This window comes from Rhodophyticola porphyridii, assembly GCF_003688285.1.
Taxonomy (GTDB): domain Bacteria; phylum Pseudomonadota; class Alphaproteobacteria; order Rhodobacterales; family Rhodobacteraceae; genus Rhodophyticola; species Rhodophyticola porphyridii.
The window spans coordinates 54874-112090 of the sequence record NZ_RCNT01000006.1; the positions used below are offsets into that span (position 1 = coordinate 54874).

At 63.7% G+C, this 57217-nt stretch carries 53 protein-coding genes (2 of these 53 running past the window's edge); 28 read left to right on the forward strand and 25 right to left on the reverse strand.

Annotated features, from left to right (window positions below; all coding sequences use genetic code 11):
• Nucleotides 1–1945, reverse strand: partial view of a monovalent cation:proton antiporter-2 (CPA2) family protein gene (locus D9R08_RS12380; RefSeq protein ID WP_121898379.1) — the 5' portion only. The gene continues 26 nt to the left of window position 1, outside the view; the window shows 1945 of its 1971 coding nt (coding positions 1–1945); it begins with the start codon at nt 1943–1945; the stop codon falls past the left edge of the window.
• Between the two features lie 27 nt (nt 1946–1972).
• Nucleotides 1973–2428, reverse strand: a complete 456-nt coding sequence (locus tag D9R08_RS12385; protein WP_121898380.1) for an Lrp/AsnC family transcriptional regulator — start codon at nt 2426–2428, stop codon at nt 1973–1975.
• A 146-nt stretch (nt 2429–2574) separates the two neighbouring features.
• Here D9R08_RS12385 and hppD point away from each other — a divergent pair, with 146 nt between their 5' ends.
• The 3 genes from hppD (at nt 2575) to D9R08_RS12400 (ending at nt 5165) form a co-directional block, all read left to right on the forward strand.
• On the forward strand, nt 2575–3672 hold the full coding sequence (gene hppD, locus D9R08_RS12390; protein WP_121898381.1) for a 4-hydroxyphenylpyruvate dioxygenase: 1098 nt from the start codon (nt 2575–2577) through the stop codon (nt 3670–3672).
• A gap of 165 nt (nt 3673–3837) precedes the next feature.
• Nucleotides 3838–4446: a cob(I)yrinic acid a,c-diamide adenosyltransferase gene (gene cobO, locus D9R08_RS12395; RefSeq protein WP_121898382.1), complete on the forward strand. Its 609-nt coding sequence runs from the start codon at nt 3838–3840 to the stop codon at nt 4444–4446.
• A 32-nt stretch (nt 4447–4478) separates the two neighbouring features.
• On the forward strand, nt 4479–5165 hold the full coding sequence (locus D9R08_RS12400; RefSeq protein WP_121898587.1) for a D-lyxose/D-mannose family sugar isomerase: 687 nt from the start codon (nt 4479–4481) through the stop codon (nt 5163–5165).
• Here D9R08_RS12400 and purD read toward each other — a convergent pair.
• On the reverse strand, nt 5157–6422 hold the full coding sequence (purD, locus tag D9R08_RS12405; RefSeq protein ID WP_121898383.1) for a phosphoribosylamine--glycine ligase: 1266 nt from the start codon (nt 6420–6422) through the stop codon (nt 5157–5159). The genes D9R08_RS12400 and purD overlap by 9 nt on opposite strands.
• 69 nt (nt 6423–6491) lie before the next feature.
• Here purD and xseA point away from each other — a divergent pair, with 69 nt between their 5' ends.
• Nucleotides 6492–8069 (forward strand): exodeoxyribonuclease VII large subunit, encoded by a 1578-nt coding sequence (gene xseA, locus D9R08_RS12410; protein WP_121898384.1) that lies wholly within the window; start codon nt 6492–6494, stop codon nt 8067–8069.
• Nucleotides 8070–8119: 50 nt separating this feature from the next.
• On the opposite strand, the gene D9R08_RS12415 is transcribed toward xseA, so the two are convergent.
• From D9R08_RS12415 to D9R08_RS12425, 3 genes are all read right to left on the reverse strand, one after another.
• Complete coding sequence (locus D9R08_RS12415; RefSeq protein WP_147450673.1) at nt 8120–8794, reverse strand: zinc metalloprotease; 675 nt, start codon at nt 8792–8794, stop codon at nt 8120–8122.
• Between the two features lie 189 nt (nt 8795–8983).
• Entirely contained in the window at nt 8984–11233 is a 2250-nt protein-coding gene (locus D9R08_RS12420; protein WP_121898386.1) for a xanthine dehydrogenase family protein molybdopterin-binding subunit, read from the reverse strand.
• Nucleotides 11234–11237: 4 nt separating this feature from the next.
• Nucleotides 11238–11702 (reverse strand): (2Fe-2S)-binding protein, encoded by a 465-nt coding sequence (locus tag D9R08_RS12425; protein ID WP_121898387.1) that lies wholly within the window; start codon nt 11700–11702, stop codon nt 11238–11240.
• 265 nt (nt 11703–11967) lie between these two features.
• Between D9R08_RS12425 and D9R08_RS12430 the strand changes: the two genes are divergently transcribed.
• Nucleotides 11968–12729 (forward strand): C40 family peptidase, encoded by a 762-nt coding sequence (locus tag D9R08_RS12430; protein ID WP_233557447.1) that lies wholly within the window; start codon nt 11968–11970, stop codon nt 12727–12729.
• Between the two features lie 201 nt (nt 12730–12930).
• Nucleotides 12931–14886, forward strand: coding sequence for a BCCT family transporter (locus D9R08_RS12435; RefSeq protein WP_121898389.1), 1956 nt, complete (start codon nt 12931–12933; stop codon nt 14884–14886).
• Between the two features lie 129 nt (nt 14887–15015).
• Here the strand turns inward: D9R08_RS12435 and D9R08_RS12440 are convergent, their stop codons facing one another.
• The 5 genes from D9R08_RS12440 to D9R08_RS12460 form a co-directional block, all read right to left on the reverse strand.
• Nucleotides 15016–15981, reverse strand: coding sequence for an ABC transporter permease (locus D9R08_RS12440; protein ID WP_121898390.1), 966 nt, complete (start codon nt 15979–15981; stop codon nt 15016–15018).
• Nucleotides 15974–16984 carry an ABC transporter permease gene (locus tag D9R08_RS12445; protein ID WP_121898391.1) on the reverse strand — a complete coding sequence of 337 codons (1011 nt, stop codon included), beginning with the start codon at nt 16982–16984 and terminating at the stop codon, nt 15974–15976. The genes D9R08_RS12440 and D9R08_RS12445 overlap by 8 nt, the downstream gene beginning before the upstream one ends.
• A 99-nt stretch (nt 16985–17083) precedes the next feature.
• Nucleotides 17084–18790: a peptide ABC transporter substrate-binding protein gene (locus D9R08_RS12450; protein WP_121898392.1), complete on the reverse strand. Its 1707-nt coding sequence runs from the start codon at nt 18788–18790 to the stop codon at nt 17084–17086.
• Nucleotides 18791–18817: 27 nt separating this feature from the next.
• A complete protein-coding gene (locus D9R08_RS12455; RefSeq protein WP_121898588.1) occupies nt 18818–19849 on the reverse strand; it encodes an ABC transporter ATP-binding protein in 1032 nt (343 codons plus the stop codon).
• Nucleotides 19842–20849 carry an ABC transporter ATP-binding protein gene (locus tag D9R08_RS12460; protein ID WP_121898393.1) on the reverse strand — a complete coding sequence of 336 codons (1008 nt, stop codon included), beginning with the start codon at nt 20847–20849 and terminating at the stop codon, nt 19842–19844. The genes D9R08_RS12455 and D9R08_RS12460 overlap by 8 nt, the downstream gene beginning before the upstream one ends.
• Nucleotides 20850–21073: 224 nt before the next feature.
• On the opposite strand from D9R08_RS12460, the gene argE reads away from it, so the two are divergent.
• On the forward strand, nt 21074–22231 hold the full coding sequence (argE, locus tag D9R08_RS12465; protein WP_121898589.1) for an acetylornithine deacetylase: 1158 nt from the start codon (nt 21074–21076) through the stop codon (nt 22229–22231).
• 94 nt (nt 22232–22325) lie between these two features.
• Here the strand turns inward: argE and D9R08_RS12470 are convergent, their stop codons facing one another.
• Both D9R08_RS12470 and D9R08_RS18920 read right to left on the reverse strand, forming a co-directional pair.
• Nucleotides 22326–22739 (reverse strand): hypothetical protein, encoded by a 414-nt coding sequence (locus D9R08_RS12470; RefSeq protein WP_121898394.1) that lies wholly within the window; start codon nt 22737–22739, stop codon nt 22326–22328.
• On the reverse strand, nt 22736–22939 hold the full coding sequence (locus tag D9R08_RS18920; protein WP_147450674.1) for a hypothetical protein: 204 nt from the start codon (nt 22937–22939) through the stop codon (nt 22736–22738). Before D9R08_RS18920 ends, D9R08_RS12470 begins: the two co-directional genes overlap by 4 nt.
• A gap of 759 nt (nt 22940–23698) precedes the next feature.
• Here D9R08_RS18920 and D9R08_RS12480 point away from each other — a divergent pair.
• Genes D9R08_RS12480 through D9R08_RS12490 form a run of 3 tightly spaced genes read left to right on the forward strand, consistent with a single transcriptional unit; the run spans nt 23699 to nt 27238 of the window.
• Entirely contained in the window at nt 23699–24871 is a 1173-nt protein-coding gene (locus D9R08_RS12480; RefSeq protein ID WP_121898396.1) for a M20 aminoacylase family protein, read from the forward strand.
• A 16-nt stretch (nt 24872–24887) separates the two neighbouring features.
• Nucleotides 24888–26054 (forward strand): M20 aminoacylase family protein, encoded by a 1167-nt coding sequence (locus D9R08_RS12485; RefSeq protein WP_121898397.1) that lies wholly within the window; start codon nt 24888–24890, stop codon nt 26052–26054.
• Nucleotides 26055–26074: 20 nt separating this feature from the next.
• On the forward strand, nt 26075–27238 hold the full coding sequence (locus D9R08_RS12490) for a M20 aminoacylase family protein (RefSeq protein ID WP_121898398.1): 1164 nt from the start codon (nt 26075–26077) through the stop codon (nt 27236–27238).
• Between the two features lie 60 nt (nt 27239–27298).
• On the opposite strand, the gene D9R08_RS12495 is transcribed toward D9R08_RS12490, so the two are convergent.
• Nucleotides 27299–27649 (reverse strand): hypothetical protein, encoded by a 351-nt coding sequence (locus tag D9R08_RS12495; protein ID WP_147450675.1) that lies wholly within the window; start codon nt 27647–27649, stop codon nt 27299–27301.
• 77 nt (nt 27650–27726) lie between these two features.
• Between D9R08_RS12495 and D9R08_RS12500 the strand changes: the two genes are divergently transcribed.
• The gene (locus D9R08_RS12500; protein WP_121898400.1) at nt 27727–28263 is read left to right on the forward strand and encodes a TetR/AcrR family transcriptional regulator; all 537 of its coding nucleotides are present in this window, start codon (nt 27727–27729) and stop codon (nt 28261–28263) included.
• Nucleotides 28264–28345: 82 nt separating this feature from the next.
• On the opposite strand, the gene moaA is transcribed toward D9R08_RS12500, so the two are convergent.
• Nucleotides 28346–29356, reverse strand: a complete 1011-nt coding sequence (gene moaA, locus D9R08_RS12505; protein WP_121898401.1) for a GTP 3',8-cyclase MoaA — start codon at nt 29354–29356, stop codon at nt 28346–28348.
• Nucleotides 29357–29443: 87 nt separating this feature from the next.
• Here moaA and D9R08_RS12510 point away from each other — a divergent pair, with 87 nt between their 5' ends.
• Nucleotides 29444–29881 carry a hypothetical protein gene (locus tag D9R08_RS12510; RefSeq protein ID WP_121898402.1) on the forward strand — a complete coding sequence of 146 codons (438 nt, stop codon included), beginning with the start codon at nt 29444–29446 and terminating at the stop codon, nt 29879–29881.
• Between the two features lie 4 nt (nt 29882–29885).
• Here D9R08_RS12510 and D9R08_RS12515 read toward each other — a convergent pair whose 3' ends face one another.
• Complete coding sequence (locus tag D9R08_RS12515) at nt 29886–31169, reverse strand: DUF3422 family protein (protein WP_121898403.1); 1284 nt, start codon at nt 31167–31169, stop codon at nt 29886–29888.
• Between the two features lie 264 nt (nt 31170–31433).
• Nucleotides 31434–32195 carry an SDR family NAD(P)-dependent oxidoreductase gene (locus D9R08_RS12520; protein ID WP_121898404.1) on the reverse strand — a complete coding sequence of 254 codons (762 nt, stop codon included), beginning with the start codon at nt 32193–32195 and terminating at the stop codon, nt 31434–31436.
• Between the two features lie 255 nt (nt 32196–32450).
• On the opposite strand from D9R08_RS12520, the gene D9R08_RS12525 reads away from it, so the two are divergent.
• The 4 genes from D9R08_RS12525 (at nt 32451) to D9R08_RS12540 (ending at nt 36785) form a co-directional block, all read left to right on the forward strand.
• Complete coding sequence (locus D9R08_RS12525; protein WP_121898590.1) at nt 32451–34031, forward strand: Re/Si-specific NAD(P)(+) transhydrogenase subunit alpha; 1581 nt, start codon at nt 32451–32453, stop codon at nt 34029–34031.
• Between the two features lie 11 nt (nt 34032–34042).
• Nucleotides 34043–35560 (forward strand): NAD(P)(+) transhydrogenase (Re/Si-specific) subunit beta, encoded by a 1518-nt coding sequence (locus D9R08_RS12530; RefSeq protein ID WP_121898405.1) that lies wholly within the window; start codon nt 34043–34045, stop codon nt 35558–35560.
• A 171-nt stretch (nt 35561–35731) separates the two neighbouring features.
• A complete protein-coding gene (locus D9R08_RS12535) occupies nt 35732–36199 on the forward strand; it encodes a hypothetical protein (protein WP_121898406.1) in 468 nt (155 codons plus the stop codon).
• Nucleotides 36200–36314: 115 nt separating this feature from the next.
• A complete protein-coding gene (locus D9R08_RS12540; protein WP_121898407.1) occupies nt 36315–36785 on the forward strand; it encodes a Dps family protein in 471 nt (156 codons plus the stop codon).
• Nucleotides 36786–36842: 57 nt separating this feature from the next.
• On the opposite strand, the gene D9R08_RS12545 is transcribed toward D9R08_RS12540, so the two are convergent.
• Genes D9R08_RS12545 through D9R08_RS12560 form a run of 4 tightly spaced genes read right to left on the reverse strand, consistent with a single transcriptional unit; the run spans nt 36843 to nt 39053 of the window.
• Complete coding sequence (locus D9R08_RS12545) at nt 36843–37112, reverse strand: DUF1289 domain-containing protein (protein ID WP_121898408.1); 270 nt, start codon at nt 37110–37112, stop codon at nt 36843–36845.
• 22 nt (nt 37113–37134) lie between these two features.
• A complete protein-coding gene (gene hemP / locus D9R08_RS12550) occupies nt 37135–37338 on the reverse strand; it encodes a hemin uptake protein HemP (protein ID WP_233557449.1) in 204 nt (67 codons plus the stop codon).
• A gap of 21 nt (nt 37339–37359) precedes the next feature.
• On the reverse strand, nt 37360–38532 hold the full coding sequence (locus D9R08_RS12555) for an acetoin utilization protein AcuC (protein WP_121898409.1): 1173 nt from the start codon (nt 38530–38532) through the stop codon (nt 37360–37362).
• Nucleotides 38529–39053, reverse strand: coding sequence for a glutathione peroxidase (locus D9R08_RS12560; protein WP_121898410.1), 525 nt, complete (start codon nt 39051–39053; stop codon nt 38529–38531). The genes D9R08_RS12555 and D9R08_RS12560 overlap by 4 nt, the downstream gene beginning before the upstream one ends.
• 204 nt (nt 39054–39257) lie before the next feature.
• On the opposite strand from D9R08_RS12560, the gene D9R08_RS12565 reads away from it, so the two are divergent.
• Genes D9R08_RS12565 through D9R08_RS12575 form a run of 3 tightly spaced genes read left to right on the forward strand, consistent with a single transcriptional unit; the run spans nt 39258 to nt 40852 of the window.
• Nucleotides 39258–39686 (forward strand): NUDIX hydrolase, encoded by a 429-nt coding sequence (locus D9R08_RS12565; RefSeq protein ID WP_227284079.1) that lies wholly within the window; start codon nt 39258–39260, stop codon nt 39684–39686.
• A gap of 49 nt (nt 39687–39735) precedes the next feature.
• Complete coding sequence (locus D9R08_RS12570) at nt 39736–40194, forward strand: DUF1178 family protein (RefSeq protein ID WP_121898411.1); 459 nt, start codon at nt 39736–39738, stop codon at nt 40192–40194.
• A gap of 1 nt (nt 40195) precedes the next feature.
• On the forward strand, nt 40196–40852 hold the full coding sequence (locus tag D9R08_RS12575; protein WP_121898412.1) for an SDR family oxidoreductase: 657 nt from the start codon (nt 40196–40198) through the stop codon (nt 40850–40852).
• A 25-nt stretch (nt 40853–40877) separates the two neighbouring features.
• Here D9R08_RS12575 and D9R08_RS12580 read toward each other — a convergent pair whose 3' ends face one another.
• Together D9R08_RS12580 and D9R08_RS12585 are read right to left on the reverse strand one after the other, a co-directional pair.
• Complete coding sequence (locus D9R08_RS12580) at nt 40878–41759, reverse strand: bile acid:sodium symporter family protein (protein WP_121898413.1); 882 nt, start codon at nt 41757–41759, stop codon at nt 40878–40880.
• 12 nt (nt 41760–41771) lie between these two features.
• On the reverse strand, nt 41772–43496 hold the full coding sequence (locus tag D9R08_RS12585) for an AMP-binding protein (protein ID WP_121898414.1): 1725 nt from the start codon (nt 43494–43496) through the stop codon (nt 41772–41774).
• A gap of 315 nt (nt 43497–43811) precedes the next feature.
• Between D9R08_RS12585 and D9R08_RS12590 the strand changes: the two genes are divergently transcribed.
• The 9 genes from D9R08_RS12590 to D9R08_RS12630 all read left to right on the forward strand — a co-directional run bounded on the left by D9R08_RS12590 (nt 43812) and on the right by D9R08_RS12630 (nt 55848).
• Entirely contained in the window at nt 43812–45617 is a 1806-nt protein-coding gene (locus D9R08_RS12590; protein WP_233557450.1) for a glycosyltransferase family 2 protein, read from the forward strand.
• Nucleotides 45618–45775: 158 nt separating this feature from the next.
• The gene (locus D9R08_RS12595) at nt 45776–47263 is read left to right on the forward strand and encodes a hypothetical protein (RefSeq protein WP_121898415.1); all 1488 of its coding nucleotides are present in this window, start codon (nt 45776–45778) and stop codon (nt 47261–47263) included.
• Entirely contained in the window at nt 47256–48035 is a 780-nt protein-coding gene (locus D9R08_RS12600) for a hypothetical protein (protein ID WP_147450676.1), read from the forward strand. The genes D9R08_RS12595 and D9R08_RS12600 overlap by 8 nt, the downstream gene beginning before the upstream one ends.
• Nucleotides 48036–48038: 3 nt before the next feature.
• Complete coding sequence (locus D9R08_RS12605) at nt 48039–50342, forward strand: sulfatase-like hydrolase/transferase (protein WP_121898417.1); 2304 nt, start codon at nt 48039–48041, stop codon at nt 50340–50342.
• Nucleotides 50343–50481: 139 nt separating this feature from the next.
• Nucleotides 50482–51291 (forward strand): hypothetical protein, encoded by an 810-nt coding sequence (locus tag D9R08_RS12610; protein ID WP_121898418.1) that lies wholly within the window; start codon nt 50482–50484, stop codon nt 51289–51291.
• Nucleotides 51291–52427 carry a glycosyltransferase family 61 protein gene (locus D9R08_RS12615; RefSeq protein ID WP_121898419.1) on the forward strand — a complete coding sequence of 379 codons (1137 nt, stop codon included), beginning with the start codon at nt 51291–51293 and terminating at the stop codon, nt 52425–52427. The genes D9R08_RS12610 and D9R08_RS12615 overlap by 1 nt, the downstream gene beginning before the upstream one ends.
• A gap of 34 nt (nt 52428–52461) precedes the next feature.
• Entirely contained in the window at nt 52462–53475 is a 1014-nt protein-coding gene (locus D9R08_RS12620; protein ID WP_121898420.1) for a glycosyltransferase family 2 protein, read from the forward strand.
• Nucleotides 53476–53516: 41 nt separating this feature from the next.
• The gene (locus D9R08_RS12625) at nt 53517–54401 is read left to right on the forward strand and encodes a glycosyltransferase family 2 protein (RefSeq protein WP_121898421.1); all 885 of its coding nucleotides are present in this window, start codon (nt 53517–53519) and stop codon (nt 54399–54401) included.
• 250 nt (nt 54402–54651) lie between these two features.
• Nucleotides 54652–55848 carry a glycosyltransferase family 2 protein gene (locus D9R08_RS12630; protein WP_121898422.1) on the forward strand — a complete coding sequence of 399 codons (1197 nt, stop codon included), beginning with the start codon at nt 54652–54654 and terminating at the stop codon, nt 55846–55848.
• Between the two features lie 472 nt (nt 55849–56320).
• Here the strand turns inward: D9R08_RS12630 and D9R08_RS12635 are convergent, their stop codons facing one another.
• Nucleotides 56321–56974: a GntR family transcriptional regulator gene (locus D9R08_RS12635; protein WP_121898594.1), complete on the reverse strand. Its 654-nt coding sequence runs from the start codon at nt 56972–56974 to the stop codon at nt 56321–56323.
• Nucleotides 56975–56987: 13 nt separating this feature from the next.
• On the reverse strand, nt 56988–57217 hold the 3' portion of the coding sequence (locus D9R08_RS12640; protein WP_121898423.1) for a M48 family metallopeptidase. 496 nt of this gene lie beyond the right edge of the window; 230 of the gene's 726 nt are visible here — the last part of the coding sequence; its start codon lies beyond the right edge, outside the window; its stop codon occupies nt 56988–56990.

Below are 57217 nucleotides of genomic sequence, written 5' to 3' on the forward strand. Positions count from 1 at the left end.
ATCCGGTGCTGCGCGCCATGACGCCCTTCAGCGCTCCGGCATCGCTGCGGGTGTGGCGCGCGCCGGTCTGGGGCGGCTCGCCCGGTCCGCCCTCGTCCAACTGGCTGACCAGGGCAGCTTCCAGATTGTTGTTCAACTCGCGCGCACGCTCCATATAGGCGGCGTTCTGCGCCACCGGCACGCCGGGGCGCCAGACATCGGCCAGCGCGCGCAGGTTCTGCCGGTCGTGGCGGTAAAAGGCGGTTTCAAGCTCGTGGGCTTCGTAATCGGTCAGCCCCATATCCTCCAGCACGTAACGCCCGGCGCGCAGCGAACTGTCGAACATCTCGCGCACGATATGGTCGGCGCCCGCGTTGTAAAGCTCGTAGACATGGAGCCGGTCATGGGCCCTCGCGGTGATCGCGATATCGGGCCGCAGGCGGCGCGCATAGGCAACCAGACGGACGGCAGCCTGTTTGTCATCCACCGCCACGACCAGCACCTTGGCCTCGTCCAGACCCGCTGCATGGAGCAGTTCCGGACGCGTCGGATCGCCGAAAAAGCCGCGAAACCCGAACTGCCGCATCAGCCGGATCATCGCCAGATCATTGTCCAGCACCACGGTCTTGAACCCCGAGGCTTGCACCATCCGGTTCACGACCTGCCCGAATCGGCCGATGCCCGCGATGATGATTGGGGCCTGCGCGTCGATCTTGTCCGGCTCGGGGGCGTCGTCGCCGCCATCGCCCATACGGTGGCTCAGAACCTCGTAGAGGATGAAGAAAAGCGGCGTCAGCAGCATCGAAAGCGCGACGACCAACAGCAGCATCTCGCCAATCTGGACTGGCAGAACCGATTGCTGAAGCGAGAAGGAGATCAGCACGAAGCCGAACTCGCCCGCCTGCGCAAGGCCAAGGGTGAAAAGCCAGAGGTTGCGCCCCCTGAGCCTGAAGGCCAGCCCGATGCCGTAGAGAAGCAGGCCCTTGATCACCATGATCGCCAGCGTCAGGCCGACCACCGCGAAGAGATTGGCCCAAAGCACGCTGAAATTGATGCCTGCACCGACGGTGATGAAGAAAAGCCCCAGAAGCAGGCCCTTGAAGGGCTCGATATCGGCCTCAAGCTCGTGCCGGAATTCCGAGTTGGCCAGAACGACGCCGGCAACGAAGGCGCCAAGCGCGGGTGACAGGCCGACGAGTATCATCAGGAAGGCGATGCCCACCACGATGACGAGGGCCACTGCCGTATACATTTCCCGCAGGCGGGCCATGTGGATGAAGCGGAACAGCGGCTGTGACAGGTAGTACCCGGCCAGGATGACGGCGGCGACCGCGCCAAGCGTGACGAGCGTCACCCCCCAGGCCGGCAGACCTTCGACCAGCGACATGGTGTGAAGAGCCTCGTCCTCCCCCCCGCGCTGGATTGAGCCATCCTCGTCGAAGCTGACCAGGCCCTGAACAGCAAGAAGTGGTAAAAGCGCCAGCATCGGGATCACCGCGATATCCTGCGTCAGCAGGACCGAGAATGCCGAGCGCCCGCCGCCCGTTTGCATCAGCCCCTTTTCGTTGAGCGTTTGCAGCACGATCGCGGTCGAGGACAGGGCCAGGATCATGCCGATCGCCAGCGATGTCTGCCAGCCGAAGCCAAGAAGCGACGCCCCGGCCGCAAGGGCCGTGGTGCTCAGCACGACCTGTGCGCCGCCAAGGCCGATCAGCTTCTTGCGCATCTCCCACAGCCCGCGGGGGTCCAGCTCCAGCCCGATCAGAAACAGCATCAGAACCACGCCGAACTCCGCGAAATGCTGCAGGTCTTCCGTTTCGGCGCCGACGAGCCCCAGAACCGGACCGATGATGATACCGGCCAGAAGATATCCCAGCACCGACCCCATTCCGAACCGCACAGAAAGCGGAACCGCGACGACCATCGCGCCGAGATAGATAGTGGCCTGTAGCAGGAAATCGTCCATGAGAGGGCGTCCTTTGGATGGCGGCCTCTACAGAGGCAGCGGGGCATCGGGTTTCATCTGGTCCATGACGATCTGGGATTGCACGCGAGCGACAGAGGGGTGCGGCAAGAGTATCCCGTGAATGATCTGGTGCAAGGCTTGCAGATCCGCACACCAGATCCGGAGCAGGTAATCGGCCTCTCCGGTCAGGGTGAAGGCGGCGGTGATCGCATCCTGTGCGCGGACGAGCCGGGCGAAGCTGTCGTCATTGTCCCGGCTGTGGGCCGCCATCTGGACCTGAACGAAGGCCTGCACGCCCAGACCCACGCGGTCTGCATCGATGATGGCGCGGGCCCCGGTGATGAACCCGGCCGCCTCCAGCCGCTGACGTCGCCGCCCGGCCTGGCTTGCAGACAGGTTCAGAACCTCGCCCAGTTCCTGCGCGGTGAGGGTGGCGTTTTGCTGAAGCGCCTTCAGCAGCCGCCGGTCTGTCTGGTCCAGCATGCGTTGTTTCCGCACTTTTACGCTATTACTTGCGAGAATCTCGCAAATATATATGTCTATGTCTAGAAAAACGCGCAGATTTTGCAGATTCTCCGGTCTATTATCGGTGCAGCGAACAGAGTCTCACCAACCGAGGAGGAAACCAGATGGGTCCGTTCCCCCATGACGCCCCCCGTGCAACCATCACCGCGGAGAACCCAGCCGGCACCGACGGGTTCGAGTTCGTCGAGTTTGCCCATCCCGATCCGGACGTGTTGCGCACCCTCTTCGCCAAGATGGGCTATATCCACACCGCGACGCACAAGACCAAGGCTGTCGAGCTTTGGCAGCAGGGCGATATCACTTATGTGCTGAATGCCGAGCCTGACAGTTTCGCCAGCCGCTTCGTCGACACGCATGGGCCCTGCGCCCCCTCCATGGCGTGGCGGGTGGTGGATGCGGATCACGCGCTGAAACACGCGCTGTCCAAGGGTGCCGAGGAGTATACCGGGCCCGACAAGACCATGGATGTACCCGCGATCATCGGGATCGGCGGCAGCCTGATCTATCTGGTGGACCAGTATTACGACACCAGCCCCTACAACACGGAGTTCAACTGGGTCCATGATGCGCATCCCGAGGGCGTGGGCTTCTACTATCTCGATCACCTCACCCATAACGTCCACAAGGGCAACATGGATGTCTGGTTCGATTTCTATGGCCGCATCTTCAATTTCAGGGAGATCCGCTTCTTCGATATCGAAGGCAAGTTTACCGGGCTGCTCAGCCGGGCGCTGACCTCGCCCTGCGGCCGCATCCGCATTCCGATCAACGAGGATCGGGGGGAAAAGGGTCAGATCGTCGAGTATCTCAAGCGATATAATGGCGAAGGCATCCAGCACATCGCCGTCGGCGCGCGCGATATCTACAGCGCAACCGACCGGATCGCCGAAAACGGGATCAAGTTCATGCCCGCGCCGCCGCCGGCGTATTACGAGTTGAGCAAGGAGCGGGTCGTCGGCCATGAGGAGCCGCTGGACCGGATGAAGAAACACGGCATCCTGATCGATGGCGAAGGCGTGGTCGACGGCGGCGAGACGCGGATCTTGTTGCAGATATTCTCGAAAACCGTGATTGGGCCGATCTTCTTCGAGTTCATCGAGCGCAAGGGAGATGACGGTTTCGGCGAGGGCAACTTCAAGGCCCTGTTCGAGAGCATCGAGGCCGATCAGATCGCTCGCGGCGTCCTCGACAACGCCTCCTGAGCGAAACCGAGCCGTGCCTCGCGGCGCGTCAAGAGACGGCGGGCCGCCGATCGGATTGCCCGCGCCGTCTTGCGGCATCGGCCACGCGCCAGCCATGGACATGCCGTCCTTGCCAACCGGGTCTGGCTGGGCGATCTAGGCGTTCTGACATTCAGGAGACGCCCGATGGACGACCTCACCGCCCGCCACAACGAAAAGATGCGCAAGATCAAGGCTGCCCGCGACAAGCTGATGGCGACCAAGACGGAGCAGAAGGGTCTGATCATCGTTCATACGGGCGCGGGCAAGGGCAAGTCCTCCTCCGGCTTCGGCATGATCATGCGCTGTATTGGGCATGGTATACCCTGCGCGGTGGTTCAGTTCATCAAGGGAACCTGGATCACCGGCGAAAAGGAGCTGTTGCGGACGCGCTTTGCCGAGGAATGCACCTTTGTCGTGTCGGGCGAAGGATTTACCTGGGAGACCCAGGACCGGGATCGCGACGTGGCCGCGGCGCAGGCAGGATGGGCGCGGGCAAAGGAACTGATCCTCGATCCCGAAATCCGGTTCGTCCTGCTCGACGAGATCAACATCGCGCTGCGCTATGACTACCTGGACATTGACGAGGTGGTCGACTTTTTGCTGACCCGGAAACCGCAGATGACCCATGTGGTCCTGACCGGTCGCAACGCCAAGCCCGAACTGATCGAGGCCGCCGATCTTGTGACGGAGATGACGCTTGTCAAACACCCGTTCAAGGACGGTGTGGTGGCGCAAAAAGGCGTCGAATTTTGAAACCGCCACTGGCATCGGAGGAAAAAGGCAAGATGAAGCGTTCCGAGATCAACGAGATCATGGCGGAGGCGGATGCGTTCATCCGGTCGTTTGGATTCGTCCTGCCGCCCTTCGCCTTTTGGACGCCCGAGGAGATGCAGGCCAACCGCACACGCATCGGCGGTATTATATCGGGGCGCATGGGCTGGGATATCACCGATTATGGGCAAGGCCGGTTTGACGAGCTGGGACTGTTTCTCTTCACGCTGCGCAATGGCCGGCTTGCCGATCTGCAGGCGGGCGGCGGCATGTGCTACGCGGAAAAGCTCCTGATTTCGAGGAAAGACCAGATCAGCCCGATGCACCGCCACTATCTGAAGGCCGAAGACATCATCAACCGCGGCGGCGCGCCCTTGGCAATCGAGCTTTACGGCTCCGCCGCGGACGGCTCCTTCGATGAAAGTGCGGGCGGCACCGTGCTCTGTGACGGTATCGAAAGACCGTTCAGGCCCGGGGAGATCCTGCTGTTCGAGCCCGGCCAGAGCGTGACGCTGATGCCCGGCGACTGGCACGCGTTCTGGGGCGAGGGGGGCGATGTGCTGATCGGCGAGGTCTCCACCGTGAACAACGACGACGCCGACAACTGGTTCCGGGAGCCGGTCGGACGTTTCGCCGAGATCGAAGAGGATACCGCCCCGACCCACCTGCTGGTGTCGGACTACAAGGCCTGGCTATCCTAGCGCGCGCCAGCCGATATCGGAGCGCGCGAACCCTTCCGGCCAGTCGATCCGGTCAATCATCCCATAGGCCTTGTCGCGCGCCTCTTGCAGCGTGGCGCCCCGGGCGGTCACGTTCAGCACACGGCCCCCCGCCGCCTGAAAGCAGCCTTCCGCCCGGGTCGTGCCGGCGTGAAAGACCATCTGGAAACTGTCTTCGGGGAGGTCGTCCAGCCCCTTGATCACGCTTCCCTTTTTGTAAGGTCCGGGATAGCCCCTGGCCGCCATGACAACCGTCATCGCATGGTCGTCGGCCCAGTTCACCCGCATCTCGGCCAGCCGATCCTCGGCGCAGGCCAGCATCAGGTCCAGCGCCTGCGCGCCAAGGCGCATCATCAGCACCTGACATTCCGGATCCCCGAAGCGCACGTTGTACTCCACCAGCCGGGATACGCCATCCTTGATCATCAGCCCGGCATAGAGCACCCCGCGATAGGGCGTTCCCCGTCTGGCCATCTCGTCGATGGTGGGCTGGATAATCTGGGCCATTGCCCGTGACGCCACCTCCTCGCTCAGCACCGGCGCGGGCGAATAGGCCCCCATCCCGCCGGTGTTCGGGCCCGCGTCTCCGTCGAAGGCGCGCTTGTGGTCCTGCGCCGTGCCGATGGGCAGGGCGGTCTTCCCGTCGGAGAGCACGAAGAACGAGGCTTCCTCCCCGTCCATGAACTCTTCGATCACCACCTCCGCGCCGGCGCCGCCGAAGGCCCCGCCGAACATGTCGTCGACCGCAGTCAGCGCGGTCGCCTCGTCCATTGCGACGATCACGCCCTTGCCCGCGGCCAGGCCGTCGGCTTTGATGACGATCGGGGCTCCCTGCGCCTCGATATGCGCCTTGGCGGCAGCCGCGGTGTCGAAGCGCGCCCAGGAGGCGGTGGGGGCGCCGGCGACATCGCAGATCTCCTTGGTGAAGGTCTTGGAGGCCTCCAGCCGGGCTGCCGCCTGCGAAGGTCCGAAGGTCAGAATGCCGGCATCGGCCAGTGCATCCGCTACGCCGGCCGCCAGCGGCCCCTCGGGCCCGACGATGACGAAATCAATTGCCTCGTCACAGGCGAAATCGGTCACGGCGGCCGGGTTTTCTATATCCAGATCGGCGCATTGCGCGATCAGGGCGATCCCTGCATTGCCCGGGGCCACGATCAGCTTGTCACATTTCGGGTTCTGCAGAACCGCCCAGGCCAGGGCGTGTTCGCGCCCGCCGCCGCCGAGGATCAGAATGTTCATGGGCCTGCCTCCTTGGCCTTGGATCACAGGCGTTCTAAGCTTGCGCAACCCCAAGGGCAAGGCGGGCAGATGAACGACCTGATCGATGATGACGACACCACGGGCAATGCGCCGGAATTCACCGTTTCGGAGATTTCGGGTGCGGTCAAACGCACCGTCGAGGGCGCGTTTTCCCATGTTCGCGTGCGCGGCGAGGTGGGGCGGCTGTCACGCCCCCGGTCGGGGCATATCTATCTGGATCTGAAGGATGATCGCAGCGTTCTGGCCGGTGTGATCTGGAAAGGCGTGTCGGCCCGGTTGGCGCATCAGCCCGAAGAGGGGATGGAGGTCATCGCGACCGGGCGGATCACCACCTTTCCCGGACAGTCGAAGTACCAGCTTGTGATCGAGGATATCCGGCCGGCCGGCGTCGGTGCGCTGATGGCGATGCTGGAGAAACGCCGCGCGGCGCTGGCCGCGGAGGGGCTGTTCGACGCTGCGCGGAAACAGCCGCTGCCCTATCTGCCGGATGTGATCGGCGTCGTCACCTCGCCCTCGGGGGCGGTGATCCGAGATATTCTGCACCGGCTGCGGGATCGGTTCCCCCGCAAGGTCCTGATCTGGCCCGTCGCCGTGCAGGGCGAGAAATGCGCCCCCGAAGTTTCCAATGCGATCGAAGGGTTCAATCGGCTGACACCCGAAGGTGCGGTGCCGCGCCCGGACCTGATCATTGTCGCCCGTGGCGGAGGCAGCCTTGAAGATCTGTGGGGGTTCAACGAGGAATCGGTCGTGCGCGCGGCCGCCGAAAGCATGATACCCCTGATTTCGGCCGTCGGGCACGAGACCGACACCACGCTGATCGATTTTGCCGCCGACAAGCGCGCGCCCACACCTACCGCGGCGGCGGAGATGGCGGTTCCGGTCCGGCTGGAACTGCTGAGCTGGGTGGAGGGGCAGGGGGGCCGCTTATCGCGGGGCGTGACGCAGGCGATTGCCACGCGAAAGCAACGGCTCGGCGATCTGGGACGCGGTTTGCCACGAGTCGAGGCCCTGTTGGAGACGCCGCGGCAACGGCTGGACCGGGCGGTGGTGCGACTGGGCCCGGCGCTGCGAAACGCAACGCAGACACGGCGGCTTGCGGCGGATCGACTGGGCGGGCGATTGGCCCCAGCACTGGAAAAGGCGCTCAATGTCAAGCGGATGGAGGCCGGTCGCGTGGGCGCGGGGCTGGCTCCCGGCCGGCTGGCGGCGGGGCTGCGAACCCGGCGCTCGGAGTTTTCCGGACTTCTGCGCCGCTTGCAGCCTGCGCGTCTGGCTGAGCGGGTGCAGTTGGCCACAGATCGATTCAGCGAGATGGCGCAACGATTTGCGCGTGTCTCGGAAAGTTCGGTCCGGTCCCGGCGTGAGCGGTTGGAGGCGCTGGAACGGTTGCACCAGACCCTTGGCTATACTGAAACGCTGCGCCGGGGATACGCGGTTGTGCGAGACGGCAAAAACCTCGTGACCAGCCGATCCGCCGCGGCGAGGGCCGCGCATCTGGAAATCGAGTTTGCCGATGGGCGGCTCGATGTGCGGCCTGGTGGCGGCGGGGCCCGGAAACCGGCCTCGAAACGAAGCGCCGGAACCGCGCCGAAAGCCGGGCAGGGCAGCCTGTTCGACGAGGAGTAGGGTACAGAAAATCCGGAAGGCGGCCTTTTGGGAACCTGTTGGCGGGTATCTCAGCCCTCGCGCAGGCCGAGCGCGCGACGCAGATGCAGCATCCGCCAATGTCCGGAAAACCCCGGGACGATCAGCAATGTGAGGCCCAGAAAGATATAGCCGAGCAGCATCGCGGGCAGCCAAATGGCGCCGCAGACCAGCCCGATTGCGCCTGCGATCCTATCCGCCGCGATCTGTGGCATCACGCGGCTCAGCGCCAGATGTATCAGCGCGCCGCCGGGAAGCGGACGCATCGGAACGAGGCTGAGAATGGCGAGGCAGAGATTGAGCGTCGCAAACACCTCCACCGTCCAGATCAGAGCCTCCCCCCGCAGCAGCGGAAGCGCGAGTGACGCCAGCGCCCAGAAGGTCAGGTTGGTCAACGGCCCCATCGCCAGAATTGTCATCCGGTGACCGGGGTCGGCGGCGTCCGTATCGCAAAGGCTGAGGCCCGCCGAAAGTGCGACCTGGCGCACCTGAATGCGGTGCAGCCGCGCCACTACGGCCTGCCCCAGCCCGTGCAGGTACAGGGCCAGCATCAGCAGTGTGAAGGCGATCAGTTCGGCCACCACATCCCACGCGGTGCTGTTGTAATGGATCAGGATGGCGGCCAGAAACAGCGTGCTGAGGTGAACCTGAACCGGAATGCCGAAAAGGCCGCGAAAGCGAAACAGGGCTGGATCATTCGGGATCATCTTGTGCGCCTTCGGCTTGGTCGGACGTGTTTTCCAGGCAAGCTGACGGCGGTTTGTGGCAAATTTCGAGCGGTGATGCGGTGCATTTGAGACAGCACCGCCCGCCATGGCACGCCGCGAGAATGCGCCGCGAAAGTCATGCGTCTTCAGCGCGATAGTCGCTGCGTGGCGGGCGGCGCGGCCCAGGGGTCAGAGGATGAAATCGAACCGCCGGTTGAGCGGCAGGTCGCGGATCCGTTCGCCCGTCAGATCATAGATGGCATTGGCCAGAGCGGCCATGGAAGGCGGGGTGGAGGGCTCCCCAACACCACCCAGATGGGGTTGGGTTTCTAGGATGCGGACCTCTGTCTGGGGCACCTGATGTATCCGCAGCGCGTCGTAATCGGGGAAGTTGAACTGCTCGACCTCCCCGCCGGCAAAGCTGATCTCGCCCATTACCGCCGCCGACAGGCCGTAGATGAGGCCCGAGATCATCTGCTGTTCGATAATGCCCGGGTCCAGTGCCGTGCCCACATCGCAGGCGATCCAGGCGCGATCCATGGAAATGGCGCCGTCCCGGTCGCTGACCTCCATCGCGATGGCGACGGGTGTGTGGAAGGAATAGGTCATCGCCACGCCGCGCCCGATCCCTGCCGGGGTCTCGCCAGACCAGTTGGCCATATCGGCCACCGCTTCCAGCACGCCCGCTGTCGGGGCGTGTTCGCCGCGGGCAAGGTCGAGACGAAAGGCCAGCGGGTCGCGGCCTGCGGCATGGGCCATCTCGTCGATGAAGCTTTCCATGAAGAAGCCGTTGAACGAATTGCCGACGGATCGCCAGAAGCCGATGGGTACGGCCAGATCGGCCAGATGACCCTGCACGCGGTAATTCGGGATGCCGTAAGGCTGGTTGAACATGCCCTCCACATGGCCCTTGTCGGGTCCGGGGGGCGTGAAACCCGCGACGCGGTTCAGCGACTGCCGGGTCACCGACGGGGCCGCGACGCGCCCGTCCAGCGTGTGAGCGAACCCCTGCCGGATCACCCCGTGCATGCGGGCCGCGGCGGCGGGCCGGTAGAAATCATGGCGCATGTCCTCGTCACGCGACCAGATGGTTTTCACCGGCGTGCCGGGCATCTCGGCGGCGATGCGGGCGGCGAGAACGGCGAAATCGGTCTCTCCCCGCCGTCCGAACCCGCCACCCAGGAATGTGACGTGGCAGGTGGCCTGCGCGGCGTCGAGCCCCACGGCCTCGGCGGCTTTCTGTTCCGCCAGAACCGGCGCCTGCGTCCCGCACCAAAGCTCCAGCGCGTCGCCGGTATAAAGGGCGACCGCATTCATCGGCTCCATCGTGGAATGGGCAAGCCATGGCACGGTGTATTCCGCTTCCAGCACGATATCGGCGGCGTCCGGGGCCTCATCCGCGTCGCCATCGTTGCGGAGGGTCGAGTTGGGGTTGTTGTCCAGCGCGGCGCGGATGATCTCCATCATCTCGGCGCTGCTTTCCGGGTATGGCGCGGGGCCCCATTCTATCTCCACGGCCTCGGCGGCCTGCATCGCAAGCCATGTGTTGCTGGCCACGACCGCGATCCCGGTGCCCAGATCGATGATGCGTTCGACACCGGGCATCGCTTCGGCGGCGCTGGCATCGAAGTGCCGCATCTCCCCGCCAAGCCGGGGAGACATCCGCAACGTGGCGTGTTTCATGCCCGGTAGCCGGATATCGGCGCCGAAGGTCGCGGTGCCGGTGGATTTGGCCACCACATCGGTGCGCGGCATGCTCTGCCCGAGATATCGCCAACTGTCTTGCGAACGAAGCTCGATGCCGCGGGTGACCGGGTCGATCCGGGCGGCGGCCTCGGCCAGATCGGCATAGGGGATCGGGGTGCCGTCGGGCGGGATCACGGCACCGGCCTCGGTGCGCAGATCGGCGCGGCTGAGACCAAGGCGATCTGCGGCGGCCTGTTTCAGCGTTTCCCGGGCGGAGGCCCCGGCAAGGCGCATTTTCTCATAGGCATCCAGCATCGAGGTGGAGCCGCCGGTGACCTGAAGCGCGGCCATTTTTGGCACGACTGTCATCGCCTCGATCATCATCTCCTGAAAGCCGGAGCGCTCGTAATCGTTGATCGGCAGGCCATGGGACATCAAACCGCCATTGTAATAGGCCTGATCGGGCGGGCCGTGCGCCACGCGAATATCCTCCCAGGTCACATCCAGCTCTTCGGCAACCAGAGCGGCGAGGGTTGTATAGACGCCCTGACCCATCTCGGCGCGCGGCGTGATGATGGTCACCCCGTCCTGATCGATCAGCACATAAGGCGTGATCGGGTTCTGGCCTTCGCCGTGGGGAAGCGGGTTGGGCAATGCCCGGGCATATTGGTAATAGCCGAAGGCGACCCCGCCCGCGATCGCGGCGGTGCCCAGCAGAAAGGTGCGGCGGGCGATTGTTCCGAAACGGCTCATCTGTTCAGGCCCCCTGAAGATTGGCGGCGGCGGTCCTGATCGCCGCGCGGATCCGGTCATAGGTGCCGCAGCGGCAGAGATTGCCGGCCATGGCGTCGTCGATCTCCTGATCCGTGGGGTCGGGCGTGCGGGAGAGCAGATCGGCGGCCTGCATGATCTGGCCGGACTGGCAATAGCCGCATTGGGCGACCTGATGTTCGACCCAGGCCGCCTGCACGGCATGGAGGTTGCCGGGCTGGCCCAGCCCTTCGATCGTGGTGACCGGCCCCCAGACATCGGCCAGCGCGATCTGGCAGGAGCGGACGGCCTCCCCCTCGATATGGACGGTGCAGGCGCCGCAGGCCGCGACACCGCAGCCGAATTTGGTTCCGGTCAGGCCGATCTCGTCGCGCAGCGCCCAGAGAAGCGGGACGTCGTCGGGCAGATCCACGGTATGCGTGTCGCCGTTGATGGTCAGCGTGGTCGCCATGCAAGTACCTCCTGTCCGGTGCCTTACGGTTAGGATAGCGCGGGTTCGGCCGGGTTTCCATGACAAAATGCGCAAAGAATGTCATTTTGCCAGAATTGGCGTGTCCGGGCGCACCGGGCCGGGCTGCATTTGGAGGCGGGGCCGCATATGTTTCAGCTCGCTCGCGCAGGTTAACGTCCTGGTGAGCGGCGTAGACAGGCGGTGTGTTTTGGCCGCTATGATCATGGCGAAGCGAACAGAAAGCCCAGCCCCGATGAGCGATCAGGTGACAAGAACGAAAGACAGCCTGCTGGATCGGCTTGGCCGGCGTCTGGCACGCAAGCTGCGCACTCAAAGCTCGGGCTATCGGCCCTACACGCCGTCCGATTTCCCCACACTCTGCCGCACACTGGAGCCGGGCGATGTTGTGCTGGTCGAAGGCAGCGAGCGGATTTCGAACGCCATCAAGTATCTGACCCAATCGACCTGGTCCCATGCCGCGCTTTATGTGGGAGATGCGCTGCCGATGCCCGAGGACGGGAGCGAGCGGCCGCGCCTGGTGGAGGTCAACCTGGGGGAAGGCTGCGTTGCGGCGCCGCTGAGTAAATACGAAAGCTACAACACCCGCATCTGTCGCGCGGTAGGGCTGACCGGGGCGGAGCGGGATCAGGTCGTGCAGTTCATGATCGGCAATCTGGGCCTGCGATACGACATGCGGAACATCTTCGACCTGGCGCGGTACTTCTTTCCGACACCGCCGGTGCCGGTCAGATGGCGTCGGCGCATGCTGGCCCTTGGTGCGGGCGATCCGACGCGGGCGATCTGTTCGTCGCTGATCGCACAGGCCTACCAGCAGCTGCGCTATCCGATCCTGCCCGAACGGCGCCCGGGCGGGTCCGACTATGCGCAGAAGGAGATCCTGCATATCCGGCATCATTCGCTTTTCGCGCCCCGGGATTTCGACCTGTCGCCCTATTTTCGCATCGTCAAACCGACGGTTGAGGCCGATTTCGACCACCGCAGGTTGATTTGGGGAGAATCGCACTGACGCCCTAGGTGTGGCCGATACGCCCCGATTCCGCCGCCCAACCGACGACTCTGGCCTTTGGCCTGTCGCAAACGGGCTGCGGCGGGGTGCCGGGCGCCTGTTATCTTCCTCCGATAACGGGCATGGCCGTGCCGGCCAAAGCCCACCCCGAAAGGGAGGAGGCAGGAAACGTCCCCCCTTTCAAGAAAGGACAGGGATGTCATGGCACCAAAACCTCCATTCACGGAGCTTGAAATCCGTACCGCGGATAACGGCTTCTACCAAGGCCACTCGCTACCCATCGCGCTGATCTCCAAGATCGTGATGGTCGGGCTGGTCTTGTGGGCACTGATCTTTCCGCTGACGGCAAACGGCAGTCTGGATGCCTGGAACTGGGCGCTTCTTCAGGGCTGGAACAGCTTCTACATCATCTCGGTCGGCGTGTTCGCGTTCTTCCTGTTCGCGCTGGCGCTGCTGCCGGTGGGCAAACGCAAACTGGGCGGGCCGGATACCGTGCCCGAGTTTTCCAACTTCTCCTGGTTCTCGATGATGTTCGGGGCCGGTCTGGGTGTGGGGCTGATGGTGTTCGCCACGGCCGAACCGTTGGGCCTCTGGGGGTCGAACCCGGAAATCCTGGCCGGCAATGTCGAGGCCAACAGTGAAGAGGCGCTGACCTCCGCCTTTCGCTACACCTTCCTGCATTACGGGTTTCATGCATGGGCGATCTATGTCGTCACCGGGCTGAGCCTGGCCTATTACGCCTATACCCGTGACATGCCTCTGACGATCCGCACCGCGCTGACCCCGCTTCTGGGCCGGGCGGCCAACGGTCTGATCGGCCATCTGGTTGATATCCTTGGCGTCGTGGCCACCATCCTTGGCGTGTCCGTGACAATCGGCTTCGGCGTCAGCCAGTTCGTCGATGGCGTCTATGCTGTGACCGGCATGGACTGGCTGATGGGCCCCGCGGGCGAAGATGCGGCCCCCAAACCGTCCACAGTGGGGCTCTTGAGCGCGCTTGGCATCATCATGCTTCTGTCGATCCTGTCGGCGGTTTCGGGCGTGGGGCGCGGTATCAAATATCTGTCGAACCTGAACCTCGTCCTGTCGATCATCCTGCTGATGACCTTCGTGATCTTCGGATCGTTCCTGTTCGCGATGACGACCTATGCGACGGCGTTGGCGGACTACGTCCTGAGCTTCTTCGCGTTGAGCTTCGAGGCGTATTCGCCGCTGACGGAGGCCGCGTTTGCCGGGGATCTGGACGCCGCCGCGGCGCCCGTGGCGGGGGAGCTGTTCGGCGGTGCCACCAATCCCTGGGGCTCGCTTGACGGATTTCAGGGTGGGCTCGGCAGTGCGGTGACAGATGCCCAGGCCGCAATCGCGGCGCTGGAGGCGGAAGCCGCCCCGACACCGGAACAGACCGCCGAGCTTGCGGCGCTGACCGCCTCCCTGCCGGGCCTTGAGGCGGCGGCGGCGGTTCCCGCGGCGGCACAGATGGGGGCCTATGAAGCGGGCACCCAGGGCCGTCTCTTCGGGTGGCAATCCAGCTGGACCACGTTCTACTGGGCGTGGTGGATCGCCTTCTCGCCCTTCGTGGGGCTGTTTCTGGCGCGTATCTCCCGCGGGCGGACCGTGCGCGGCTTCATCCTCGGCTGCGTGATTGCGCCGGCGATGGTCTGTTTCGCGTGGATGACCATTCTGGGCGGTACGGCGATCGATCTGGAACTGTCCGGCGTGGCCGAGGGCTCGATCATCGCGGCCAGCAACACCAACAAGCTGTTCGTGACCCTTGGGCACATGATCAGCGGCGGGTTCCTGACCGGTATCACCATCATGTGCGTGGTGCTGATCATGACCTTTCTGGTGACCTCGGCGGACTCGGGCATTCTGGTGATGAACACGATCATGTCCGGCGGCGAGCAGGAGACCGGCATCAAGCATCGGATCATCTGGGGTCTGATCATGACCGGCGTGATCGGCGCGCTGATTATCGCGGGCAATTCCGGCGGCGCGAACCCGCTGGACAGCCTTCAGGATGCGATGATCATCGGGGCGCTGCCCTTCACCATCGTGATGGTGCTGATGGTGATCTCGCTGATCAAGGCGATGTTCAACGATGGCCGCCGCGAAAAGGCGGGCGTTCTGGTGCAGCCTTCTGGCCAACCGGCGGAATAAAGCCCCGGCCGGTCAGGGCCGGCGATCACACCAAATGGAAACGGCGGAGCACATGGCTCCGCCGTTTTTTTTGCACGGCTGCGCTCGGATGCCGTGCGATCCGGAAGCAGGGCCGGGGTTCAGGGCCTCTCAGCGGCCGCGGATGCGCGGATCGAGCGCATCGCGCAGGCCGTCGCCGATATAGTTCACGCTGAGTACCGTGAGCGAGATCGCAAGGCCGGGCCACATCACCCGCTCGGGGTTTTGCTGAAGCCAGTCTGTGGCGTCGAACAGGAGCCGGCCCCAGGTGGGGAAGTCCGACGGGAAGCCGAGGCCCAGAAAGCTGAGCGCGCTTTCGGTGATGATCGCGTTTGCGATGCCAAGCGTGGCGGAGACCATGATCGGCGACATCACGTTGGGCAGGACATGGCGCAGGATCATCCGGTGGGACGGTGTGCCGATGGATTTTGCGGCCAGGACGAACTCCCGCTCCTTGAGTGCCAGCACGTCGCCGCGCACCACGCGGGCTGTCTGCATCCACGAGGTGATGCCGATCACGAAGACGATCAGGATGAAGATCCCGCCTTCGGGGCCAAAGGCCGCCCGAAGCTGGTCGCGGAACAGCATGATGATGACCAGCAGGAGCGGCAGAAGCGGCATGGCGAGGAAAAGGTCGGTCAGGCGCATCAGCGGCCCGTCGAGACGGCGGAAATAGCCCGCCACCACGCCAATCAGCGTGCCGAGGACAAGGCTCAGCAGCATCGCGGTCAGGCCCACGGCGATGGAGGTCTGCCCGCCCGCCATCATCCGGGCGAGCGTATCGCGGCCCAACTGATCGGTGCCCATCGGATGGGCGAGGCTGGGCCCGGAATTGCGCGCGCGGATGTCGATGAAGGTGGGATCTATCGTCCAGATCAGCGGGCCGACATAGACGAAGAGCAGCGCGAAGATGAAAAAGCCGAGGCCAAGCAGGGCGCCCTTATGCGTCTTGAACTGATCCCAGACATCCCACCACTGGTTGCGCGGCGGACGATAGGCCTCCATCTCCATGACCGGTGCGGCGCCCGCAGGCGTGGCGCCGGATGTGGCGAGCGGCTGGTTCGGTCCGTCAGTCATAGCGGATCCTCGGGTCAAGAACGCCGTAAAGGACATCGGCGATCAGGTTGAAGAGCACGATCAACACGGCGAAGATGAAGGACACGGTCTGAACCGTGGGCACGTCTCCCGACTGGATCGCGATGATCAGAAGCTGGCCGATCCCGTTCACCTTGAACACCTGCTCGGTAATGATCGCGCCACCAAAGACTGCGGGCACGTTGAGCGCGATGACGGTGACCACCGGGATCAAGGAGTTGCGCAGCACGTGAACGAGCACAACGACCTTTTCGGTCAGGCCCTTCGCGCGCGCCGTGCGCACGTAATCCTGGTTGAGGTTATCGAGCATCGAGGCCCGCATGAAGCGGCTGATCTGGCTCGCGTTGAACAGGCCCAGAACCATGACCGGCATGATGATCTGTTTGAGCTGGACGATGAAACTGTCCCAATCCGTGACCACATGGGTGGTGTCATAGACGCTTGGGAACCAGCCCAGATTGACCGCGAAGATCACGATGAACAGAACGCCGGTAAAGAAGGTCGGAACCGAGAAGCCGAGCATCGAGATGAAGGTGCCGAGTTGATCGAACCAGGAATACTGCCGATAGGCCGAGATGATGCCGATCGGCAGGGCGATGATGATGCCGACGATATAGGAGATGCCCACAACCCACAGCGTCTGCGGCATGCGCTGCATGATCAGGTCCATCACCGGCGAGCGGGTCTGATAGCTGATGATGCGGGTGGTGCTTTCGGGGGCCACATTCCAGCCGGTCCAGCCTTCGATCAGGTGGAGCGGCTCGTTCCAGACCATGAGTTGCAGCCATCGGAAATACTGCACGAAGACCGGTTGGTTCACGCCGAGGCTTTCGCGGATCTGTTCCCGCACCTCTGGCGGGATCGTCAGCGGCAGGCCCGCGGTGGGGTCCGAGGGCGACAGCTTCACGATCAGGAAGATGATGAAACTGATGAACAGAAGCGTCGGGATGGCCAGAAGCAATCGGCGGATTGTGTAGGTCAGCATGGGCGGCGCCTCGGCTCAGCAGTTTTTCTTGGTATTGGGTGATGCTGGAAAAGGGAGCCGCGCCCCCGGATGACCGGGAACGCGGCAAGGACACATGGATTATTCGGCGCGGCGCCAATCCATGATGTTCCAGAGTTCGCTGTCCCAGTCGGACATGCGGATGCCTTCCAGGCTGTTGGCATGGGCCGAAACACCACCACGGTGAATGAGCGGAATGATCGAGTAGGACTGGATGATCATGTCGTTCATTTCACGGGCAAGGCGGCCACGTTCCTGAAGATCGGCCGTGGTGGCCATCTCGTCGACGAGGGCGTCGTACTCTTCCATGCAGAAGCGCTGGATGTTGGAGCCCTGCCACTGGGTGTCGGGGCCCGGGATTTCCGAGCAGCGCCAGTTGGCCATATAGGCCTCCGGGTCCACGCCGGCGAAGTTGTTGGTGTACATCTCCACGTCGGCATAGAACTTCTGGAAGGTGTCCGGGCTCGCCGGGTCACCGCCGAAGAAGACCGAGGCGTCGATGTTGCGGAGTTCCGCGTCGATGCCGATCTCGCTCCACCACTGTTTCACCAGCGCCTGCGTGTCCTGACGGACGGCGTTGGTGGAGGTCTGGTAGAGAACGCTCAGCGGCATGCCGTTGGCTTCGCGGATGCCGTCACCGTCGGTGTCCACATAGCCGGCCTCGTCCAGAAGCGCGTTGGCCCCGGCAATGTCCTGCACGAGGCAGTCATCATTGGCGGTCGAGGCGTAAAGCTCCGGCGCGGGCAGGACGTTGCAGGTCGGCTGACCACCGGCACCGTAGCCGACTTCGACCAGCAGGGCGCGGTCGATGGCCATGGACATTGCCTGGCCGATGATCGGATCCGTCAGGAACGGGTGCGGGCCACCCTCGACCGTGGAGCGCAGATCACCAAGCGCCGGGTCGGGGTTGGTCTGGTTCAGGTGCAGACGCTCGACCGATGTCCCGAAGGCGGTCACGACCGTGCCGTTCCCCTGCGCTTCCATCTGCGCGAGGATCGTCGGGTCGATCTGCAGGTTCCAGGCGTAGTCGAACTCGCCGGTTTCCAGAACCGAGCGCGCCGCCGCCGCCGCGTCGCCGCCGCCCTTGAAGGTCACGGTGGCGAAATAGGGGCGATCGGGGTAGCGGAAGTTCTGGTTCGCTTCGAATTCGATCACGTCATTCGGCCGGAAATCGGTGACGACGAAGGGGCCGGTGCCGATCGGACCGAAATTGGCGTCGGTGCATTCGGGAGCGCGGGCACCGAGGCATTCGGCGAATTGCGCGGCCTGAATGATCGGCGATTCCGAACCCACGAAGGCGGTGTAGGGGAAAGGCTTGGGTGCGTTGAAGTTGATCTGAACCGTCATGTCGTCAACGGCCACAACGCTGTCCACACCGTCGAAATAGGAGGCCTGCGCGCATCCGCCTTCCGGATGGGTGCAGTATTCCCAGGTGAACACGGCGTCCGCTGCGGTGAGCGGCGTGCCATCTGACCAGGTGATGCCATCCGCGATGGTCCAGGTGATCTGCGTCAGATCTTCGCTGACGCCGCCGTTCTCGACGGTCGGAATATCCGCCGCCAGCCACGGTACCATGGTGCCGGTGTCGTCAAAACGGGCGAAGGATTCCAACACCAGAGACGCGCTTTCCACTTCCTTGGTGCCGCCCGACAGATACGGGTTCAGCGTGGAGGGCGCTTGCCAATAGATGATGTTCAGATGGCCGGACGAGCCGCGCTCGGCCATCGCGGCCACAGGGCTTAGCATAAACGCAGCAGCGGCCCCCAGTAAAAGTGTCTTCGAGTTCATGTCTCTCTCCTTGTTGGATTGCTCATGTCACGCCTCAACCGCCGCTGTTGGGTCAGCGGGCATCTTGGTGTCGTTCAGAAGGTGGCAGGCGACGAAACGGCCGGGGCGCACCTCCCGGAATTCGGGGTCGATCTTTCGGCAGATATCCATGACCGATGGGCATCTGGTGCAGAAATTGCAGCCCTCGGGCGGGTTCGACGGGCTGGGCACGTCGCCTTGCAGAATGGTGCGGTTGGCATTGTCATGGGCGACCGGATCGGGCTCCGGCACGGCAGAGAGCAATGCCTTCGTATACGGGTGAAGCGGGTCGGCATAGAGATCCTCCCGCGGGGCCAGTTCGACGACCTTGCCCAGATACATCACCGCGACCCGGTCGGCGATGTGGCGCACCATCGACAGATCGTGGGAGATGAACAGGTATGTCAGGCCAAACTGCTTCTGAAGATCTTCCAGAAGATTGACCACCTGCGCCTGAATGGACACGTCCAGCGCGGCGATCGGTTCGTCGCAGACGATGAATTTCGGGTTCAGCGCAAGGGCGCGGGCGATGCCGATGCGCTGGCGCTGCCCGCCGGAAAACTCATGTGGATACCGGTTGGCGAAATCCCGGTTCAGGCCGACCGCGTCCATCAGCTCGTAGATCCGGTCAAGCTGGTCGGATCTGGATTTGCCGGAATGCTCGCTCAGCGGCTCGCCGATGATCGCGGCTACTGTCATGCGCGGGTTCAGGCTGGCCTGCGGGTCCTGAAACACCATCTGCATGGTGGGCCGCATCTTGCGCAGCTTGTCGAACCCCACATTGGCGATTTCCTCGCCATCGATCTTGATCGACCCGGCAGTCGGTTCGTAAAGCCGCAGGATCGCGCGACCGCATGTGGATTTTCCACAGCCGCTTTCGCCGACGAGGCCCAGGGTTTCGCCTTCGAGAATGTCGAAGCTGACCCCATCCACTGCTTTCACATTGCCGGTATGGCGCCGCAGCAGGCCCGTATAGATCGGGAAATACATCTTCAGCCCGTCGACCTCGACAAGCTTCTTGTTGGCGCTGGTATCAAACATCGCGCGGAGCCCCCGCATCTACATCCCAAAAACAGGCGGCGTCATGGCCGGGTCCGACCGGCACCCGCTTGGGGTTTTCCTGTTCGCAACGCTCGAACGCCAGCGGACAACGCGCCCGGAACGGGCAACTGTCCGGCGATTGTGCGAGCATCGGCGGCTGGCCGTCGATGACCTGCAGCCGCTCGGCCCGTTCGCCGGTTACCGAGGGCACGGTTTCCAGAAGCATTCTTGTATAAGGATGTTTGGGATTGGCGAACAATTCGCGCACCGGCCCCTGTTCGACCACCTGGCCGCCATACATGACCATCACGCGGTCGGCGATACCGGCGATCACGCCCAGATCATGGGTGATCCAGACGATGGCCATCCCCAGCTTCTGGCGCAGTTCCTTGACCAGTTCCAGGATCTGCGCCTGGATCGTCACGTCGAGCGCCGTCGTCGGCTCGTCGGCGATCAACACCTTGGGGTCGCAGGCGAGCGCAATGGCGATCATCACCCGCTGGCGCATGCCGCCGGAAAACTGGTGCGGATAATCGCCAAGCCGGCGCGCGGCATCGGGGATGCCCACAAGTTCCAGCAACTCCACGGCGCGCGCACGTGCCCTGGATTTGCTCAGTCCCATATGCTTGCGTAGCGGTTCGATGATCTGAAAGCCGACATTGAAGACCGGGTTCAGCGAAGTCATCGGATCCTGAAAGACAAAGCCGATTCGCGCGCCACGGACAGCGCGAAGCTGATCCTCGTTGCAGGCAAGCAGATCCTGCCCCTCGAACATCACGCGGCCGTTCCTGACTTCCGCGGGCGGCATCGGCAGCAGGCCGATGAGCGACATCATGGTCACCGATTTGCCGGAGCCGCTTTCGCCCACCACGCCCAGAAGCTCACCGGCCTCCAGATGGAAGCTGACGTTGTTCACGGCATGGATTTCGCCGCGCCGGGTGCGGAATACAGTTTTGAGGTCCTTGACATCAAGGACAGAGGGCAGACCCCCATCGGGCATCGTGTGACGCTCCTCACCAGTTGGTTAAGCCCCGCCTCTGATGGGCAGGTGCAGGTAGTGAGTGCGACGGTAACATGAAAATCGCGGCCCGCAAGCGGCAATCCGGGCTCCGTTGCGTGACGACTGTGCAGATGCCCAAGTGTTGGGCACTCTCCGGTGCGCAGGCTTGACGAAGGGGCGGGGAAGGAACAGGGTCGGGCATGTCCCACCGCAAGGAGCGCCTGATGCCAACAGCCCTTTCCGCTCGGGAGCTGCTTGAAAAACTTGTATCTTTCCCCACGGTCAGCCGTGTTTCCAACCTCGATCTGGTCGATTGGGTGGAGGATTATCTGGACGGTCTGGGCGTCTCATGCCACCGGGATTACAACGCCGATGGCACGAAAGCCTCCCTTTATTGCCATCTGGGCCCCGAGGCGGAGGGCGGTGTCATCCTGTCGGGCCACACCGATGTGGTGCCGGTGGATGGCCAGAGCTGGGACACGGACCCGTTCCAGGTGGTGGAGAAGGACCGCCGGCTTTACGGGCGCGGAACCTGCGACATGAAGGGGTTCGACGCGCTGGCGCTGAGCCTTGTCGCGCCCGCCCTTGAGCGGGGTCTGAGCCGACCCTTGCAGATATGCCTGACACGGGACGAGGAGATCGGCTGTATCGGGGCGCCGCCGATGATCGCCGCGATGCAGCCGCATATGCCCAGAGCGGCACTGGCGATTATCGGCGAGCCGACCAGCATGCGCCCGGTCACCGGGCATAAGGGCGGTATCGGGTTCGACATGCATGTGCGCGGCTTCGAGGTGCATTCCTCGCTGCCCGATCAGGGGGTGTCGGCGATCATGGAAGGCATCAAGCTGATCGACTGGGCAAACCGGATCAATGCGGAGAACAAGGCCAATGCCGATCCCGGGAGCCCGTTCGATCCGCCCTATACGTCCGTGCATGTGGGCAAGATCGAAGGCGGGACGGCGCATAACATAACGGCAAAGGATTGTCGTTTCGTGCTGTCGTTCCGCTGTGTCCCGACCGAAACGCCGGGGGACTGGGCCGACAGGTATCTGGCCGAGGTTCGCGCGCTGGAAGCGGAGATCCGCAAGGTTCGGCCCGAATGTTTCATCACCGCCGTGCCGTTATGGGATGTGCCCGGGCTGAAACCTGAAACCGACGGTGCCGCCGAGGCGCTGGTGCGTCGCCTGACCGGTGACAACGCTACCCATGTGGTCAGTTTCGGCACCGAGGCCGGGCAGTTCCAGTCGAGCGGCTATTCGGCGGTCGTCTGCGGGCCGGGTAACATCGAACAGGCCCATCAGCCGAATGAGTTCATAACCTTGGAGCAGTTTCGCAAGGGGCAGGATTTCATGGACATGCTGCTCGATGTGCTGACCGAATAACGCAGCCTAGAAGATCCAGACCGCCAGCAGAACCAGAGCCCAGAAGGTCAGCCCCCAGATCGCGGCGAGCACGAAACCGCTGCCGGGCGGGCGCCTATCCATCGCAGAGCCGCCACGCGCCGGGATCCAGAGCCAGCAGATCCGCGGTGCCAAGCGTGGTGATCGCGGCGCGGCTTGACGGCCCGGACAGATACCAGGCGCGCAGGTTCGGCGGCATGATACGCGCCATGTAGCCCGTGCCGATGGCGTTGCTGCCGGCGTGAAAGCCGAAGCGCGCGTCGCGATGCAGGCAGGCATTGTCGGCAACCGCATAGATCAGGCAGGCGCTGGCGCAATACCCCTCGACCTCGACGGCCAGCCCGGCGAAAAGGTAGCGCCCGGCCTGATCGTGATGACTGCTGAGCAGCCCGCCGGGGTCATAGGTGATCCGCACGCGCTCGGCCTCCCGGATATGCTGCGCGCAGCCGGTCAGCAGCGTTGCGGCCAGCAGCAGAACGCGGACGATCACCGGCAGATCCGGGCGTGGCGGGCCTCGATGGCGCGGGCCTCCCCCAAGGCGGTCGCAATCTCGTCATCGACGCGCATGCTGCCGCTGATCGGGATCGGGGCGACCAGCGCCATGAAGGCGATATCCGCCGCTCGGGCCTGTCGCTGGCGTTCCACCAGGGGCTCAAGTTCGGCGGCGATCCGGGCGTGCCGAGCTTCCATTTGGGCGCAGCTCGATGTGGGGGCCGCGACCTCTGCCGGAGCGATGTTCTGGGGTGCAGTTGCACAGCCCGCGAGGAGGACCAGCGAAAGACCGGCAGCGAGACAGGCGCCGATCCGCGCCACAAGGCCGCGGTGCCTTCGGAGGGACCGCCGGCTGCGCGCGACGCGCGAGGATGCCAGATGCATGGATCAGCACGCGGGTCTGCGGGCGGCGTCGCTTTGCCAGGCAACCGGCAAAAATGGCCTGACCGGTGATGCAAGGCCGCGATCCGCGACCGAATGGTCTGGTGTGTTCCGAAACATGGTGTCCCCCTTAATCCACTGTGACGGCCCCGGATCTGACATCCTTTTCGGGCCGGTTTCGTGCCCCGCATCCGACATTGATTTGTCTGTGACGCAGGCCCGTCCGAAATCGTTAACAGCACGATCCGATATGTTAATGAATTGTTAACAGTTATTAATGGAAGCCCGAAGAAACCGGCGGATATTAGGATTTGTCTATCAACCGGTTGAGCAGAGCTTGTCGTTAACCATGATTCGATAGGAGAAATCTCTCAGATCCGCTTCCGTGATCGGTGTTGGTCGGGAGACGGATCGTGCCGGCTTGATTCGCCGGATGGCTTGAACCCGCCCCTTGGATGCGCCAAGGTCGCCCGGTCCACCAGTGTAGAAGATGCTGCCGCGCGGATCCGTCCGACCCCGCGCGCAGCCACCAAGATGCCCGCAACCCGTGGGCGCCATAAAAGGGAGAAGACATCCATGCCCGTGAAAAACCGCCTGGCCGAGCTCCATCAGGAAATCACCGCCTGGCGCCGCCAGATCCATGCCAACCCGGAGCTGCAATACGATCTGCCGAAGACCACCGCGCTGGTGGAGGCGCAGTTGAAGGCGTTCGGGTGTGATGAGGTTGTCACCGGCATCGGGCGGTCGGGTATCGTGGGGGTGATCCGCGGCAAGACGGACACGGTCGGGGCCTGTGTCGGCCTGCGCGCGGATATGGATGCCCTGCCGATGACCGAGGAAACGGGGCTGGATTATGCCTCCGCCACGGAGGGGAAAATGCATGCCTGCGGCCATGACGGGCATACCGCGATGTTGCTGGGGGCGGCCAAGTACCTGGCCGAAACGCGGAATTTCGACGGCACGGTTTGCGTGATCTTCCAGCCGGCGGAGGAAGGCGGCGCGGGCGGCAAGGCGATGGTCGATGACGGAATGATGGACCGGTTCGGGATCAGGGAAGTCTACGGCATGCATAATGAGCCGGGTCTGCCGGTCGGGGAATTCGGCGTCTCTCCGGGCCCGATCATGGCGGCCGCCGACGAGTTCGAAGTGCGGATCGTTGGCCGGGGCGGCCATGCGGCGCAGCCCCATAACACGATCGACCCGTCGCCCGCGGCCTGTGCCTCGGTCATGGCGCTGCAAACCGTGGCTAGCCGCAATGTCGACCCGCTGAAACAGATCGTCGTTTCGGTCTGCACGATCAAGACAAGTTCCGAGGCGCATAATGTCATTCCGAATTCCGTCCTGTTGCGTGGCACGGTCCGCACGCTGGACGAGGATATCCGCGACATGGCCGAGGTGCGGGTGATCGAGATCCTGCAATCGACGGCGGCGGCGTATGGATGCAAGGCCGAAATCACCTATCACCGGGGCTATCCGGTGACCGTCAATCACGAGGAAAACGCAATCATCGCCGCCGAGATCGCCGAGGCCGTCGCCGGGAAGGGCCGCGTGCATTACGGGCGGCCGCCGCGCATGGGGGCCGAGGATTTCAGCTATATGCTGCGGGCGCGGCCGGGGGCGTTCATCAATGTCGGCAATGGGGAGACCGCACGGGTCCACCATCCGGAATACAACTTCAACGATGACGCGATCCCTTACGGGTGCAGTTTTTTCGCGGAGCTGGTGGAGCGTCGGATGCCCGCCGCCTGACAAGGAGCCTGTCACGATGCCGATCAAGAACCGTTTCGCCGAATTGCTGCCCGAAATCACCGCGTGGCGGCACGACATGCATGAACACCCCGAGATCATGTACGATCTTCCCCGCACCGCCGGGATGGTTGCCGAGAAACTGCGCGCTTTTGGTTGTGACGAGGTGATCGAGGGCATCGGGCGGACCGGCGTTGTCGGCGTGATCCGCGGCAAGGCTCAGGGGTCGGGGCGCGCCATCGCGCTGAGGGCGGACATGGACGCGCTGCCGATCCATGAGCAGACCGGGCTCGACTATGCGTCGAAAACGCCCGGCGCGATGCATGCCTGCGGCCATGACGGGCATACCGCGATGTTGCTGGGGGCCGCGAAGTATCTGGCCGAGACGCGCAATTTCGATGGGACGCTGGTCCTGATCTTCCAGCCCGCCGAGGAAGGCGGGGCCGGAGCCAAGGCGATGATCGACGACGGGTTGATGGACCGCTGGCAAATCGATGAGATCTACGGCGTTCACAACGCGCCCGGCATTCCGGTGGGTGAGATCGCCACCTGCGCGGGCCCGCTGCAGGCCTCGTCGGACGAGTTCGAGATCGTCGTGACGGGCAAGGGCGGACATGCCGCCGAGCCGCATAATGCGGTCGACACCACGCTCGTCGCGGCGCAGATCGTCGTCACGCTCCATACGATCGTGTCCCGCAATATCGACCCGCTGGCGCGCGTGGTACTGACCGTTGGCACGTTCAGCACCGATTCGAGCGCGTCCAACGTGATCCCTGATACCGCGCGGATGGAGGGCACCGTGCGCTGTCTCGATCCCGGGATGCGGGGGCTTGCCGAGGCGCGCGTGCGTCAGGTCGCCGAAGATACCGCCCGCGCATTCGGCGCGCAGGCGGAAGTCATATGGACGCCCGGATATCCCGTGACCGTGAACGACGCGACATCGGTGGCCCGCGCCGCCGAGGCCGCCCGGGCGGTCGGCATGAAGGTGGACGACACCGCCCGTCCGATCATGCCGTCGGAAGATTTCTCCTATTTTCTGGAGAAACGGCCCGGCGCCTATCTGTTTCTCGGCAACGGCGACACCGCCCATTGCCATCACCCCGCCTATAATTTCAATGATGAAGCGATCCCCTATGGGTGCAGCTTCTTTGCCGAACTGGTCGAGCGCCGGATGCCCGCCGCCTGACCCCAACAGGAGACCACAAGATGCCCGTCAAGAACCGCTTCGCCGAATTGCTGCCCGAGATCACGGAATGGCGGCGCGACCTGCATGAAAACCCCGAGATCCTGTTCGAGACGCACCGGACCTCTGCGCTGGTGGCCGACAAGCTGAAGGAATTCGGCTGCGACGAGGTGGTCACGGGGCTTGGCCGTACCGGTGTCGTCGGGATCATCAAGGGCAAGACGGACACAAACGGCCGGACGATCGGATTGCGCGCCGATATGGACGCGTTGCCGATCCACGAAGAAACGGGCGTGCCCTATGCCTCGAAAACGCCGGGCGCGATGCATGCCTGCGGCCATGACGGCCACACGGCGATGCTTCTGGGAGCTGCGAAGTATCTTGCGGAAACCCGGAACTTCGACGGGACCGTCGCGGTGATCTTCCAGCCCGCCGAAGAGGGCGGCGGCGGCGGCAAGGAAATGGTCGATGACGGGATCATGGACAGGTTCAAGATCGACGAGGTCTACGGGATGCACAACTGGCCCGGCCGGCCCGTAGGCTCGTTCTCGATCCGGCCGGGCGCGTTCTTCGCGGCCGCGGATCAGTTCGATATCTATCTGACCGGCAGGGGCGGGCATGCGGCCAAGCCGCAGGATACGGTGGACACCACCGTCATGGGGGCCCATGTGGTTCTGGCACTGCAGTCGATCGCCAGCCGCAATGCGGACCCTGTGAAGCAGGTCGTGGTCAGCGTCACCTCCTTCACAACCGGTTCCAACGCCCACAACGTCATTCCAGAAACCGTGCATCTGAAGGGTACGGTGCGCACGATGGACCCGGATATTCAGGACATGGCCGAGAAACGCCTGACGGAGATCGCCGAAGGCACTGCGGCGATGATGGGCGGTGTCGCCAAGGTGGACTACCGGCGCGGCTACCCGGTGATGGTGAATTCCGAGGAACAGACGGACTTCGCCGCCGAAGTCGCCAGATCGGTCTCCGGCGGATGCGATGACGCCCCTCTGGTGATGGGCGGCGAGGATTTCGCCTTCATGCTCAACGCCCGTCCCGGCGCCTATATCCTTGTCGGCAACGGCGACACCGCAAATGTGCACCACCCGAAATACAACTTCAATGATGAGGCGATCCCGGCGGGCTGTTCATGGTGGGCGGAGATCGTCGAACGGCGGTTGCCCGCGGCGTGAGGGCAGCTGGCGAAAGTTCACTCCGAGCCCATACTTGACGCGTGTGCGACGATGTTTGGGTTACGCTCCGAGCAAGGCCATGATGGTAACTACTAACAAGATGACCCATCCGGGATGTCGCCCGCGTGTCGCCCAGAAATTACCGATTGCGCCGGTCGCGTAAAGGAAAACGACACCGCAAACAAAGACACGTCTCAGGGCGTCATCGAGGAAATAGGGCGTTGCAATCAGGACCAGCCCTCCTGCCAGCCAGTAGAGCGTGCTTAGCTGAAAGACAGCCTCATTCACACGTCGAATCTGCGCTGTTCCCCCAGCAAGTTGGGGAAGAACGATCTTGTGCCCAAGATAACCGTGAATGATTGCTACCAATACTCCTCCAACGCCGGCTCCTACGAGTAGAAGGTCGTTCATGTCATTCTCCATACACATCTGTATGGTGTCTAATAGGGGATCTGGCGGCTGTCAATACAGTAGTGTATGTTAAAGATATGAAATCCCAGCTTAAGAAAACCGACTGGCTTGATCTTGGTCTCAAGACTCTGGCCACTTCAGGCGCAGTCGCCTTAAAGGCAGCACCACTTGCCGAAAGGCTTAGTGTGACCCGGGGCAGCTTTTATTGGCACTTCGAAGACATCGACCAATACCATTCCGAACTGCTTGAATACTGGCGCGAGCGAATGACCACGGATGTCATAGCGGCAAACGACTCCGACGACCCGGTGGACAAGCTATCGGCACTTTTGAACAGAGCGTTCTCCGATACGTCAGGTATCGAGCGCGCGATACGCGCGTGGGCAATTCAAGACGAAAAGGTCGCGCAAGTTGTCGGAATTGTGGATCAGGAGCGCATAGAACACATCAGGAAACTCTTGCTCTTGAACGGCGTCGTTGGTTCAGAGGCGCATTCGCGTGCAATTCTGCTTTATTGGACCTATGTCGGCAGACAGGTTACTTTCACGAACCGCGGCGAGAAAGTGAACCGGACAGTACCAGCCCTGATCGAACGAATGATCGTCGGCCCTTGAAGCGGCGTTTGTGACTAACGGCAGCTTCGTCCGCCAACCGGACCTGCGCGGAAAGACTTCGGCGCCCGCGCGCCCGCGCCGTCTATCCCCCGGTATGACTCATATGGCGGCTGACCTGGCCGTCGACTTTCTGACGGGAATAGTCGAAATCATGGCCCTTCGGTTTTCGGGCAATGGCGGCGCGAATGGCGTCTTCAAGCGCGGCGTCATCCGCTGAGGCCCGGAGCGGGGCGCGCAGATCGGCCATGTCTTCCTGACCCAGACACATGTAAAGCTCACCGGTGCAGGTCAGCCGCACCCGGTTGCAGCTTTCGCAGAAATTATGGGTGAGCGGCGTGATAAAGCCGATTTTCTGGCCTGTTTCCTGCAACTGCACATAGCGGGCCGGTCCGCCGGTGCGTTCGGCCAGGTCGATCAGCGTGAAGCGCTCCGCCAGACGCGCGCGCAGATCCTTGAGCGACCAGTATTGATCCAGCCGGTCTTCGTTGCCGAGATCGCCCATCGGCATCACCTCGATGAAGGTGAGATCCATGTCGCGGCCGGCGCACCACTCCTGCAAGCGGAACAACTCGTCTTCGTTGAAGCCCTTGAGTGCAACGGCATTGATCTTGACGCGCAGTCCGGCCTTTTGCGCCGCGTCGATGCCGTTCAGCACCTGCGGCAGGCGGCCCCAACGGGTGATCTGGGCGAACTTCGCCTCGTCCAGCGTGTCGAGGGAGACGTTGATACGCCGCATCCCGGCGGCATGAAGATCGCTTGCGAAGCGGCCAAGCTGGCTGCCATTGGTGGTGAGCGTCAGCTCGCTCAACGCGCCACTATCCAGGTGACGTGTCATGGCGCGGAAGAATGTCATTATATCGCGGCGGACAAGCGGTTCGCCACCGGTGATCCGAAGCTTCCTGACGCCGAGCCGGATGAAGGTGGAGCACATCCTGTCCAGCTCCTCCAGGGTCAGGAGTTCCTTCTTCGGAAGAAACGTCATGTTTTCCGACATGCAGTAGACGCAGCGAAAATCGCAACGGTCGGTGACCGAGACGCGAAGGTAGTCGATGGCGCGGGCGAACGGGTCGATCAGGGGGGCGTGTGTGTTCATGGCGCAAAGCGTAATCCCGGCAACAGACCGCCGCAAGCCATGATCGAACCGTTGATGCCGGGGGCCATCGGGCCTAGGCTCGGGCGCATGACAAAATGGATTGCACCGGTTCTCGTGATGTTTGCCCTGACGGGATGCACCCAGGGCCTCGACCTCTTCCGGGGCGGGGATGCAGGCCCCTCGGCGGCGCGGTCGCCGGATGGCGAGACACTCCGGCCGATGGTACGGCCGTCCGCGGAGGAGGATCTGCCCCCCGATGACGGCCCGCAGCCCGTCCGGGATGCCGGCGGCGAGACCATCGCCAGTCTTGGCGACCCGAGCGAGCCGGGTCTCTGGCTCCGCACGCCGCTGGTCAGTACCGAAAGGCAGGGCCGTATCACCACCGAAAGCGGCGCGTCCGTCGCGGTGAGGCTGATCCCGATCGCGGGGGCAACCGGGGCGGGCAGCCGCATTTCACTCGAAGCGATGCAGGCGCTTGGCGTGTCGCTGACGGATCTGGTGCCGCTGACGGTTTCGCTCGGCTGACCGGTCAGTCCATCGAGCGTCTGATCGCGCGGACCACCAGCCAGACAGCGATGACCACGGGCAGGGCCACCAGCGCCGTCAGCAGGGTCTGCGAAAGCCCGGCGTTTTCGGCGATCGGCTGGGTGAGGTAGACCATGAGGTTCACCGCGTAATAGCTGATCGCGACAACCGAGAGCCCCTCGACTGTCTTCTGCAATCGCAGTTGCAGATCGGCGCGTTTGTCCATGCTTTCCAGAAGTGCCTGGTTCTGGGCCGAGCGGTCCACATCGACCCGGGTGCGCAGCAGATCCCCCGCCCGGAGCGCCCGGTCGGTCATCGATTGCAGACGGCGTTCCGTTGCCTTGATCGTGCGCATGGCCGGGTCGAACCGGCGCATCATGAACTCTCCGAAGGTCTGGCGGCCCCGGAACCGTTCCTCCCGCAACACCTCGATCCGCTGGTTGACCAGAGCTTCATAGGCCCCGGTTGCGCCGAAACGGAAGGTTGACTGCGCCATCTCGTTTTCCAGTTCGGCTGCGATGGTCAGTAGCCTGCTCAGCGTTTCGTCCGGCCGGCTGAGATCGCCGGTCATGTCGCTGACCAGCGAGGTCAGATCCTGGTCCAGTTCGGACATGCGGCGGCTGATCTGGCGCGCACGCGGCAGGCCCAGCATCGACATGGTCTTGTAGGTCTCGATCTCGCAGACCCGTTGAAGGATCCGGCCCACCCGGCGGTCGCCGATATCGGGCCGGCAGAAAATGACGAAATGCATGTGCCCGGAACTGGCGATACGGAAATCCCCCGCAATGATCGCGGCGTCATCCAGAACATGGCTGACGGCAAGGCTTTCGGGGACGAACCATTCGTGAAGCTGCGCCACGATTTGCTCGTCATCCTCCGGCGCATCGGCAATGCGGATCTGGGCCGAGGTGATGCGCGCGCCGGGCGCGGTTTCCAGCCAGTCATCGGGAAAGATTTCCCAGATCGCGGGATCGAAGGCACGCCCGCCATTCCCGTCCAGAAAGGCGGTATAGGTCACGAATTCGGTGTGCTGCTCCCATTTCAGATGAAACTTGCCCAACGCGCCGAAAAAATGCGTGGCGTTTTCGGGCGGGTGCTGTGCGCCGAACCGGTCCAGCAGTTCGATCAGATGGGCGCGGTCCAGCGCGCGATCCCGCTTGGCCGCGTCCTTGGGTTGCTTGATCGCCAGAAACGCGGCCTGCCCGGGGCAGTTCAGCGCCGGAAAGGGGCGGGCGTGAAGCTCGTTGGCAAGCGTGTAGCGCAGGGGGTGGTCTTCGATGGGCGGCATGGGACGGGGTCGCTTTCGCTGCGGGGTTCACATTCGACGTAGCAGAAACTGTCACCAAGTAAACAAAAAATACCAATGAAATTAGTGGGTTGGTGGCGCACAATGGTATACCGAAACGCACCCTCGGGCCGCAAGGGCCGGTCTCCTGCTGGAAAATCCGCCGAAACTGCGACGGGGATGCATCCGCGTCCGGGGGGAATGAGACAGCGGGGACGGTGGCCGCAAAGCCGCACAGCGTCACGTCCCGGGGCACGAAACGTGGGGTCAGGAGACCTGGCCACCCGCGATCTGGATCATCTGGCCGTTGACGCTGCGCGCGCTGTCGGAACACAGCCACATCGCGGCGCCGGTGATCTCAGCGACATCCAGAAGCGTCTTGTGGCGGTTGCCGCCGGCCAGGTAGGCGCGCGCCTCGTCGACGGATATGCCCCGGCGCGCGGCGATGTATTCGGCATTGCGGGCGACGATGGGCGTATCGACATAGCCGGGGCAGAGCGCGTTGAAGGTGATATTGGCGCGCATGTATTCCTCGCTCAGCCCACGCATCAGCCCGATGACGCCGTGTTTCGAGGCGGTGTAGGCCAGCGCGCCTTTCAGCCCGCGCACCCCGGCGATGGAACTGATCGCGATCATCCGGCCCCAGTCTCCGGGCCCGAGCGTGGCCATGGCGGCCTGCACGGTCACGAACACCCCGTCGAGATTGGTCGCCATGATCCTGCGCCAGTGGCTCATGTCGATATCGGCGAAGGCCAAGGGTTCGGCGATGCCGGCATTGGCCACGCAGATGGCGACGGGCCCGCGCGCTCGGGCGGCGGCTGCGATACCATCCCTGACCGACGCCTCGTCGCTCACATCCATCTGCAGGGGGTGGAGGCGCGGATGGGCCGTGGCGGCATCTTCCAGCCGGTTCAGGTTGCGGCCGGTGATCGTGACGTTGGCGCCCGCCTCCGCAAGCGCCTGCGCGATGTCGAGGCCGATGCCGGTGCCGCCGCCGGTGACAAGGGCGTGGCGTCCTTCATGTTCCATAGACAAGACCTTTCGCCGAGTTTCCGCGATGCTAGCGGTCCCGACGCCACGCACAAGAGATAGGCTATCTTACGCAGCGGCATGAGGTGGCGCTGGACATTCCAAAAGGCTGACGCATTTATGCGTTGGATCGGCGGGCAGGGCGGCGGATCACATGCCGAGGGCAATTTTCTGTCGTGCGTGCAGCCCGTTGTGAAAGATTTGGCAAGTTGCTAAACGGGTGTTCGGCAACCTGCAGCGATATGAGGGATGACAGTGAAAATAGGCGCTCCGAAAGAGGTTGGTCAGGGGGAATCGCGGGTCGCGATGACGCCGGACTCGGCATTGCAGCTGCAGAAACTTGGCTATGACTGCGCGATTGAAACAGGCGCGGGGCTGGCGGCCGGGTTTTCCGACGCGCTTTACGAGGAAGCGGGCGTCGAGATCATCAAGACACCCGCGGGTCTCTGGAAAGCGGTCGATATCATCGCCAAGGTGCGCCCGCCGACCGAGACGGAAGCCAAGCGTCTGAAACACGGCCAGTTGCTGATTTCCTTCTTCTATCCGGGACAGAACGAGGCGCTGATGGAACTGGCCAGATCCAAGGGCGCGAGCGTGATCGCGATGGATATGGTGCCGCGTATCAGCCGGGCGCAGAAGATGGATGCGCTGAGCTCCATGGCCAATATCGCGGGCTACCGCGCGGTGATTGAGGCGGGCAACAATTTCGGCCGTTTCTTCACCGGGCAGGTGACGGCGGCGGGCAAGGTGCCGCCGGCCAAGGTGCTGGTGGTGGGCGCAGGCGTGGCCGGGCTGGCCGCGATCGGCACCGCGACCTCGCTTGGCGCGATCACCTACGCCTTCGACGTGCGCCCAGAGGTGGCCGAACAGATCGAGAGCATGGGCGCGGAATTCGTGTTTCTGGAGTTCGAGGAGAGCGGCCAGGACAGTTCGTCCACCGGCGGCTATGCGGCCCCGTCCTCTCCTGAGTTCCGCGAAAAGCAGCTGGAGAAGTTCCGCGAACTGGCGCCCGAGATGGACATCGTCATCACCACGGCACTGATCCCGGGGCGCGATGCGCCGGTGCTCTGGACCAAGGATATGGTCGAGATGATGAAACCCGGCTCCGTGATCGTGGATCTTGCCGCCGAACGGGGCGGAAACTGCGAGTTGACGGAGAAAGACGAGAAGATCGTGAGCGATAATGGCGTGACCATCATCGGCTACACGGATTTCCCGAGCCGGATGGCGGCACAGAGCTCGACGCTCTATTCCACCAATATCCGCCATATGATGACCGACCTGACACCGGAGAAAGACGGGCAGGTCAAGCACGACATGGAAGATGACGTGATCCGGGGCGCGACCGCCGTCCATGACGGCGAGATCACCTTCCCGCCGCCGCCGCCCAAGGTCGCGGCGATCGCGGCCGCGCCCAGGAAGCAGGCCGCCAAGGACCTCACGCCGGAAGAGAAGCGCGCGCAGGAACTGGCCGCCTTCAAGAGCCAGACCAAAAGCCAGGTGACCCTGCTCGCCGTGGGTGCCGCGCTGGTGCTCGGGGTCGGCCTGATCCCAGGCATGCCGGCCAGCTTCATGCAGCATTTCATCGTGTTCGTGCTCAGCGTGTTTATCGGCTTCCAGGTGATCTGGAACGTCGCGCATTCGCTGCACACGCCGCTGATGGCGGTGACCAACGCGATCTCCTCGATCATCATTCTGGGCGCGCTGATCCAGATCGGATCATCCTCGGTGCTGATCACGATCCTGGGCGCGCTCGGGATTTTCATGGCCTCCGTCAATATCTTCGGTGGTTTCCTCGTGACACGGCGCATGCTCGCCATGTTCCAGAAATCCTAAGGGGCAGGGCAATGGAAAACGCATTCACGATCGCGGCCTATGTCGTCGCGGGTATCCTCTTCATCCTGTCGCTTGGCGGTCTGTCGGGCCAGGAAAGCGCCAAGCGCGCCGTCTGGTACGGCATCGCGGGCATGGCCATCGCGGTCTTCGCCACGCTTGTCGGCCCGGGTTCCGGCCTTTGGGTGATTTCTCTGGTCCTGATCGCGCTTGGCGCGGCGGTAGGCTACCAACTGGCCACGCGGGTCGAGATGACCCAGATGCCGGAACTGGTCGCGATCATGCACAGCCTTGTCGGGCTGGCGGCGGTCTTTGTCGGCTTCAACGCCGACATCATGATCAACTATATCGGCAATATCTACGAAGCCGAGGGCCTTGTGATGGGCGCCGTGGGCGAGGATGGCGTCACCGCCATCGGCCTGCCGCGCGAGATCTACGAGGGGCTGTCCTCCTTCGCGCAGCTGATCGCCAAGAAATCCACTGTCGAGATCGGCATCCTGCGGGTCGAACTGGTGCTTGGCATCTGGATCGGCGCGGTGACCTTCACCGGCTCCGTCATTGCCTATGCCAAGCTGGCGGGCGGCTCCAGCCTGCTGCCGTTCCAGGTCGATACCGGGGCCAAGCAACTGCCCGGCGGTCACCTGCTGAACGCGGCGGCGGCGGGTTTGTCGGTACTGTTGCTGGTCGTCTATCTGTCCACGGGCGGGTCCTGGGCGCTGTTGTTGCTGGCGCTGGCGGGGCTGTTCATCGGCTATCACCTGATCATGGGGATCGGCGGCGCAGACATGCCCGTCGTGGTGTCGATGCTCAACAGCTATTCCGGCTGGGCGGCGGCGGCCATCGGCTTCAGCCTCGGCAACGATCTGCTGATCGTGGTCGGCGCACTGGTCGGGTCCTCCGGTGCGATCCTGTCCTACATCATGTGCAAGGCGATGAACCGCAGCTTCGTTAGCGTCATCCTCGGCGGTTTCGGCGGGACTAGTGGCCCGGCGCAGGAGATCGAGGGGGAACAGATCGCTATCGATGCGGACGGCGTGGCCAGCGCCCTGAACGAGGCCGACAGCATCGTCATCATCCCCGGATACGGCATGGCCGTGGCGCAGGCCCAACAGGCGGTCAGTGAATTGACCCGCAAGCTGCGCGCGCAGGGCAAGACCGTGCGCTTTGCGATTCACCCGGTCGCGGGCCGTCTGCCGGGGCATATGAACGTGCTACTGGCCGAGGCCAAGGTGCCCTATGACATTGTGCTGGAGATGGACGAGATCAACGATGATTTCCCCAATACCGATGTGGCCATCGTGATCGGCTCCAACGACATCGTGAACCCGGCGGCGCAGGACGACCCGAACAGCCCCATCGCGGGCATGCCGGTGCTGGAATGCTGGAAGGCCAAACAGGTCTTCGTTTCCAAACGGGGGCAGGGGACCGGCTATTCCGGTATCGAAAATCCTCTGTTCTTCAAGGAAAACACCCGGATGTTCTATGGCGATGCCAAGGCGTCGCTAGATAGTCTGCTGCCGAAGATCGGCTGAGACCGGAAGAACAGCGCACATGCAAAAGCCCCGTTTGCCGCCGGGGCTTTTTGCGTGCCCGGCGCGCGCCCGCCACGCATGCGCGCGCGCTTTGAGCCCCCTGCGACCGGCTTGCATATTGCATGGCTCCGATTATCTGATAATAATAGTCGGAATTGGAAAGTTCTGCCCATGCTTGCCCGTTTGACACCGCTCTCCACCCCTGAAACCGGCCTTCCGCGCCGCGCCCTTGCTCTGCCGCTGGAGCCGGATACGAAACGCGAACTGGCCTGGCTTCGTGTCGCCGGGGCGCGATGCCGGGTGATGCGGCGCAGCGATCTGTTCCATGCATGTGCGGTGCTGAGCCTGTCGGGCGAACAGGCGGCCCTGGCCTATGCGCAGGCGCTGTTTCGTGCACTGCCCGGTCTTTTGCCGGGCGGTCTTCGGCTTTATGCGCCGGGCGATGCGCAGGTGTCATTCGATGAGGCATGGCTGCTGCAATTGCTGAATCGCGCGCGCGCCGGCGATCTCGACAGCCTGACCTTCCTGATCGGACGACGCATAGCGCCACATGCGCGGCGGCAGGTCGCCTTCCTGATCCAGCGGCTGGCGGCAACAAAGGAAATACGGGGGCAGTCGGTCGAAAAAAACTGTGCATGAGCTCGGTTTTTTCGATCTTCGCTCTCGACAGTTTTTAGAATGGCTCTAAAATGGTCTGCATCGCCAGCCAGCCATAGAGCCAGCCCGCCCTGACCTGAAGAAGAGGATGTAAGACATGACGCAACCAGCAGCCCAGATGAGCCCGAGCGCGCAAGAGGCCATTGTCGAGGCGCTGACCCAGGGCCTGTCCGAGACGGCGGTGACCACGATGCTGGCGCAAAATTTCCACTGGAACGTGACCGGCATGGCGTTCGGCCCGCTGCACGCCCTGTTTCAGGAGATCTATGAGGACCATTTTGTCGCCCAGGACGATCTGGCGGAAAGGATCAAGGCATTGGACGGGCATGCCCTGGGCCAGCTTTCCGCGATGCTGGATCGCTCGAAGGTGGATGAACATGATGGCCACGCGGATGCCACGACCATGGTGTCCGCATTGCAAAAGGCCCAGGAAACACTCGCCGCGACCCTTGCGGAAGCAGGTGCGCTGGCCGCTGAGCATGGCGACACGCTGACCGAGGATCTGTGCATCTCCCGCGGGCAGGCCCACGAGAAGTTCGCCTGGATGCTGCGCGCCCATCTGCGCTGAGCAAGGCGCCCCTTCGGACAAGCAAAAGCCCCGGCCGGATGGTCCGGGGCTCTTGTGTCAGGCCGCGCCCTTGATCTGTTTGCCAAGACCAAGCGGCGCCTTCGCCTTCTTTTTCTTGCATTTGCGGAGATAGGCCGGTTCCCAAGCGGAGAACTTGCCCATCACATCCTGTTGCGCAATCAGCATCTTGATGAAGGCCTCCTGATGGCTGGCCTTGCTCAGGGTCTTGTACATCGATTTCTGGGCTTCCGTCATGGAACACCCGATGCAATGCCCGCCACGGCGGAACTTGCAGACATCGATACAGGGGCTGGGATATTTCGACATGCCTGGCCTCGTTCGCGCGAAACTATTTGGTCAGAATCAACTTGCCCGCCCGCGTGATGCGCAGCGTGTAAGTCTTGTCGTCCAGCACGATCAGCGCGGTGGAGTTCTCGGCCCCGGTCAGCACGCGCGCATCATGCACGGGCATGTCAGGCGCGGGGAGGCGCGGCGTCGCCGGGTCGGGCGCGACGGAGGAATGATAGGTCATGGGGGTCTCCCGGTTGCTCATGATTCAATCCTGAGCAAAAGACTAAGACATGTCAATCCTGAGTTTTTCCCTCGGAATAAACCCGCGCGCTGCAGGGCGGGTGCGCAGATGCGCGACACGGTCGCGGAGAGGCGCGCGGACCGGCCCGGGTCTGGGCGTGTCGCGGAGGGTGGTGAACCAGTGTTCCGGCGGGGATTTCCCGGCGCGGGCATTTTCCCAACGAAGCGCGCGCAGGACTTCCTCGGCCTCCAGTGTCACCCGCTCGGGGATGTCGTGGCCGTTGAGCAGAGCCCAGATGCCGGTCCAAAGCCGCCCGACGGACCAGGGGTTGTAACCTCCGCCGCCAAGTACCAGCAACCGGTGCACATTCAGGGCTATCAGCCCGCGTAGCACGTCCCAATGGGCGTTGTTTGACAGCGCCAGGCGGGAAAGCGGGTCTTCGGCAACCGCATCGGCCCCGCATTGAAAAACCAGCGCGTCGGCCCCGAAAGCGGCGACTGCGGGCAGGATCAGCGCTTCGCGGATATGGGCCATTTCGCTGTCATTGAGATCGCGCGGAACCGGCAGGTTCAGGCAATTGCCGCCGCCATCCTCCTCCAGCGCGCCGGTGAAGGGCCAGCGCTTCTCTTCGTGGACCGAGATCAGCAGCGTGTCGGGGTCGCCCGCAAACCCGGCCTCCACCCCGTCGGCATGATGGGCGTCGATATCCACATAGGCGATCCGGCGCGCGCCCGCGCGGCGCAGCGACAGCATGGCCAGAACCGGATCGTTCAGGTAGCAGAACCCGCCCGCGCGGTCGGGCATTCCGTGATGGGTGCCGCCGCCCGGATGATAGATCACGCCGCCGCCGGCCAGCAATTCTCCGGCCAGCAGAGAGGCGCCCGCCGCGGTGCAGGGGCGGCGAAACATCTCCGGATAGACCGGGTTTGACACCGTGCCCAGCCCATGGCGTTCGCGCACCGCCTCGCTGACCGCCTGATCGCGTTCCGCCTGCTCCAGGGCGGAGATATAGGCGGGCGTGTGCCAGATCCGAAGCGCTTTCGGTTTGGCGCGTGGCGAGGTGCGGTATTGCACCTCCGGCAGCCAATCCATCGCCCGGGCCAGATCCATCACCGTGGAGACGCGCGGCACCCGCAACGGATGCCACCGTCCATAGCTCGACCCGCGGTAGATTTCGGAGCCGAGAAAAAGGGGCAGGGTGCGGGGCGGGGTCACCGGGCCAGCAGGGCCTCGACATCGGCGCGGATCCGCGGGCCCATGGGGTTGGCGAGGCTGCCGTAGCTGGCCACCAGCGCGCCGTCGGCATCCAGCAGCACCTTGTTGAAATTCCAGCGCGGCACCACATTGTGATCGTCCCGCAGCCAGGCATAGAAAGGGTGCGCCGAGGCGCCGGTGACCGGTGTGATCACGGTCATCGGCAGATCGAGATTGAAATTGATGGCGCAGAAGTCGCGAACCTCGTCATCGCTGCTCAACTCCTGCGCGAAATCGTCGGACGGGACCGCGAGAACGACCAGCCCCTCGTCGCGGTACTCGTCATAGAGAGCTTGCAACGCGTCATATTGCGGGGTGAAGGCGCAAAGCGACGCGGTGTTTGCCACCAGAACCGGCTGCCCGCGCCATTCATCGGTGCTGTAGCTGCCGCCGTCGATCGAGTCGAAGCGGAAGGTTTCCGCGGCCAGCGCAGGCAGGGCGGTCACACAGGCCAGACAGGTCAGGATAACGGCACGGCGCATCGGAGGGGTCCTTTCGTCGTGCAAGACCTAAGCCGGGAGGATCATGGGTCAAGCACGCCACACATAGCGGCGCAAGAATCATTTTACCCGCCCCGGTTATGGTGGATTCTTCCATAAATTAGCATATGTTGTGGTCAGCATAGGATGAAAAAACGCCATATGGGTAGTCCCAGAACATATCAGGCGCCACTGCGGATTGCGGGAGTGCCCAAGCGCGAGACCCGGACCCAGTTCGCGGCCCTGTGCTATCGGCAACGCAAATCCGGGGTCGAGGTGCTGCTTCTGACCTCGCGGGACACCAAGCGCTGGATCATTCCCAAGGGCTGGCCGATGGACGGTCTGACACCGGCGGATGCAGCGGCGCAGGAAGCCTGGGAAGAGGGCGGTGTGAAGGGCAATGTCCATGATCACTGCATCGGCATCTATTCTTACACCAAGCGCATGGAGGATCAGCCCGATCTGCCCTGTATCGTGGCGGTGTTTCCGGTCGAGGTGAAGAAACTCGATACCGATTATCCCGAAGCGGATCTGCGGCGGCGCAAGTGGTTCACGCCCAAGAAGGCCGCCAGCCGCGTCAAGGAACTTGAGCTGAAACAGATCCTGCGCGAGTTCGATCCGTCGCGCCTTCGCTGAGATGCGACATGCTTGATTGTCCGCCCAATATGCTTAGGTTGACCCGGTCATGATCCGCTATTCATTGAAATGTGCTGACGGGCACGCGTTCGAGAGCTGGTTCCAGTCCGCTGAGGCGTTCGACACGCTTGCAGGCCGGGGGCTGGTGTCTTGCGCGGTCTGCGGCGGCGAGGATGTGGTGAAGGCGGTTATGGCGCCGCGGGTGACGAAAAAGGGCGGCGTCGAGGCCCCGCAGCCCGGCCCCGCCGATCCCTCCGAAGCGCCTGCGCCCGCAATCGCGCCCCCGGCGTCGATGGAGATTGCGGCCAAGATGATCCGGACCCATCTGGAAAAGCATTCCACCTATGTGGGCGGGCAGTTCGCCAAGGAGGCCCGGGCGATCTATCTGGGCGACGCGCCGGAGCGGATGATCCATGGCGAGGCAACGGCCCAGGAAGCCCGCGAACTGATCGACGACGGTGTGCCCATCGCCCCGTTGCCCGGATTGCCCAAGGCGAAAACCAACTGACATGCGGATATTGGTGACAGGGGCCAATCGCGGCGTGGGCCTCGCACTTGCCCGCCAGATGGCCCTGCGCGGCGATCAGGTGATCGCGACGACGCGCGGCGCGAAACCGCTCGACGATCTCCGGTGGGAGCAGGCCGATATGGCCGATCCGGCCTCGATCACCCAACTGGCCGGACGTGTCGGGGGCGCGCTGGATCTGCTGGTCTGCAACGCAGGTGTGTTGCTGGACCGGGGCGAAGACCTCGACACCGGCTATGCGCCCGAGATTTGGGACGAGACGCTGGCGGTCAACGTGACCGGGGTGTTTCTCACGATACAGGCCTTTCTGCCCCATCTGCGGCGCGCCGAGGCGGGCAGGATCGCCATCATCTCATCGCAGATGGGCAGCTCCACAAGAAACACCGGCGGCACCTACGCCTATCGGGCCTCCAAGGCGGCGGCGCTGAATATCGGGCGAAATCTGGCCCATGACCTTGCGCCCGAAGGGATCGCCGTCGGCATCTATCATCCGGGCTGGGTCCGGACGGATATGGGCGGGACCGGTGCCGATATCTCGCCCGAGGACGCCGCGCGCGGCCTGATCGGGCGTTTCGATGCGCTTGGGCCGGACAGCACGGGCGTCTTCGAAACCTGGGACGGGCGGGCGCACCCGTTCTGAGGACGCCTGCGCTCCGCCGGATGGCCTAGAGAAGCCCGTCCGGCATCTTTTGCTCCGCAGCTGTGTTTGCCCTGCGGAAGATGAATGTCACCAGCGTCGAGACGATCACGATGAACAGGGAATAGAGCGCCGGCACGGCCATGATGCTCTGCGCCTCGGTCCCCGAAAAGGTGAACGCGATGATCGCGATGGCGAGCGGGCCGTTCTGGATGCCGGTTTCCAGCGCCACGGTGCGGGCATTGCGCGGATGCAGCCTGAGGATGCGTGCGAACACATAGCCGATGGTGATCCCGATGACCCCCAGACCGATGGCCGCGACATAGGTGCCGGGCGTGGTGTCGAGCAGAAACTGCCAGTTGCGCGGCACCCAGCTCACCAGCAGGAACAGGATGAAGATCACCGCCAGCAGCGAGCCCATGAACTCCGTCACTGCGCCGATATTCGCATTGATCTTTCGCAGGACCATTCCGATCGCAACGGGCACCAACAGCAGTATCAGCGTTACGATGATGTTTTCCCGCGGGATCTGCAGATCCAGCGCAGTGGCGTAGAGGATCAGGATGATCGGGATCAGGATTACCCCGAACACGGTCGATGTCACGGTCATAAGAACCGACAGCGCCAGATTGCCCTTGGAAAAGTAGGTGAAGATATTGGATGTCGTGCCGCCCGGCATGCAGGCCATGATCAGGACGCCGACCGCGATGGCCTCGGGCAGGGTCAGCGTCACTGCCAGCATGAAGCCGATGAAGGGCATGAAGCCGTATTGGGAGATCACACCGATGGCCAGCCCGTATGGCCGTTTCAGTGCCAGAATGAAATCGCGCGGTGTCAGAGACGAGCCCATGCCAAGCATGATGACGAAGATCATCAGCGCGAGGATCGCCTGTTCGAGAGGTCCAACCATCTTTTCCTGCCCTTATTCCGCTGCCACCTGCGCCGCATCCTCGCTGCGCAGATCCTTCCGCAGGATCTTGCCCACATTCGATTTCGGCAGATCGTCCCGGAACTCCACCTGCTTGGGCACCTTGTAGGGGGTCAGGTGTTCCTTGCAGTAGGCGCGGACGGCCTCCGGTGTCAGGCTCTGGTCGCGCTTGACGATGAAAGCCTTGACCGCCTCGCCGGAGGCGTCGTCGGGCACACCGATCACGGCGGCCTCCAGAATGCCCGGATGGCCTGCTAGGCAATCCTCGATCTCGTTGGGATAGACATTGAAGCCAGAGACGACGACCATGTCTTTCTTGCGGTCGACGATCCGGAAAAAACCATCCTCATCCATGACCGCGATATCGCCGGTCAGAAACCAGCCGTCGCGCATGGATTTCGCGGTTTCCTCGGGCTTGTTCCAATAGCCCCGCATCACTTGCGGGCCCTTTGCGGCAAGCTCTCCGGCCTCGCCGTGCGGCACCGGGTTTCCCTCCTCGTCCAGACAGATGACCTCGGTCGAGGGGACCGGTACGCCGATGGAATTGGGCCGCGCCTTTCCAAGCGGGTTGAAGGTGAGAACGGGCGAGGTTTCGGTCAGCCCGTAGCCCTGTATCACGGGTTTTCCGGTGATCTCCTCCCACCGCTCGGCCACGGCGGTCTGCAAGGCCATACCCCCGGCGGAGGCGAATTTCAGATGCCTGGGCGGGCTGTCGGTGAACCAGATCTCGTTGGTCAGACCGTTGAACAGCGTGTTCACCCCGCTGATCCAGGTCACCTTGTAATTCTCGAAGGCGCGTTTCAGGTTCGACAGGGGCCGCGGGTTCGGGATCAGGATGTTGCGGCCGCCCAGCCAGTAGAACCCCAGGAGGTTCACCGTAAACGCAAAGATATGATACATCGGCAACGCGGTCAGAGCGACTTCCTTGCCTTTCTCAACATGCCCGTGAAGCAGCTCGAAGGTCTGCTCCATATTCATGATCAGGTTACGGTGAGACAGCATCGCGCCCTTCGACACGCCGGTCGTCCCGCCGGTGTATTGCAGGACGGCCGTGTCGTCGGGCGACATTTCGGAATGGTAGGGTTCCACCTCGATATTGTCGGTATGCTGTTTGTGCCGCCCCGCCGCGATGGCATCGGGCAGGCGGATATGGGCAAGCTCGATCGGTTTGATCGTCCGGTCCCAGTATTTCTGCACGAGCCCGACAATCCCGCGCGGCATCGCGGGAAGAAACTCCGCCACGCGGGTCACGATGATGTTCGGGATCGGATGGCCGCGGGTCGCCCGGGGCAGCTTGTCGGCGAACATGTCGACGATGATCAGCGCGTGCGGCTCGGCATCCTCGAACTGCTTGGCCATCTCTTCGGCGGTGTAAAGCGGGTTGACGTTGACCAACACGCAGCCCGCCTTCAGCACCGCGAATGCGGCAATCGGAAAGGACAGCCCGTTTGGCAGTTGCACTGCCACCCGGTCGCCCTGTTCAAGCCCCGCGATCTCGCGCAGATACACGGCAAGCGCGTCCGACATCTCGTCGACCTGCGCATAGCTGAGCGTGCCATTCATCCCGTTCGGCAGACATGCGGTGAAGGCCGGGGCCTTGCCATAGACCGAGGCGACCGAACTGACCATGTCGCCGATGCTGCGATAGGACAGGTTGTCGATTTCCCGTCTGGCGGACGGGCCGTAAAAGGCCGTCCATGGATGATCGTCGCGCGACATGGTTCCTCCCAATTCTCCCGCAGGCAGGTTAGCGTCTTCCACGTGTGTGGGAAGCGGCAATGCAGATGTGACGCAAGGTCAGTTTCTATACATACAATAGGTTTTTGCTATGGATGGAAGCGACGCGCGCCGGCAGCGGCAGTCATGTGGACAGCCGAACTCAGGTTGCACCCCGGTCGCCGAGATTGACCTGCACCACGGACTATGCGACGTGATCGCAGGCAACGGGGCCGTCGATCCGGCGTCTTTTCGCCGCAAACCGGTCGGCCGCCCGAGAGCCGACCCAAGGGCACCGGGGCCGATGAGCATCAGCGCGTGAAACATCTCAAACCGCACAGCACACACGGCACGGTCATGGCCGTCTCGATGATGAAGGACGAAGCGCCGTTCCTGCTGGAATGGGTCGCCCATCATCTCGCGGTCGGGTTCACCGATATCCTCGTCTACACCAATGATTGCAGCGACGGCACAGTGGAGATGCTGGAGCGGCTGGAAGAGTTGGGCCTGGGATATCACCGGCCGAACACGATCCCCGAGGGCGTCAAGCCGCAGCCCAGTGCGTTGAAGCATGCGCAGAACGAACCGCTGGTGCGCCGGTCGGACTGGCTGATGGTTTTCGATGCCGACGAGTTTCTTTGCATCAACCACCCGTCGGGCACGCTTGAGGGGCTGCTGGACGACACGGTCGCACGCGATGCCAACGGCGTCGTGGTGACATGGCGCATTTTCGGCTCGGCGGGCATTATCGACTGGTCCCGCGCGCCGGTGACCGAGCAATACACCCGCGCCGCGCCGCCGCTCTGGAACAAGGGCTGGGGCGTCAAGACTTTGTTCAAGTTCGACCCGCAATACTGGAAGCTCGGCATTCACCGCCCGTCGATCAAGAACAAACATCTGGAAACCGGCTTTCCTGACACCGTGCGGTGGCTGAACGGCTCGGGCCAGCCGATGGAGGATTACTTCCGGTTTCGCGGCTGGCGCTCGATCCGGCGCACGCTCGGCTACGACTGGGCGCAGATGAACCACTATGCGGTGAAATCCGTGGACAGCTACGCGGTGCGCAAGTTCCGCGGCAATGTGAACAACAAGAAGGATAAGTACAACGCCGATTACTGGGCGCTTCAGGATCGCAACGAGGTCGAGGATCGGGCGATCCTGCGCCACGCTGAAAAGCGTGCCGCGATCATGGCCGAACTTCTGACCGATCCCATCCTGAACGATCTGCACGAGACCGCGCTGGCGCGGATCGAGGCCCGGCTGGACGACTACCGGCAGACCGATGCCTATGCAGAGCTAAAATCTAGCCTGATCGAGGCGGGAAAACTGCCGATCACAAGGGTCGAGGCGAAACCGCCCCAGGCGCGCGACCCGGCCAAGATCGCCGCGCTGATGTCGCGGGTGGAACAGACCGCCGCCAACAGACCGGTGGCCGAGCGGCGGACCGATACCGTCGCGGGCTGGGCCGCCGAAGACGGTGATCCCTATGTGCGGGGCGATATCGACCTGTCGGGGGAGGTGCGCGTGGACTGGGTGGCCAACCACGACATCGCCCTGCCGGCGGATCCGCGCGTCTTCGCGCCCGAGACGTTGAACGCGGTGCTGAGCGGCCGGTTCGAGCGGCGCCACGCGCGCAATATCCTGCGCTATCTGGAAGGCTGCGCCCGGGTGCTGGACATCGGCACCGGTGTCGCCTTCATGCCTGTGCGCGCCTGTCTGGAAAGGCCCGATCTGACCGTGATGGCGCAGGACAGCCGCGCGCCGCTGATCCACATCGCCCGAGAGATCGCGGCGAAAAACGGCTTGGCGGATACATCCCGCCTGAAACTCACCGATGGTCCGTTGCGCTTTGCCTCTGACGGGGCGGGGCAGGCCAGCGGTCTGGTGGCCTATCTTCGCGATTTCCGGCCCGATTGCCTGCGCCTGTCCCCGCCGCTTCAGATCACACCCGACATGCTGGCGACGGTGGAGATGGGCACGGTGAACCGCGTGCTTCTGCCATTCGTGGGGGAGGAGGACGCCCGCGCGCTTCGGGAGCGGTTCACCCCGGCCCTCGCGGCCCATGGCCTTTCGGAAACGCCGGATCGGGAGACCAGCGGCTCGCTGCAATTCGACCGGCGCTGAGCCGCGGCGCCGACATCCATGTCGGAGGACCGCTTGCACCTAGTCTGCGCAATCCGGATGTCATAACGTGTTTCAGGGGCACACGCGGGACGTGCGCTTCGGATCGGGCTGGATGAACGGCGCCCGGTCTGTCCGACGGTAGACAAGGGGGGGCGCTGGTGGCGCGCAAGACGACGAAGAATGATCCGGCAGAAGGCGCCGCCGCCGGGCACGGTGTGCTGGTCCGCGCCGCCAATGGCGATGTCATCCGTTACGACCCGAGCGGGCTTGTCATGCGACTGTCGGACAAGGTGATCGACGATATCGCCCTGCGTCTGGGCACATCCCCCGCGGGGCAGGCACAGGCGCCGGCGGGCCAGGCCCCCGCCGTGACGCGGGCCGATCCGCATGAGCTTCTGGAAGGGATCGACGCATGGGACGCGCGCATTGACGGCGATTGGCTGATCTTCGCGGCGCGGCTTGCCGGGCGTCAGGGGATCCGCACCTTTCGGCGGCCGCTCTCCGGCGGGGATATCATCGCCGATGCGCCGGGGCCGCTTTACGGCGTGCTGGCCATTGGCGGGCCGCGCGCGGCGCTGGCGACGCCCGGTGGCAGCGAGTTTCCGCAGCATGTCCTCGCGCCCGCCGACGATATCGGCGCGGTCGGGCATGCCGGGGTGGAGCGCGCGGGCACCCATGACCGCCTGGAGCATCTGCGCGAGATGACCCATGAGGCGCTTGTGGCCGAAACGCTGCTGGGCTGGCAACTGGAGAAGTTCGAGGCGCTGCCGCTGTTTCTGACCCGCGCGGAGACCGACAGCTCCGCCACCAGTGCCGATCTGGCCACTGGGCGAGCCTACAAGAACCTGATCACGGCGGCGGCGAACCTGTCGCGGGCGGCGGCGGCTCTTGGCAAACGGGCGAAGATTCTCGCCATTCACCTGGATTTCGCGCTTGAGGATATGTCGGGCTCGGCGGCGGCCTATCGGGACGGCATTCTGGCCCTGATGGCGCAGACCGAAAGGGACCTGGGACAACTCGGGTTCGACAAGCCGCTTTTCGTGGCCCGGTTCGAAAGCGGCGGGCCCGAGGTGGCGACCGAGGCTGCGATCGAAGGGCAGTGGGAGCTGATCTGGAACCACGCGGATCATCGTCTGATCTTCTCCGCCCCGGGCTACATGTTCGCCCAGGACGACCACGACCGCCCGACCGAAGCGGCGCGGCGCGAGATGGCGGAGATGACCGCCGCCGCCATCTCCGCGGCCGATGACTGGCGATGCCCCACCTTCCATCTGGCCGAGCGGTTGAGCCAGGAGGGCGGCAGCATCATCCGTGTCGTGGCCCAGGCGGCCGGTGATCTGGTGATCGACAAGGACGACCCGTTTCGTGTGGGCAAGACCGCGGGCTTCACGCTCATGGGCGCGGATAACGGGGCCAGGGTGACGACGGTGAAGATCGATCCGGGCGATCCCAAATCCCTTCTTCTGGAGTGTTCCAAAGCGCCGGAGGGTGCCGAGTTGCGGGTGGCTTATGCGTTCGGTGCCGGTGATCGCGGCTGCGGCTCGGTGCGCGATGACTGGCAGATGCAGGGTGCCACGGGCCGCGGCCTGCACCGCTGGGCCCTGCCGTGTCTGTTGCCGGTACGCGACGGAGATGGCGATGCTTGAACTGGACATGGATCTGCCCCCCGGCGTGCGGGCCGACGCCGCCCGGCCCCTTCTGCGCGAGCAGATGGCCGATGCGGGCGCGCTCTGGCTGGAAGGTCTGCGCGAGGCGTTCGCAACCGACGCTGAGACCGGGGCGGTCACGGAATGGCGCGACAGTATCTGCGGCTGTGTCGCCCACCCGACCGAGCCCAGTATCGGGCATACCCTTCTTTCGGAGGCCGACGGCTTGTCCGGCCTTGCTTTGCGGGCGGGCACCCATTGCGGGCTGGTGGTCGACAAGGTGGATCCGGACCCTGCGGGCTGGAGCATGGCGGTGATCTACCTGCCGCCCGAGACGGGCGGGGCGCGCACGCTTCTGACCCTGAACGCCGGCAGCGGGGACGGCCGGTCGGCCACATATCTTTTCCTGTCCGATGACGGCGACAGGTTTACCGTGAAGGGGACCGGCGGCGCGCTTGAACTCACCGCCCCTGTCGAGGGTCCGCGAAGTCGGCCACGGCTCGCAACGGTCACCCAGCGCGGATCGGAACTGGCGTTTCAGGAAAACGGCGGCGCGATCCACAGTGTCGTCGGAAGCGATGCGGCCATGTCGGGCAACGCCGATCTGTTCATCGGCTGTCGCAGTCACCGGCCCGGACTGCTGAAGACGCTTGGCGCATCAGTGATCCTTGAGGTGCTGTTCTGGCGCGATCACACGCTCCTGCTGCCGCGCAAAGAGGCCGACCGCGCCCAGCACATGGCGCTTCGGCGCTACATGCTCTGGGGGCACTGAGCCATGGCGGGGTTCACGCCTGAGACGGTGGAAGGCGGCAATATCTGCGTCATCTGGGTCGATGACATGATCGACATGTTCACCTGGCGCGATACCTTCGGCATCCGCATCGAGACCCCTAATCTGGACCGGTTCATGCGCCGCGGCGCGCGCTTCACCAATGCCTATGCGACGGTGCCGCTCTGCGCGCCCTGCCGGGCGGAACTGGCCACGGGGCTGGCCCCGTTCCGCACCGGGCTGGTCGATCTCAACCGGTTCTGGCGTGATGTCTTTCCGCCCGAAAAGGCCTGGGCCTATGACCTGCGGAGGGCGGGCTTCTTCACCTTCACCACGGGCAAGGTGGATGCAAATTACCGGCCCATGCCCGAAGAGTATCGGCGGATGCTGTTCCACCGGGATATGGAGGCATCCGATCGGGGCCGCAGGCGCGGCGTCAAGACCTATTCTGAACGCGGGCCGGGCATCAAGGGCGTGAACCACCCCGATGATGACGGCAGCCAGGATGACCGGTTCTACGACCACAGCGTGGCGCAGAACGCGATCGATTTCCTGGCCGAGGCGGACCCCTCGCGGCGCCACCTGTTGCAGCTTGGTTTCAAGCATCCGCACTACAACCTGATCTGTCCGGACCGGTTCTATCAGATGTATGACCCGGCCCGGATCCGCTGGCCGAGCATCGCCGCCGAAGAGGATTATCACGGGCCGCAGCCTGGTTTCGCGGTGTATGAGGCGGCCTATATCGCCAATGGCCAGTGGACCCCGGAAAAGGCGGGGGACGAGGCCTGGCGGCAGGTCGTTCGCGCCTATTTCGCCGCGATCAGCCATGTGGATCACGAGATCGGCCGTTTCCTCGACGCGTTGGAGGCTTCGCCGCTGGGGCAGAACACGACCGTGGTTTTTCTGTCCGACAACGGCTTCAATCTGGGCAATCACGACAGTTTCCACAAGATGAGCCAATGGGACAGCGCGGCCCATATTCCGCTGGCCGTCTGGCACGCGGGGATGGAGACGGGGCGCGAGATCGACCTGCCGGTCTCGCTTCACAATATCCCGAAAACCATCATGCAGCTTGCGGGCCTGCCGCCGCGGCCGGACTGGATCTCGGGCCAGAGCCTGCTGCCGCTTCTGGATGACGGGTTTGGCGTGTTCGACGAGAGCAAATCGCCCGTCACCTGTGTCTTCGGCACCCTGTCGGTACGCCCCTCGGTGGAAGGGTACCGGCACCTGCGGTATTTCCGCTACCCCAACGGGGAAGAGCATGTCTACGACATCGAGACCGATCCGGGCGAGACCACCAATCTGATCGACAGCGCCCCGGTCGACTTCCTGCGCGAGGCGCTGGTGACCGGCGCACTGGAGTTGGGGCTCGACATGCGTGGCTATGAAAACCCCGCAAGCGGGGTGAACGCGATGATGGCGGTGGATGGCAGCGTCATCCTGGCCGGTGGGCGGGCGAACAACGATTACTGGGCCTATGGCGCGGATGCCGAGAAGATCCGGGAGGAGAAGGATGGCGGCACCGACACGCTATGGTACATGGCCGGCCCCGACGATTACGTGCTGCATTGCCCCCCGCATGTCGAAAAGATCCGCATCGCCACCGTGGTCGCCCGGCAGGAGGGCGATGGCAAGACCGGCAAGACCCTGAAGATCGTGGCCCATCCCGAAAGCCCGATCGAGTTCGAAACCTCCGAACGGGTGGAGGTGAATGTGCGCGGGTCCGATGGCGACGACATTATGCTTGGCCCCAAGCACGGGCAGGCCGAGTTCTACGGCGGGGCAGGAAACGACCTGCTGATCGCGCAGGCCAAGCAATCCAACCGCCGGCATGCGTTCTATGGCGAGGCCGGCAATGACACCCTGCGCGGCGGGCCGGGCAATGATACGCTGGATGGCGGCACCGGAGACGATGAAATCCACGGGTTCACCGGTCGCAACCGAATTTTCGGCGGGCACGGGAATGACCGGATCTACGATGGTGACGGCGCGTCGCGGATCGATACGGGGCCGGGGCGCAATCTGGTGGTTCTGGGCGCCGGGGATGACGAGGTGCTGGTCGGAACCGGGGTCAATCATATCGACCCGGGCGAGGGGGCCGTAACCTTCAGGATCGCCTATGGCGGCGTGACCGTCATCGAGAAATGGCAGGCCGAGCAGACCTATGACCTGAGCCGCTGGCCCGGACCGCCCCGGATCACCGCGCGTGGCGACGCGATCCGCCTGCGGCTGGGTCTGAGCATCGTCGATCTTCATGGCGCCCCCGATCCTGCCGCGGTCGAGACGCAGTTGCGGCTGCCATCCACCTAGCCGGGGCTTTGCGAAACCGCCACACTGGCCCCGGCTTTCCCCGGTTAACCGCAAAAGCCTTTGCCACTGGCCGTGAAATCCCGGAAAACAGTAAAAAGAGCAGATCGAACCATATCATAACGCAAAGAAGGTTCTTCCCGTGGCTGAAACCCGCCGTCCCGTTGCGTCTCTCTGGATCGGAGAGCGTCTCCAGTATCTTAACCAGTTGTGTCTGGCGTCTCATATCCGGCACGGCCACCCCGTCACGCTTTACTGTACCGATGACGTGAAGAACGCCCCCGAGGGGGTGGTGATCAGACCCGCAACCGAGATCATGGATATCGACATGGATGTGGTGGAGCAGACCTCGGCGTCGTTCCTGTCCAATGTGTTCCGGTACAAGATGATCCGGGCCACCGGGGCGATCTGGATCGATTGCGACGCGTTCTGCCACAAGCCCTTTCCCGAGGACTGGGAATACATCTTTGCGGGGCACGGCATGCGCGGAGCACTGAATTGCGGCGTGGTGGGGCTGCCGCAGGAATGCGAGCTGATGGATCAGTTGCTCGACTATTACGAAAACCTGCCGGATTATCCCGCCTGGTGGAACCCGCGCCAGCGGCGGCGCATGGACAAGCAGGATCGCTCCGCGCCGCATCCGGTACGGATCTACAAGACCGAACGGACCGCCTTCGGCCCGCAGGCGTTTACACATTTCGCCAGGGTCACGGGCGACATAAAGAAGGCGATGACACCGGATGTTCTCTATCCGGTGCCGTTCCAGCTGAACGACATCTTCTATGACCCCCATGGCCTGGTGGAAGGGCATTTCAGCGATCAAACCGTGTCGGTTCATCTCTATACCAACGGGACAAAACCGTGGTGGCGCAAGAACCCTCCCCTGGAAAACTCCTATGCCTGGCGGATGTGCCGGGAGGTGGGCATCCGTCCAGAGGATGCGCTGGAGTAATGCAGGACGCCGCCCCGCCAAAGCTCAACTTCGACCCCGACGAACCGATCGACTGGACGCCCGAATGGTACTGTGATGTGACAATGGTGCCCTGGGCGGAGAACGAGCCCGGCGGCTACAAGCGCGCGGCGGGTGTGTTTGACAGCTCGGGCGCCCATATCGCGGCCAGCCATGCCTGGCGCTATGCCAGCGAACCGATGACGATCGTGCCCGATTATGACGGGGCCGGATCCGAACAACGGCTGGCCGGGCGGTGGCTTTTCGGCGGTGTCTTCTATCCGCATTTCGGGCATTTTCTGGCTGAAACCACCAGCCGGCTTTGGGCCATCGACCGGATTGGGGCGATTGACGGCATCGTGTTTTACCCGAAAAAGCGGCTGACTCATGAGTTCAGGCTGATGCGCCAGCATGTGCCGTTCTTTGCAAGGCTGGGTCTTGGCGATCTGTCGCTGCGGGCGGTGCAGGTTCCGGTCCGGATCGACGAGATCGTATTCCCCGAGCCCGCTTTCGGCATCGGCGAGATGATCGCCGGGCGGCCTGAATACCGCCGCTTCATGCGCGACCGTCTTGGGCAGGATATCGCGCCCGACGGGGCGGAGGATATCTATATCTCCCGCTCGGGCCTGTTCTCGCGCCGGGGCCGGGTGCTGATGGAGACCCGGATCGAGCATCTCATGGCGGCCGCGGGGTATCGCGTCTACCATCCGCAGGATCACGGGATCGACGCACAGATCGCGCAATACAAGGCCGCGCGGCGGATCGTGGCGCCCGATGGCTCCGCCCTTCATCTGGCCGCGATGGTGGTGGATCGGGCGACGCGCGTCGGCATCATCAATCGCGGCCCGTCGATGAATATCGAGGATTACCTGCTGCAATTCCGCCGTTTCGCCGGGATCGAACCTGTCCGTGTGGAAGCCATTAAAGGGTGCTGGGTTCCCTCGGGCGGGCGCTTCGTGAAACGCGAGGCGCAGGCCCATGTCGATTTCCCGACGGTCGGCGCGGCATTGGCCAATGCGGATTTCATTCCTGACGACAGTGCCTGGACGGATCCGCCGCAGGAGGAGCTTGACGCACATGTCGACGCCCTGGCGCAGGCCCTTGGCGCGCCACTTTCATATCTGGACCTGACAAAATGAGACCTGTTTCAGCCCGCGTGGGACGGCGTGTTTCATGCTGAACAATGAACCCGCGCTTATCGTGGCCGCGATGAAGAACGAGGGCCCCTACATCCTGGAATGGGTCCCCCATCACATTGCCGTCGGCTTCGGCAGCTTCATCGTCATCACCAATGACTGCGACGACCTGACCGACCGGATCCTTGACCGGATGGAGCGGCTGATCCCGCTGAAACACGTGCCGAACCCGAAAGCGCTGTTCAGTGACCGGTCGAACTGGCATGTGATGGCCCACCGCTATGCCTCGCTGTTCAACCTCTACAAGGATGCGGGCTGGATCTACTTCAAGGATCCGGACGAGTTTCTGATGATCTGGGCGGGCGGCGGCCATCTGGATGATTTCTATGAGGAAACCGTCGGGTTTGATGTGGTCTCCTTTACCTCGATGCCGTTCGGTTCGGGCGGCGTGGTTGATATCGTCGATGAACCCGTGGTCTCGCAGTTCACCACGCAATCGAAGGATTACGATGCCCTGCGCGCGGCCGGGCGCCAGCCGACGAATGCCGTCAAGACGATGTTTCACAACAAGGTAAAATTCAGCGTGCGGCGCAATCATCGCCCCCGGCGTTCAGATTTCTCCACCACCGGATATCGCTGGATCGACGGCAGCGGCAACGAGTTCCCGCCGGAATGGACGGACGGGAGCAGCAAAGGTGCGCTGTCGTTGACCACGGTCGATCTGGCGCAGTTCAACCATTATGCGATCCGCTCCGCCGAGGCGTATCTGGTGAAGATCGACCGGGGCGACGCTGTCGGCGCGACGCGTCTCGATCCGGAGCGCCGCTATGCCTATTGGCGCGATTACGATGCCAGGGGCACCGTAGACACCCGCGCCGCGACGCCATCGCCCGAGGCCACGCGCCTGCGCGAGGAGTTCCTGAGCGATCCGGTGCTGGGCGCGCTGCATAGCGAGTCTGTTGCGCACCATCGGAAAAAGGCCAAGCATTTGCGCAGCCTGCCGGAATTCGCCCCCCTGCTCGAAGGGCTGGGGCTGGGCAGGGCGGGGTAGGGGATGCCGGTGCGCACCCATTTCCCTTGTGCTCCGGCGCCATGACCGGGGCGTTCACTGTCGCCGCGATCATGCGGGAGCCCCTGCCGGTTCTGACCCGGTTCCTGAACTGGTATCTGGCGCAGGGGGCAGGGCGGATGATCCTGTTTCTGGATGATCCGGACGACCCGGCGCTGCCTTATCTGCGGGCCATCCCCGGGGTCGATGCGCGCCCCTGCGACGCGGCGTTCTGGGCCCGGCTGGGGCTGACCCCTGAGGTGCGGTTCACCCGTCGCCAGAACGCGGCCCTGACCTCGGCCTATCACGAGACCCGGGAGGGCTGGTTTCTGAACGTGGATGCCGATGAGTTGATGCGGTTCGAGGGGCGGACCATCGCGGAGGCGTTGGCGAGCTGGCCCGACGACATGCAGACCGCGCGTATTCTGTCCGCCGAGCAGGTTTTTCTTGCCGACGGGACGGAGGCGTTCCGGCTGCCGCTGCCACGGCCCGTGATCAACGAGATTTACGGTGCGCATGCGGATCTGTTCCGCAGCCACTTCGGGCTGATCGGACATTCCGAGGGCAAATCCTTCTACCGGGCGGGACTGCCGGGGATCCGTCTGCGCCAGCACTGGGCCCATGACAGCGATGGGACGCGGATCCATGGTGAGATGCTGCGCCATGAGGACGGCGCGCATCTGCTGCATTTCGCGGCGCCGGATTACGATACGTGGCGCAGGAAGCTGGATTGGCGGCGGGGGTCGCACGGGTTTACCGACCCGATGAAGAACGCGCTGGAGCGCATCTCCGACAGCCAGACGGAGCGGGAGGAGGGATATCGCGCACTTTACCGGGCCATTCATACGCTGACCCCCGAGCAGGAGGCGCAGCTTGACGCGAAGGGCGGCCTGCTCCGGCTTGGCGATGAAATCCCCCCGCTCAAGTGAGACAGGGCTGTCCAGGTCGGCGCATCTGCGAAGCCGATGGCGGGCGGCCGCATCCGGGCCTTGGCCGGTTGAGGCGGCACCATGCCGAGCGGCCCCGCACCGGCCCGGATGAGGGAACCCGGCGGCGCGATCCGCAAATGCACCGCAGAGGACTGGACGTATTCAGCATCGCGCCCGCCGCGCCCGCGCGTTAGGCTCGGCACGGATCGGATACCGCCCGCCGGGGCGCACACGCAGGAACAAGGACGACATGACCGGGCACCGCCGCACCATTCTGACGATGATGAAGGACGAGGCCGCCGATCTCCTTGAATGGGTCGCTTATCACCGCCTGATCGGCTTCGAAGGCATCTGCGTCTACACCAATGACTGCACCGATGGCACCGATCAGATGCTGGACCGGATGCAACAGATGGGCCTTGTGCGGCATTTCAGGAATGTCGTGCCCGACGGCAAGAAGCCCCAGCCCCACGCCCTGACCCTTGGCCAGAAAAACCCCGAGATCCGCGACAGCGACTGGCTTTTGGTGATGGATGCCGACGAGTTTCTGGTGATCAAGACCGGCGCGGGCCATCTGGACGACCTGATCGCGGCCTGTCCGCCCGACACGCAGGCGATTGCGGCCACCTGGCGGATCATGGGCTCGAACGGACTTGTCGACTGGAACCCGGGGTTGGTAACCGCCAGCTATACCCGGTCCGCTCCCGACGGGTTTCGCAAGGGCTGGGGCGTGAAGACCCTGTTTCGGCCGTTTCCGCATCTGAAGCTGGGCATTCATCGCCCCACGGTTCAGCAGGCCCGGAAAGACCCCGCGCGGATGCAGGCGCTTCTGGATCAGGTCTGGATCAACGGCTCCGGTCGCCCGCTTCCGCCAAGCTTCAAACGCGCGGCCTGGCGGTCTTCGGCGGCTTCGGTCGGGCGCGAGCTTGTCGAAATACATCACTACGCGGTCAAAAGTGCCGAATCCTTTCTGCTCCGCGGAATGCGGGGAAATGTGAACAACAAGGTCGGCAAGTATGACGCGACCTATTTTGCGATCTTCGACCGTAACGAGGAACCTTGCGATAGGCTTTTGCAGCATCGCTCGGCGATAGAGGGTGAGATTTCGGCCTGGCTGGAGGATGAAACCTTGCGAACCCTCTACCGGACAGGGCTTGCCATACATGCCGAGCGCATTGCCCGGCTGCGCGGTACGCCCGATTTTCAGGCGCGCATCGCGGTGCTGAAACGCGCAGGCGCGGTCCCATACGACCAGTTGGACGACATTCTCTATGTCCAGCCGCTACCGCCGCAATCCAAGGCGCTGGTTCGCAAGATGCAGGCCAGCGGTCAGGACGACCGCACCATCGCGCGCCAGATCGCCAACTCCCTGCGGGCCCTGAACGAAAGGCGCGATGCAGAAGAGGCCGCGGAAATGGCCCAGATGGCGCGCGACGGGTCCGGGTGATCTTCGGTGCCTTCGGTGCAAGGTCCGCACCAGTCCGCCCTGCTGGAGGCGCGTTCAGGCGCGGTGTTGGGTCAGAGGTTCCATAAGGTGTGTGCGGCTGCAAACAGAATACCGGATCGACTTGCCCCACAGGTTCCCTTTGCTCGAAACGATAGCTGCTGCGAAGGCGCGGATCTGCAACGCCGCCTTCCGAGTAATCTTTTCGTGGCAAGGGCAGCCGGAGCGGGACCGTATCGAGGATGACGTTGGCGGGCGGCTCTCGGCACCTGTCGAGAACCGCCCGCCTGTTACACGCACCGTCTCAATGCGCCCATGATACCGGCCCAAGGGTAAGCCGTTGCCATGTTTCCCACCGCAAGAAACAAGCGCAGCACCTGCACCCGTAGGACAAGAGCCGATTCCGGTTAATGTCCGGTTAAGGCGGTCTGGAATACCTCCCAGGGGCCCCGAAAATCGCCGAAGCGGGCGGCGGTTATGCCGCCAGAAGCCTCAAGCCTTGCGTGACATCGGCGCGGACCGCGATGCGGAGCCCGGGCTCGTCACCGGCCTGCAGGGCGGCAAGGATCAGCTTGTGATGGCCCGGTGCCTCGGTCTTTCCCAGACGCCCGTAGAGCGCCCGCATGGTGGGGCCCAGTTGCAGCCAGACCGTTTCCGCCAGCGCAAGCATCGCGGGGGCCTGCGCGCGCAGATAAAGGGTGCGGTGAAATTCGAGATTGCTGCGGATATAGCCGACGCCGTCGCGCCGGGCGATGGCGGTGGCGATGCCCGCATTGATCACCTCCATACGATCGATCAGCGCCATATGGGCCCGGGGCAGCGCCCGGGCGGAAAGCTCGGGTTCCAGAAGCGCGCGGATGGCCGCCAGCTCCTCGATCCGCTCATTCGACAGCTCCGGCGTGGAGACCCGCCCCGAGGCCGACAGGAACAGGGCGCCTTCGCTGACCAGCCGACGGACCGCCTCGCGCGCAGGCGTCATCGACACACCGAACTGCCGGCCCAGCCCGCGCAGGGTCAGCGCCTGGCCCGGCATCACCTCGCCATGCATGATCTGCGTGCGAAGCGCGCGGTAAACCCGGTCGTGGGCCACGGCGGCGCCGGTTTCGGTCGGTCGGGGATTGGTCAACATGACATCGATGTGATCACAAGACCGGGCCATCGGGCAAGGGGTCGAACTGCCACGCCAAAAGCCGCGCCCCTTCGGCTTTCAGCCAGGCCCGGGGCGCGCGATAGTCGGGGCAAAGCCGCTCGCAGACATCCCAGAAGCGCCGGGAATGGTTCATTTCCGCAAGATGGGCGACCTCATGGGCCGCGACATAGTCAAGCACATCGGGCGGCGCCATGATCAGCCGCCATGAAAACATCAGATCGC

What these genes read in the sequence shown, in the direction of transcription:
- D9R08_RS12385 (WP_121898380.1), bottom strand. Translation starts at nt 2,428, where the DNA reads ATGCTGGACCAGACAGACCGGCGGCTGCTGAAGGCGCTTCAGCAAAAC.
- hppD (WP_121898381.1), top strand. Translation starts at nt 2,575, where the DNA reads ATGGGTCCGTTCCCCCATGACGCCCCCCGTGCAACCATCACCGCGGAG.
- cobO (WP_121898382.1), top strand. Translation starts at nt 3,838, where the DNA reads ATGGACGACCTCACCGCCCGCCACAACGAAAAGATGCGCAAGATCAAG.
- D9R08_RS12400 (WP_121898587.1), top strand. Translation starts at nt 4,479, where the DNA reads ATGAAGCGTTCCGAGATCAACGAGATCATGGCGGAGGCGGATGCGTTC.
- purD (WP_121898383.1), bottom strand. Translation starts at nt 6,422, where the DNA reads ATGAACATTCTGATCCTCGGCGGCGGCGGGCGCGAACACGCCCTGGCC.
- xseA (WP_121898384.1), top strand. Translation starts at nt 6,492, where the DNA reads ATGAACGACCTGATCGATGATGACGACACCACGGGCAATGCGCCGGAA.
- D9R08_RS12415 (WP_147450673.1), bottom strand. Translation starts at nt 8,794, where the DNA reads ATGATCCCGAATGATCCAGCCCTGTTTCGCTTTCGCGGCCTTTTCGGC.
- D9R08_RS12420 (WP_121898386.1), bottom strand. Translation starts at nt 11,233, where the DNA reads ATGAGCCGTTTCGGAACAATCGCCCGCCGCACCTTTCTGCTGGGCACC.
- D9R08_RS12425 (WP_121898387.1), bottom strand. Translation starts at nt 11,702, where the DNA reads ATGGCGACCACGCTGACCATCAACGGCGACACGCATACCGTGGATCTG.
- D9R08_RS12435 (WP_121898389.1), top strand. Translation starts at nt 12,931, where the DNA reads ATGGCACCAAAACCTCCATTCACGGAGCTTGAAATCCGTACCGCGGAT.
- D9R08_RS12440 (WP_121898390.1), bottom strand. Translation starts at nt 15,981, where the DNA reads ATGACTGACGGACCGAACCAGCCGCTCGCCACATCCGGCGCCACGCCT.
- D9R08_RS12445 (WP_121898391.1), bottom strand. Translation starts at nt 16,984, where the DNA reads ATGCTGACCTACACAATCCGCCGATTGCTTCTGGCCATCCCGACGCTT.
- D9R08_RS12450 (WP_121898392.1), bottom strand. Translation starts at nt 18,790, where the DNA reads ATGAACTCGAAGACACTTTTACTGGGGGCCGCTGCTGCGTTTATGCTA.
- D9R08_RS12455 (WP_121898588.1), bottom strand. Translation starts at nt 19,849, where the DNA reads ATGTTTGATACCAGCGCCAACAAGAAGCTTGTCGAGGTCGACGGGCTG.
- D9R08_RS12460 (WP_121898393.1), bottom strand. Translation starts at nt 20,849, where the DNA reads ATGCCCGATGGGGGTCTGCCCTCTGTCCTTGATGTCAAGGACCTCAAA.
- argE (WP_121898589.1), top strand. Translation starts at nt 21,074, where the DNA reads ATGCCAACAGCCCTTTCCGCTCGGGAGCTGCTTGAAAAACTTGTATCT.
- D9R08_RS18920 (WP_147450674.1), bottom strand. Translation starts at nt 22,939, where the DNA reads ATGGAAGCTCGGCACGCCCGGATCGCCGCCGAACTTGAGCCCCTGGTG.
- D9R08_RS12480 (WP_121898396.1), top strand. Translation starts at nt 23,699, where the DNA reads ATGCCCGTGAAAAACCGCCTGGCCGAGCTCCATCAGGAAATCACCGCC.
- D9R08_RS12485 (WP_121898397.1), top strand. Translation starts at nt 24,888, where the DNA reads ATGCCGATCAAGAACCGTTTCGCCGAATTGCTGCCCGAAATCACCGCG.
- D9R08_RS12490 (WP_121898398.1), top strand. Translation starts at nt 26,075, where the DNA reads ATGCCCGTCAAGAACCGCTTCGCCGAATTGCTGCCCGAGATCACGGAA.
- D9R08_RS12495 (WP_147450675.1), bottom strand. Translation starts at nt 27,649, where the DNA reads ATGAACGACCTTCTACTCGTAGGAGCCGGCGTTGGAGGAGTATTGGTA.
- D9R08_RS12500 (WP_121898400.1), top strand. Translation starts at nt 27,727, where the DNA reads ATGAAATCCCAGCTTAAGAAAACCGACTGGCTTGATCTTGGTCTCAAG.
- moaA (WP_121898401.1), bottom strand. Translation starts at nt 29,356, where the DNA reads ATGAACACACACGCCCCCCTGATCGACCCGTTCGCCCGCGCCATCGAC.
- D9R08_RS12510 (WP_121898402.1), top strand. Translation starts at nt 29,444, where the DNA reads ATGACAAAATGGATTGCACCGGTTCTCGTGATGTTTGCCCTGACGGGA.
- D9R08_RS12515 (WP_121898403.1), bottom strand. Translation starts at nt 31,169, where the DNA reads ATGCCGCCCATCGAAGACCACCCCCTGCGCTACACGCTTGCCAACGAG.
- D9R08_RS12520 (WP_121898404.1), bottom strand. Translation starts at nt 32,195, where the DNA reads ATGGAACATGAAGGACGCCACGCCCTTGTCACCGGCGGCGGCACCGGC.
- D9R08_RS12530 (WP_121898405.1), top strand. Translation starts at nt 34,043, where the DNA reads ATGGAAAACGCATTCACGATCGCGGCCTATGTCGTCGCGGGTATCCTC.
- D9R08_RS12535 (WP_121898406.1), top strand. Translation starts at nt 35,732, where the DNA reads ATGCTTGCCCGTTTGACACCGCTCTCCACCCCTGAAACCGGCCTTCCG.
- D9R08_RS12540 (WP_121898407.1), top strand. Translation starts at nt 36,315, where the DNA reads ATGACGCAACCAGCAGCCCAGATGAGCCCGAGCGCGCAAGAGGCCATT.
- D9R08_RS12545 (WP_121898408.1), bottom strand. Translation starts at nt 37,112, where the DNA reads ATGTCGAAATATCCCAGCCCCTGTATCGATGTCTGCAAGTTCCGCCGT.
- hemP (WP_233557449.1), bottom strand. Translation starts at nt 37,338, where the DNA reads ATGAGCAACCGGGAGACCCCCATGACCTATCATTCCTCCGTCGCGCCC.
- D9R08_RS12560 (WP_121898410.1), bottom strand. Translation starts at nt 39,053, where the DNA reads ATGCGCCGTGCCGTTATCCTGACCTGTCTGGCCTGTGTGACCGCCCTG.
- D9R08_RS12570 (WP_121898411.1), top strand. Translation starts at nt 39,736, where the DNA reads ATGATCCGCTATTCATTGAAATGTGCTGACGGGCACGCGTTCGAGAGC.
- D9R08_RS12575 (WP_121898412.1), top strand. Translation starts at nt 40,196, where the DNA reads ATGCGGATATTGGTGACAGGGGCCAATCGCGGCGTGGGCCTCGCACTT.
- D9R08_RS12580 (WP_121898413.1), bottom strand. Translation starts at nt 41,759, where the DNA reads ATGGTTGGACCTCTCGAACAGGCGATCCTCGCGCTGATGATCTTCGTC.
- D9R08_RS12585 (WP_121898414.1), bottom strand. Translation starts at nt 43,496, where the DNA reads ATGTCGCGCGACGATCATCCATGGACGGCCTTTTACGGCCCGTCCGCC.
- D9R08_RS12600 (WP_147450676.1), top strand. Translation starts at nt 47,256, where the DNA reads ATGCTTGAACTGGACATGGATCTGCCCCCCGGCGTGCGGGCCGACGCC.
- D9R08_RS12605 (WP_121898417.1), top strand. Translation starts at nt 48,039, where the DNA reads ATGGCGGGGTTCACGCCTGAGACGGTGGAAGGCGGCAATATCTGCGTC.
- D9R08_RS12615 (WP_121898419.1), top strand. Translation starts at nt 51,291, where the DNA reads ATGCAGGACGCCGCCCCGCCAAAGCTCAACTTCGACCCCGACGAACCG.
- D9R08_RS12620 (WP_121898420.1), top strand. Translation starts at nt 52,462, where the DNA reads ATGCTGAACAATGAACCCGCGCTTATCGTGGCCGCGATGAAGAACGAG.
- D9R08_RS12625 (WP_121898421.1), top strand. Translation starts at nt 53,517, where the DNA reads ATGACCGGGGCGTTCACTGTCGCCGCGATCATGCGGGAGCCCCTGCCG.
- D9R08_RS12630 (WP_121898422.1), top strand. Translation starts at nt 54,652, where the DNA reads ATGACCGGGCACCGCCGCACCATTCTGACGATGATGAAGGACGAGGCC.
- D9R08_RS12635 (WP_121898594.1), bottom strand. Translation starts at nt 56,974, where the DNA reads ATGTTGACCAATCCCCGACCGACCGAAACCGGCGCCGCCGTGGCCCAC.